The sequence below is a fragment of the Nocardioides sp. genome (assembly GCF_025964975.1).
Classification (GTDB): Bacteria; Actinomycetota; Actinomycetes; order Propionibacteriales; family Nocardioidaceae; genus Nocardioides.
Genome location: NZ_JAOPXV010000211.1, coordinates 1 through 55,089 on the forward strand (window position 1 = coordinate 1; position 55,089 = coordinate 55,089).

At 70.2% G+C, this 55,089-nt stretch carries 53 protein-coding genes; 35 read left to right on the plus strand and 18 right to left on the minus strand.

What is annotated here, in order from left to right; translation table 11 throughout:
- Nucleotides 1-194 precede the first annotated feature (194 nt).
- The gene (locus JWN68_RS17035) at nt 195-803 is read left to right on the plus strand and encodes a Maf family protein (RefSeq protein ID WP_297741116.1); all 609 of its coding nucleotides are present in this window, start codon (nt 195-197) and stop codon (nt 801-803) included.
- A gap of 4 nt (nt 804-807) precedes the next feature.
- On the opposite strand, the gene JWN68_RS17040 is transcribed toward JWN68_RS17035, so the two are convergent.
- Together JWN68_RS17040 and JWN68_RS17045 are read right to left on the minus strand one after the other, a co-directional pair.
- The gene (locus JWN68_RS17040) at nt 808-1,275 is read right to left on the minus strand and encodes a GtrA family protein (protein ID WP_297741118.1); all 468 of its coding nucleotides are present in this window, start codon (nt 1,273-1,275) and stop codon (nt 808-810) included.
- Nucleotides 1,276-1,346: 71 nt separating this feature from the next.
- The gene (locus JWN68_RS17045) at nt 1,347-2,543 is read right to left on the minus strand and encodes an acyl-CoA dehydrogenase family protein (protein ID WP_297741120.1); all 1,197 of its coding nucleotides are present in this window, start codon (nt 2,541-2,543) and stop codon (nt 1,347-1,349) included.
- 131 nt (nt 2,544-2,674) lie between these two features.
- Here JWN68_RS17045 and JWN68_RS17050 point away from each other — a divergent pair, with 131 nt between their 5' ends.
- Nucleotides 2,675-4,465 (plus strand): biotin carboxylase N-terminal domain-containing protein, encoded by a 1,791-nt coding sequence (locus tag JWN68_RS17050; RefSeq protein WP_297741122.1) that lies wholly within the window; start codon nt 2,675-2,677, stop codon nt 4,463-4,465.
- Nucleotides 4,466-4,472: 7 nt separating this feature from the next.
- Here JWN68_RS17050 and JWN68_RS17055 read toward each other — a convergent pair whose 3' ends face one another.
- The gene (locus JWN68_RS17055; protein ID WP_297741125.1) at nt 4,473-5,174 is read right to left on the minus strand and encodes a TetR/AcrR family transcriptional regulator; all 702 of its coding nucleotides are present in this window, start codon (nt 5,172-5,174) and stop codon (nt 4,473-4,475) included.
- Nucleotides 5,175-5,298: 124 nt separating this feature from the next.
- Here JWN68_RS17055 and JWN68_RS17060 point away from each other — a divergent pair, with 124 nt between their 5' ends.
- Nucleotides 5,299-6,231, plus strand: a complete 933-nt coding sequence (locus JWN68_RS17060; RefSeq protein ID WP_297741127.1) for an NAD-dependent epimerase/dehydratase family protein — start codon at nt 5,299-5,301, stop codon at nt 6,229-6,231.
- Here JWN68_RS17060 and JWN68_RS17065 read toward each other — a convergent pair.
- Nucleotides 6,228-7,175, minus strand: coding sequence for an SGNH/GDSL hydrolase family protein (locus JWN68_RS17065; protein WP_297741129.1), 948 nt, complete (start codon nt 7,173-7,175; stop codon nt 6,228-6,230). The two genes, JWN68_RS17060 and JWN68_RS17065, sit on opposite strands and share 4 nt — an antisense overlap.
- A gap of 85 nt (nt 7,176-7,260) precedes the next feature.
- Between JWN68_RS17065 and JWN68_RS17070 the strand changes: the two genes are divergently transcribed.
- From JWN68_RS17070 to JWN68_RS17080, 3 genes are all read left to right on the plus strand, one after another.
- Complete coding sequence (locus tag JWN68_RS17070) at nt 7,261-7,869, plus strand: TetR/AcrR family transcriptional regulator (protein ID WP_297741131.1); 609 nt, start codon at nt 7,261-7,263, stop codon at nt 7,867-7,869.
- Nucleotides 7,866-9,545, plus strand: coding sequence for an FAD-binding dehydrogenase (locus tag JWN68_RS17075; RefSeq protein ID WP_297741133.1), 1,680 nt, complete (start codon nt 7,866-7,868; stop codon nt 9,543-9,545). The genes JWN68_RS17070 and JWN68_RS17075 overlap by 4 nt, the downstream gene beginning before the upstream one ends.
- A gap of 72 nt (nt 9,546-9,617) precedes the next feature.
- On the plus strand, nt 9,618-12,995 hold the full coding sequence (locus JWN68_RS17080; protein WP_297741136.1) for a pyruvate carboxylase: 3,378 nt from the start codon (nt 9,618-9,620) through the stop codon (nt 12,993-12,995).
- Nucleotides 12,996-13,001: 6 nt separating this feature from the next.
- On the opposite strand, the gene JWN68_RS17085 is transcribed toward JWN68_RS17080, so the two are convergent.
- Nucleotides 13,002-14,243, minus strand: a complete 1,242-nt coding sequence (locus JWN68_RS17085) for a SpoIID/LytB domain-containing protein (protein WP_297741138.1) — start codon at nt 14,241-14,243, stop codon at nt 13,002-13,004.
- Between the two features lie 138 nt (nt 14,244-14,381).
- Here JWN68_RS17085 and JWN68_RS17090 point away from each other — a divergent pair, with 138 nt between their 5' ends.
- The 4 genes from JWN68_RS17090 (at nt 14,382) to JWN68_RS17105 (ending at nt 17,583) form a co-directional block, all read left to right on the plus strand.
- Nucleotides 14,382-15,047: a hypothetical protein gene (locus tag JWN68_RS17090; RefSeq protein WP_297741141.1), complete on the plus strand. Its 666-nt coding sequence runs from the start codon at nt 14,382-14,384 to the stop codon at nt 15,045-15,047.
- A 3-nt stretch (nt 15,048-15,050) separates the two neighbouring features.
- Complete coding sequence (locus tag JWN68_RS17095; protein WP_297741143.1) at nt 15,051-15,848, plus strand: hypothetical protein; 798 nt, start codon at nt 15,051-15,053, stop codon at nt 15,846-15,848.
- 80 nt (nt 15,849-15,928) lie between these two features.
- Nucleotides 15,929-16,705 (plus strand): histidine phosphatase family protein, encoded by a 777-nt coding sequence (locus tag JWN68_RS17100; protein WP_297741146.1) that lies wholly within the window; start codon nt 15,929-15,931, stop codon nt 16,703-16,705.
- Nucleotides 16,702-17,583, plus strand: a complete 882-nt coding sequence (locus tag JWN68_RS17105; RefSeq protein ID WP_297741148.1) for an NAD(P)H-hydrate dehydratase — start codon at nt 16,702-16,704, stop codon at nt 17,581-17,583. Before JWN68_RS17100 ends, JWN68_RS17105 begins: the two co-directional genes overlap by 4 nt.
- Nucleotides 17,584-17,598: 15 nt before the next feature.
- Here the strand turns inward: JWN68_RS17105 and JWN68_RS17110 are convergent, their stop codons facing one another.
- Nucleotides 17,599-18,981: an NAD(P)H-quinone dehydrogenase gene (locus JWN68_RS17110; protein WP_297741150.1), complete on the minus strand. Its 1,383-nt coding sequence runs from the start codon at nt 18,979-18,981 to the stop codon at nt 17,599-17,601.
- A gap of 98 nt (nt 18,982-19,079) precedes the next feature.
- On the opposite strand from JWN68_RS17110, the gene JWN68_RS17115 reads away from it, so the two are divergent.
- The 3 genes from JWN68_RS17115 (at nt 19,080) to JWN68_RS17125 (ending at nt 20,813) form a co-directional block, all read left to right on the plus strand.
- Nucleotides 19,080-19,391, plus strand: coding sequence for a hypothetical protein (locus JWN68_RS17115; protein WP_297741153.1), 312 nt, complete (start codon nt 19,080-19,082; stop codon nt 19,389-19,391).
- A gap of 373 nt (nt 19,392-19,764) precedes the next feature.
- The gene (locus JWN68_RS17120) at nt 19,765-20,553 is read left to right on the plus strand and encodes a hypothetical protein (RefSeq protein ID WP_297741156.1); all 789 of its coding nucleotides are present in this window, start codon (nt 19,765-19,767) and stop codon (nt 20,551-20,553) included.
- Complete coding sequence (locus tag JWN68_RS17125; RefSeq protein WP_297741158.1) at nt 20,550-20,813, plus strand: hypothetical protein; 264 nt, start codon at nt 20,550-20,552, stop codon at nt 20,811-20,813. The genes JWN68_RS17120 and JWN68_RS17125 overlap by 4 nt, the downstream gene beginning before the upstream one ends.
- Nucleotides 20,814-20,819: 6 nt before the next feature.
- Here JWN68_RS17125 and lpdA read toward each other — a convergent pair whose 3' ends face one another.
- Nucleotides 20,820-22,217, minus strand: coding sequence for a dihydrolipoyl dehydrogenase (gene lpdA / locus JWN68_RS17130; RefSeq protein WP_297741161.1), 1,398 nt, complete (start codon nt 22,215-22,217; stop codon nt 20,820-20,822).
- A 44-nt stretch (nt 22,218-22,261) separates the two neighbouring features.
- Between lpdA and JWN68_RS17135 the strand changes: the two genes are divergently transcribed.
- Both JWN68_RS17135 and JWN68_RS17140 read left to right on the plus strand, forming a co-directional pair.
- A complete protein-coding gene (locus tag JWN68_RS17135) occupies nt 22,262-22,726 on the plus strand; it encodes a hypothetical protein (RefSeq protein WP_297741163.1) in 465 nt (154 codons plus the stop codon).
- 10 nt (nt 22,727-22,736) lie between these two features.
- Complete coding sequence (locus JWN68_RS17140) at nt 22,737-23,189, plus strand: gamma-glutamylcyclotransferase (protein WP_297741165.1); 453 nt, start codon at nt 22,737-22,739, stop codon at nt 23,187-23,189.
- 23 nt (nt 23,190-23,212) lie between these two features.
- Here the strand turns inward: JWN68_RS17140 and JWN68_RS19440 are convergent, their stop codons facing one another.
- Together JWN68_RS19440 and JWN68_RS17145 are read right to left on the minus strand one after the other, a co-directional pair.
- Nucleotides 23,213-23,890: a hypothetical protein gene (locus JWN68_RS19440; RefSeq protein WP_366519825.1), complete on the minus strand. Its 678-nt coding sequence runs from the start codon at nt 23,888-23,890 to the stop codon at nt 23,213-23,215.
- An 83-nt stretch (nt 23,891-23,973) separates the two neighbouring features.
- Nucleotides 23,974-24,468 carry an NUDIX domain-containing protein gene (locus JWN68_RS17145; RefSeq protein WP_297741167.1) on the minus strand — a complete coding sequence of 165 codons (495 nt, stop codon included), beginning with the start codon at nt 24,466-24,468 and terminating at the stop codon, nt 23,974-23,976.
- A gap of 44 nt (nt 24,469-24,512) precedes the next feature.
- Here JWN68_RS17145 and JWN68_RS17150 point away from each other — a divergent pair, with 44 nt between their 5' ends.
- From JWN68_RS17150 to JWN68_RS17180, 7 genes are all read left to right on the plus strand, one after another.
- Nucleotides 24,513-25,307, plus strand: a complete 795-nt coding sequence (locus JWN68_RS17150; protein WP_297741170.1) for a purine-nucleoside phosphorylase — start codon at nt 24,513-24,515, stop codon at nt 25,305-25,307.
- Between the two features lie 13 nt (nt 25,308-25,320).
- Nucleotides 25,321-26,130, plus strand: coding sequence for an NAD(P)-dependent oxidoreductase (locus tag JWN68_RS17155; protein WP_297741172.1), 810 nt, complete (start codon nt 25,321-25,323; stop codon nt 26,128-26,130).
- Between the two features lie 9 nt (nt 26,131-26,139).
- Nucleotides 26,140-27,945 (plus strand): GAF domain-containing protein, encoded by a 1,806-nt coding sequence (locus JWN68_RS17160; RefSeq protein WP_297741174.1) that lies wholly within the window; start codon nt 26,140-26,142, stop codon nt 27,943-27,945.
- Nucleotides 27,946-28,023: 78 nt separating this feature from the next.
- Nucleotides 28,024-28,815, plus strand: a complete 792-nt coding sequence (locus JWN68_RS17165) for a 3-hydroxybutyrate dehydrogenase (RefSeq protein ID WP_297741177.1) — start codon at nt 28,024-28,026, stop codon at nt 28,813-28,815.
- Between the two features lie 61 nt (nt 28,816-28,876).
- Nucleotides 28,877-30,250, plus strand: coding sequence for an MFS transporter (locus JWN68_RS17170; protein ID WP_297741179.1), 1,374 nt, complete (start codon nt 28,877-28,879; stop codon nt 30,248-30,250).
- 97 nt (nt 30,251-30,347) lie between these two features.
- Nucleotides 30,348-30,719, plus strand: coding sequence for a MerR family transcriptional regulator (locus tag JWN68_RS17175; protein WP_297741182.1), 372 nt, complete (start codon nt 30,348-30,350; stop codon nt 30,717-30,719).
- Nucleotides 30,720-30,752: 33 nt separating this feature from the next.
- Nucleotides 30,753-31,736: an aldo/keto reductase gene (locus JWN68_RS17180; RefSeq protein WP_297741184.1), complete on the plus strand. Its 984-nt coding sequence runs from the start codon at nt 30,753-30,755 to the stop codon at nt 31,734-31,736.
- A gap of 67 nt (nt 31,737-31,803) precedes the next feature.
- Here the strand turns inward: JWN68_RS17180 and JWN68_RS17185 are convergent, their stop codons facing one another.
- Nucleotides 31,804-33,123: a DUF2252 domain-containing protein gene (locus JWN68_RS17185; RefSeq protein ID WP_297741187.1), complete on the minus strand. Its 1,320-nt coding sequence runs from the start codon at nt 33,121-33,123 to the stop codon at nt 31,804-31,806.
- Nucleotides 33,124-33,291: 168 nt separating this feature from the next.
- Here JWN68_RS17185 and JWN68_RS17190 point away from each other — a divergent pair, with 168 nt between their 5' ends.
- Together JWN68_RS17190 and JWN68_RS17195 are read left to right on the plus strand one after the other, a co-directional pair.
- Entirely contained in the window at nt 33,292-33,498 is a 207-nt protein-coding gene (locus JWN68_RS17190) for a hypothetical protein (protein WP_297741189.1), read from the plus strand.
- Nucleotides 33,499-33,536: 38 nt separating this feature from the next.
- Nucleotides 33,537-35,192, plus strand: a complete 1,656-nt coding sequence (locus JWN68_RS17195; RefSeq protein ID WP_297741192.1) for a phospho-sugar mutase — start codon at nt 33,537-33,539, stop codon at nt 35,190-35,192.
- Nucleotides 35,193-35,205: 13 nt separating this feature from the next.
- Here the strand turns inward: JWN68_RS17195 and JWN68_RS17200 are convergent, their stop codons facing one another.
- Nucleotides 35,206-35,805 (minus strand): hypothetical protein, encoded by a 600-nt coding sequence (locus JWN68_RS17200; protein ID WP_297741194.1) that lies wholly within the window; start codon nt 35,803-35,805, stop codon nt 35,206-35,208.
- A gap of 52 nt (nt 35,806-35,857) precedes the next feature.
- Here JWN68_RS17200 and deoC point away from each other — a divergent pair, with 52 nt between their 5' ends.
- Genes deoC through JWN68_RS17215 form a run of 3 tightly spaced genes read left to right on the plus strand, consistent with a single transcriptional unit; the run spans nt 35,858 to nt 39,177 of the window.
- The gene (gene deoC / locus JWN68_RS17205; protein WP_297741197.1) at nt 35,858-36,838 is read left to right on the plus strand and encodes a deoxyribose-phosphate aldolase; all 981 of its coding nucleotides are present in this window, start codon (nt 35,858-35,860) and stop codon (nt 36,836-36,838) included.
- A gap of 12 nt (nt 36,839-36,850) precedes the next feature.
- Nucleotides 36,851-38,314: an aldehyde dehydrogenase family protein gene (locus JWN68_RS17210; protein ID WP_297741199.1), complete on the plus strand. Its 1,464-nt coding sequence runs from the start codon at nt 36,851-36,853 to the stop codon at nt 38,312-38,314.
- Nucleotides 38,314-39,177 carry an aldehyde dehydrogenase family protein gene (locus tag JWN68_RS17215; protein ID WP_297741201.1) on the plus strand — a complete coding sequence of 288 codons (864 nt, stop codon included), beginning with the start codon at nt 38,314-38,316 and terminating at the stop codon, nt 39,175-39,177. The genes JWN68_RS17210 and JWN68_RS17215 overlap by 1 nt, the downstream gene beginning before the upstream one ends.
- 56 nt (nt 39,178-39,233) lie before the next feature.
- On the opposite strand, the gene JWN68_RS17220 is transcribed toward JWN68_RS17215, so the two are convergent.
- Nucleotides 39,234-40,922, minus strand: coding sequence for a substrate-binding domain-containing protein (locus tag JWN68_RS17220; protein WP_297741204.1), 1,689 nt, complete (start codon nt 40,920-40,922; stop codon nt 39,234-39,236).
- A gap of 146 nt (nt 40,923-41,068) precedes the next feature.
- Between JWN68_RS17220 and JWN68_RS17225 the strand changes: the two genes are divergently transcribed.
- Together JWN68_RS17225 and JWN68_RS17230 are read left to right on the plus strand one after the other, a co-directional pair.
- Nucleotides 41,069-41,680: an ATP-binding protein gene (locus JWN68_RS17225; protein ID WP_297741206.1), complete on the plus strand. Its 612-nt coding sequence runs from the start codon at nt 41,069-41,071 to the stop codon at nt 41,678-41,680.
- Nucleotides 41,677-42,264 (plus strand): hypothetical protein, encoded by a 588-nt coding sequence (locus JWN68_RS17230; RefSeq protein WP_297741208.1) that lies wholly within the window; start codon nt 41,677-41,679, stop codon nt 42,262-42,264. The genes JWN68_RS17225 and JWN68_RS17230 overlap by 4 nt, the downstream gene beginning before the upstream one ends.
- Here the strand turns inward: JWN68_RS17230 and JWN68_RS17235 are convergent.
- Nucleotides 42,224-43,306 carry an adenosine deaminase gene (locus JWN68_RS17235; protein ID WP_297741211.1) on the minus strand — a complete coding sequence of 361 codons (1,083 nt, stop codon included), beginning with the start codon at nt 43,304-43,306 and terminating at the stop codon, nt 42,224-42,226. The genes JWN68_RS17230 and JWN68_RS17235 overlap by 41 nt on opposite strands.
- Nucleotides 43,307-43,324: 18 nt before the next feature.
- On the opposite strand from JWN68_RS17235, the gene JWN68_RS17240 reads away from it, so the two are divergent.
- Entirely contained in the window at nt 43,325-43,777 is a 453-nt protein-coding gene (locus tag JWN68_RS17240) for a MaoC family dehydratase (RefSeq protein ID WP_297741213.1), read from the plus strand.
- A gap of 25 nt (nt 43,778-43,802) precedes the next feature.
- On the opposite strand, the gene JWN68_RS17245 is transcribed toward JWN68_RS17240, so the two are convergent.
- Nucleotides 43,803-45,083, minus strand: a complete 1,281-nt coding sequence (locus JWN68_RS17245; protein WP_297741215.1) for a thymidine phosphorylase — start codon at nt 45,081-45,083, stop codon at nt 43,803-43,805.
- Between the two features lies 1 nt (nt 45,084).
- Nucleotides 45,085-45,471 carry a cytidine deaminase gene (locus JWN68_RS17250; RefSeq protein WP_297741218.1) on the minus strand — a complete coding sequence of 129 codons (387 nt, stop codon included), beginning with the start codon at nt 45,469-45,471 and terminating at the stop codon, nt 45,085-45,087.
- A gap of 147 nt (nt 45,472-45,618) precedes the next feature.
- Between JWN68_RS17250 and JWN68_RS17255 the strand changes: the two genes are divergently transcribed.
- The 4 genes from JWN68_RS17255 (at nt 45,619) to JWN68_RS17270 (ending at nt 50,882) form a co-directional block, all read left to right on the plus strand.
- Nucleotides 45,619-46,731, plus strand: coding sequence for a BMP family ABC transporter substrate-binding protein (locus JWN68_RS17255; RefSeq protein ID WP_297741220.1), 1,113 nt, complete (start codon nt 45,619-45,621; stop codon nt 46,729-46,731).
- A 97-nt stretch (nt 46,732-46,828) separates the two neighbouring features.
- Entirely contained in the window at nt 46,829-48,343 is a 1,515-nt protein-coding gene (locus tag JWN68_RS17260; RefSeq protein ID WP_297741222.1) for an ABC transporter ATP-binding protein, read from the plus strand.
- Nucleotides 48,340-49,593 (plus strand): ABC transporter permease, encoded by a 1,254-nt coding sequence (locus JWN68_RS17265; protein WP_297741225.1) that lies wholly within the window; start codon nt 48,340-48,342, stop codon nt 49,591-49,593. The genes JWN68_RS17260 and JWN68_RS17265 overlap by 4 nt, the downstream gene beginning before the upstream one ends.
- Nucleotides 49,590-50,882: an ABC transporter permease gene (locus tag JWN68_RS17270; RefSeq protein ID WP_297741227.1), complete on the plus strand. Its 1,293-nt coding sequence runs from the start codon at nt 49,590-49,592 to the stop codon at nt 50,880-50,882. The genes JWN68_RS17265 and JWN68_RS17270 overlap by 4 nt, the downstream gene beginning before the upstream one ends.
- A 30-nt stretch (nt 50,883-50,912) precedes the next feature.
- On the opposite strand, the gene JWN68_RS17275 is transcribed toward JWN68_RS17270, so the two are convergent.
- The gene (locus tag JWN68_RS17275; RefSeq protein WP_297741230.1) at nt 50,913-52,112 is read right to left on the minus strand and encodes an amidohydrolase; all 1,200 of its coding nucleotides are present in this window, start codon (nt 52,110-52,112) and stop codon (nt 50,913-50,915) included.
- Nucleotides 52,113-52,160: 48 nt separating this feature from the next.
- On the opposite strand from JWN68_RS17275, the gene JWN68_RS17280 reads away from it, so the two are divergent.
- Nucleotides 52,161-52,427, plus strand: a complete 267-nt coding sequence (locus tag JWN68_RS17280; protein WP_297741232.1) for a hypothetical protein — start codon at nt 52,161-52,163, stop codon at nt 52,425-52,427.
- On the opposite strand, the gene meaB is transcribed toward JWN68_RS17280, so the two are convergent.
- Both meaB and scpA read right to left on the minus strand, forming a co-directional pair.
- Nucleotides 52,407-53,396, minus strand: coding sequence for a methylmalonyl Co-A mutase-associated GTPase MeaB (gene meaB / locus JWN68_RS17285; protein WP_297741235.1), 990 nt, complete (start codon nt 53,394-53,396; stop codon nt 52,407-52,409). The two genes, JWN68_RS17280 and meaB, sit on opposite strands and share 21 nt — an antisense overlap.
- Nucleotides 53,396-55,089, minus strand: a 1,694-nt coding sequence (gene scpA, locus JWN68_RS17290) for a methylmalonyl-CoA mutase (protein WP_297741238.1), incomplete at its 5' end; no start/stop codon positions are given. The genes meaB and scpA, both read right to left, overlap by 1 nt.

The following is a 55,089-nucleotide window of genomic DNA, read 5'->3' on the forward strand; positions in this document are numbered from 1 at the left end:
ATCGCAGCCGAACTCAACGCCCGGCCCCGCAAGAGACACGCATTCCGCACCCCAGCCGAAACGCTTGAGAAACTACTCATCGAAACCACAAAACACCCCGGTGTTGCGTGACTGTCTGGAATCCGCCCGCCCAGGAATGTGGCTCACGCACCGCCCGACCTGGGGTCAGACGCTGACGCCCTAGGGTCGGCGGCATGCAGCTCGTCCTCGCCTCCGCCTCACCCGCCCGTCTGGCCACCCTTCGCAGCGCCGGGATCGACCCGGTCGTGATCGTCAGCGGCGTGGACGAGTCCCAGCTCGACGGGCTCCCGCCGGCGGAGCTGGCGCTGCAGCTGGCCGAGCTCAAGTGCGCGGCGGTCGCTGAGCGCGACGACGTGCCGGCGGTCGCACTGGTCCTGGGCTGCGACTCGGTGCTGGAGCTGGACGACCAGGCGCTGGGCAAGCCGGCCGACGCCGCGACGGCCGTCGAACGCTGGCGCGCCATGCGCGGCCGGTCGGGCGTGCTCCGCACCGGCCACTGCCTGCGCGACATGGGCACCGGGCGGGTCGCCGCTGCGACGGCCAGCACGACCGTGCACTTCGCGGACCTGAGCGACGCCGAGATTGCGGCGTACGTCGCCACCGGCGAGCCGCTGCACGTGGCCGGCGCCTTCACCGTCGACGGCCTCGGCGGCGCGTTCGTGACCGGGATCGAGGGCGATCACCACAACGTGGTCGGTGTCAGCCTGCCGTTGGTGCGTGAGCTGGTGGCCGAGCTGGGGCACGAGTGGACCGCGCTCTGGACGGCGTCCGGCACGGCCTGACCGATCACACGCGGTCGAGGACCTCTGCTTCTTCGTGTACGCCGAACACGTACTGCCGCGTCAGCACGAACCGCGCGGCATTGGCGAACGCCAATCCGATGACGTTGGCGGAGATGTTGTCCGAGAACGGGTCGTCGAGACCGAGGAGGTTGCGGCTGATCGACAGGCAGGCCATCGGGATGGCCATCGTCACGACGCTGATCGCCACGAAAGCGGTTCGACCACCGTCGACGTGGGTCGTGGTGCGGTGCCGGAAGGCCCACCACCGGGTGCCGCGGTAGCTGATCGCCGTCCCGACGAGGTTGGCGAGGACGTAGCCAAGGATCGGGTGCCCGTTGAGCGGTGCGGAGTCGGCCATGCCGATGCCGTGCACCAGCCAGTTGAACAGGAAGACAGCAACAACCGTCGCCCCCAGCCCCACGGCCAGGTAGCGCCAGATCTCCCCCGCCAGCCGACGGCCCCTCGACGTCACGACATCAGGCTACGGCCACGAGATCAACGAAACGGCAACGAACCTCCGCAGGTGCCGTGTCGCGACCGGGACTACTCGACCGGCAGGCCGAGACCCCGGGCGATCAGCATCCGCTGGACCTCCGAGGTGCCCTCGCCGATCTCGAGCACCTTGGCGTCGCGGTAGAAGCGCGCCACCGGGTATTCCTCCATGAAGCCGTAGCCGCCGAAGACCTGCGTGGCGATCCGCGTCGCCGTCACGGCCGACTCGGTGGAGTAGAGCTTGGCGACGGCTGCCGCCTGCTTGAAGTCCTTCATCGAGACACCGGCGCCGGCGTCCATGGCGTCCTTCATGGCAGCGGCCTTGTAGGTCAACAACCGGGAGGCGTCGAGCATGACCTGGAGGTCGGAGATCTGGAACGCCACACCCTGCTTGCGTCCGATGGGCCCGCCGAAGGTCTGGCGGTCCAACGAGTACTCAAGCGACAGGTCGAGGCAGGCCTGGATGCAGCCGACGGCGAGGGCCGCGATGGCGACCCGGCCGTCGTCGAGGGTGCTGAGGAACTGCGCGTAGCCGCGTCCGCGCTCGCCGAGGAGGTTGGCCTCGGGCACGCGGCAGTCCTCGAAGGACAGCGGGTGCGTGTCGGAGGCGTGCCAACCGAGCTTGTCGTAGGGCTTCTCGGCAGTGAAGCCGGGCGTGCCGCTGGGAATGATGATGGTGGAGAGCTCGGGGCGGCCACCGCCACGGTCACCGGTGCGCGCCGTGACCGTCACCAGGGAGGTGATGGAGGAGCCGGAGTTGGTGATGAACTGCTTGGCGCCGTTGACGACCCACTCGCCCTCGGACAGCACTGCCTTGGTCTTCGTCGCCCCGGCGTCGGAGCCGGCCCCCGGCTCGGTCAGCCCGAAGCCGGCCAGCTGCTCGCCCGCGACGAGGGCCGGCAGGTACTCGTCCTTCTGGGCGTCGGTGCCGAAGGTCAGGATCGGGTTGATGCCGAGTCCGACCGCGGCCTCGAGGGTGATGCCCATCGACTGGTCGACGCGGCCGATCTCCTCGATGGCCAGGCAGAGCGAGGTGAAGCCGCCGTCCTCGCCGGCCAGCCCTGCGCCGCCGTACTGCTCCGGAGCGGTGAGGCCCATCAGGCCCAGCGCACCCATCTTCTTCACGACGTCGGTCGGGAAGTGGTGGTCGCGGTCCCACTGCGCGGCATGGGGCGCGATCTCGGCCTGCGCGAAGTCGCGGACGCTGCGGCGGAACTGCTCGTGCTCGGGAGACAACTCGAAGCTCATGTGACGAGGCTAACGCGCGGGGGTTAGCGAGCGCTAACCTGTGGTGCTCGGCACACCGCACCACGGTCGGCACGCGGAGCGGGGGGCGATAGTCTCCGCGAAGACCAGTCGAGGAAGACCAGGAGTATTTCGTGCCCCAGTCGCAGGGTTTGCAGAAGGTCCTCATCGCCAATCGCGGCGAGATCGCAGTGCGGGTCGTCCGCGCCTGCAAGGACGCCGGCATCGGCAGTGTCGCGGTGTACGCCGACCCGGACCGTGACGCGCAGTTCGTCCGGCTCGCCGACGAGGCCCACGCCCTCGGTGGCGCGACACCGGCCGAGACCTACCTCGACATCGAGAAGATCCTCAAGGTCGCGAGCGACTCCGGCGCCGACTCGGTGCACCCGGGCTACGGCTTCCTCGCCGAGAACGCGCAGTTCGCCCAGGCCGTGCTCGACGCCGGGCTCATCTGGATCGGCCCCTCGCCCGCGGCGATCGACGCCCTCGGTGACAAGGCCAAGGCGAAGCAGATCGCCCAGAAGGCCAACGCGCCGCTGGCCCCCGGCCTCAAGGACGCGGTGAGGGACGCCGACGAGATCGTTGAGTTCGCTCGCGCCCACGGGCTGCCGGTCGCGATCAAGGCCGTCTTCGGTGGCGGCGGGCGTGGCCTGAAGGTGGCCCACACCATCGAGGAGATCCCCGAGCTCTATGAGTCGGCCGTGCGCGAGGCCATCGGTGCCTTCGGCCGCGGCGAGTGCCTCGTCGAGAAGTTCCTCGACCGCCCCCGTCACGTCGAGACCCAGTGCCTGGCCGACCAGCACGGCAACGTCGTGGTCGTCTCCACCCGCGACTGCTCGCTGCAGCGTCGTCACCAGAAGCTCGTCGAGGAGGCGCCCGCGCCGTTCCTGAGCGACGACCAGGTGAAGAAGCTCTACGACTCGTCCAAGGCCATCCTCAAGGAGGCCGGCTACGTCGGGGCCGGCACGTGTGAGTTCCTCGTCGCCGCCGACGGCACCATCTCCTTCCTCGAGGTCAACACCCGCCTCCAGGTCGAGCACTGCGTCTCCGAGGAGGTCACCGGCATCGACCTCGTTCGCGAGATGTTCCGCATCGCCGCCGGCGAGGAGCTCGGCTTCGGCGATCCGGAGATCCGTGGCCACTCGATCGAGTTCCGCATCAACGCCGAGGACGGCGGGCGCAACTTCATGCCGGCGCCCGGCACCCTGACCGAGTGGGCTCCCCCGCAGGGCCCCGGCATCCGACTCGACGGGGGCTACAACAAGGGCGAGACGATCCCGGGCAACTTCGACTCGCTGATCGCCAAGCTCATCGTCACAGGTCGCGACCGCACCCAGGCGCTCGAGCGATCGCGTCGCGCGCTCGACGAGTTCGTGGTCGACGGCATGCCCACGGCGATCCCTTTCCACCAGGCCGTCGTCAAGGACCCCGCCTACGTGGGCCCCTCGACACCCTCCGGTGAGGGTGAGTTCACGGTCTACACGACCTGGATCGAGACCGACTTCGACAACCAGATCGAGCCCTACGCAGGCGAGACCGCGGAGGCCGAGGAGGCCGGCGAGCGCCGGTCAGTCACCGTCGAGGTCGGCGGCCGTCGCCTCGAGGTCGTCCTTCCGGCGGGTCTCGGGGGAGTCTCCGTCGGCTCCGGCTCGGGCGGTGGGGCGAAGAAGCCGAAGCGGTCGGCGAAGAAGGCCGGCGCCGCGGCGTCCGGCGACTCCGTCTCCTCCCCCATGCAGGGCACGATCGTCAAGGTCGCCGTCACCGACGGCCAGGAGGTCGCCGAGGGCGACGTCATCGTGGTCCTCGAGGCGATGAAGATGGAGCAGCCCCTCAAGGCCCACAAGGCCGGCACGGTGACCGGGCTCGACGCCGAGGTGGGCGCCACTGTCACCAACGGGGCCGTGATCTGCGAGATCAAGGGCTGAGCAGTCCTCAACGCGTCAGGCCGACGGTCTCCACAAGCACCGTCAGCTGGTGCTCGAAGAGGTCCTGCGGCTGGGTGATGGTGTCGGCGCCGTACTGACCGAAGACCTCGAAGCTGATGCAGCCGAAGAGGGCAGCCCACACCAGCACCCCCCGAGCGATCAGCTCGTCGGGTGCGGTAATGCCCTGCTCGCGCCGGATCCGGGCCAGGTCACGGCTCAACCGGCGGGGCGAGACCGGTCCCCCGTCGTGGCTGGTCGCACCAGCAAGCCAGGCGTCCTCCCACACCTGCACCAGACGACGGATCACCCGCGTCCCCGGCCCGGTGGTGCGCTCGGCGGGTGCCTGGTAGCCGGGCACGGGGCTGCCGAAGAGCAGGGCGTACGTCGCAGGCTCGGCCAGCGCCCAGGTGCGGACCGCGCGACCGATCGCCCGCAGGCGGCCGGCGTGGTTCGCTGCGGCGACTGAGCCGAGCGCCTCGTCCACGGCGTCGCCGAGCTCGTCGTAGCCGTCGATGACGAGCAGGGTCAGCAGCTCGTCCCGGCTGCCGACGTAGCGATAGACAGCCGAGGACACCAGGCCCAGGTCGCGGGCAATGGCCCGCAGCGAGAGCGCGGCGGCGCCATCCGTCGCCAGGTGCTGACGCCCGATCCGGACGATGTCGCGCATGGTCTGCTCGCGGGCTCGCGCTCGCGGTGTCGTCGCTGCCATGGGCCGATCATGGCACACGGAGGGAGCATGCGTTGCATAAGAGAGCGGTGCTCTTGCTTTTGATCCACGTGCGTGTCATCCTCAACGAAACGAGAGCACTGCTCTCCCGAACTCGAGGAGCACCATGACCGCCGTACACGTCATCACCGGAGCCGGACCCGTGGGCGCGACCGTCGCCCTGCAGCTCGCCGAGGCCGGCCAGCAGGTGCGACTGTTGACCCGTTCGGGGAGTGGCCCCGACCACCCGATGGTCGAGCGGCGGCGGGTCGACGTCTCGCGGCCCGACCAGCTCGCCAGTGCGATCGACGGAGCAGAGGTGGTCCACCACTGCATCCACGGTTCGGCGTACGACGCACGCACCTGGCGGGCCGAGCTTCCCGCGGCGGAGCGGACGGTGCTCGAGGCCGCCGGGCGGATCGGCGCGGTCGTGGTGTTCCCGGAGAGCCTCTACTCCTACGGCCCGGTCGACGGCCCGATGACCGAGGACCTGCCCCGCACCGCCACGGGCGGCAAGCTCGGCGTCCGGGCCGACCTCCTGGCCCAGCGAGCGGCGTCGACCACCGCGACGATCAGCATCGCGGCGTCCGACTTCTACGGCCCGCGGGTGCTCAACGCCCACGCCGGCGAGCGGCTCATCCCCACGGTGCTGGCCGGGAAGACCATGCGGGTCGTCGGCAGCCTCGACCAGCCGCACTCGTTCACCTACGTGCCCGACCTCGCGGCCGCCATGATCCGGGCAGCCGCCACCCCCGAGCTGTGGGACACCTTCCTGCACGCCCCCACCGCTTCCCCGGTCACGCAACGCCAGCTGATCACCCAGGTGGCCGCCACGGCAGGCGTCCCCGCGCCGCGCATGTCGGCCCTTCCCAGCTGGGCACTGAAGGCGGTCGGTCTGGTCTCACCGAGCACGCGGGAGCTGGTGGAGGTGGGCTACATGTTCGACCGACCCTTCGTCGTCGACTCCACCGACAGCGAGGCACGGCTGGGCCTCGCGCCGACGCCGTTCGACATCGGTCTCAAGGAGACCGTTGCCTGGTGGCAGGAGTTCGGCTCCTAGTTGCGGACCACGGCGTCGCGAGGAGGCGCTGCTCGCTCGGCCTGCGGCGCCTCGTCCCCGGTGATCTCGGAGAAGACCTCGGCGGCCACCCCGCGCATGCCGTCGAGCACCGGGTGGAACGGCGCGGCGATGCCGGGCAGCATCTCGGGGCCGTTGATCCAGGCGGCCTTGCCGGCGCAGACGTCGTGGCCCTCGGAGGCGTCGCTGACGTCGACGTACGACGCACTGGCCCCTTCGGCACCGGCCGCCAGCGACCCGTTGAGCCGGCCGGCGATCTCGGCAGCGGCGTCCAGCTGCGCTGGAGTCAGGGGTACGGCGCCGCAGGACTCGTCCTCGGGCAGGACCTGCGGGTAGCCGATGACAAAGACCTCGGCCTCCGGGGCCCGGTCGGTGATGGCCTCCACGACCTTGCGCACCCGGGCCTCGACCCGGGCAGCATCGCGGAGCAGGCGCTTCTGCTGCTTCGGCGAGCAGCCCTCCGCGCAGCCCACCAGGGAGGAGAAGATGCCGAAGTCGTTGCCACCGATGCCGAGGGTGACGAGGTCGGTGTCGGTCGACACCGCGTCGAGCTGCGGCGCCACTCTCTTGCCGTCGACCATCTGCTGCCGACGGGTGAAGTCGCCGGTGTCAGCGGCAGAACAGGTGACGTCGGTGTAGGTCTCGACGTCCAACCAGCCGGCCAGGAACGCGGGGTAGTTGTCGGTCGAGCGCACGCAGCCCGACGGGTCCGAGCGCACGGTGGTCACCAGTGGACCCGCGCTGTAGGAGTCGCCCATGGCCACGTAGTCGATCTCCGCGGGGAGGTCACCGAAGGACTGCTGCGGGAAACCTCCCTCCTCGGCGGCGTCGCTGCCAGAGCAGGCGGTCGCCACGAGCGCGAGGAGGACGGCGACGGCGGCCAGGCGGGACAGACGGACCCGGCGGGCGCGAGGGGAGGGATGCACCGGCAGATCATGCCACCGCAGCCAAGGTGTCCGCCGGTTCCACTCAGATAGCGAGCACTCGCTTTCTATGTTGTAGCCTCTCACTGTGACCACCCGACGGACCCAGGCCGAGCGCCGCGACACCACCACCGCTCGCCTGCTCGACGCCGTCGAGGTGGTCATCTCCGAGTCGGGCTACGCCCGCACGACCGTGGCGGCGGTGTGCGCCCAGGCCGGCCTGAGCCAGGGCGCTCTCTTCCGCCACTTCCCCCACCGCCGGGCCCTGCTGGTCGCCACGGCCGAGCGAGTCGCCGAGCGCCAGACCGAGGACTTCGCCGAGCAGTTCCGCGCCGTCCGACCGGGGCCCGACACCGTGCTCGAGGGCCTCACCGCCTTGCGTTCGCTGGTGAGGTCGCGGTCCAACCAGGTCTGGCACGAGCTCGTCCGGGCCGCGCGCACCGACGACGCACTCCGCGAGGACCTCGGCCCCGCGCTGCGCGACTACCACCGTCGCAGTGCGGCCGCCGCTGCCGCGTTCTTCGGCGACCAGTGGAGCGGTGCAGCCCAGGACGTCGTGCGGGTCGTCGTCAACTACCTGGACGGCGAAGCGGCCGTCGCGCAGGTCCTGCCCGATCAGGACCGGGACGACGCCACGCTCCGCCTCCTCGCCCAGCTCACCCAACCCCTCTTCACCCACCACCAGGAGACACGATGACGTCCGAGACCACACCCGCCTTCGCGCCCGACGCCATCGTCGTCGGAGCCGGCCTCGCCGGGCTCGTGGCGACCTACGAGCTCGTCCAGGCGGGCAGGTCTGTGCTCGTGCTCGACCAGGAGAACCGCAACAACCTCGGCGGCCAGGCGTTCTGGTCCCTCGGCGGACTCTTCCTCGTCGACTCCCCCGAGCAGCGCCGTATGGGCATCAAGGACTCGGTCGACCTCGCGCTGCAGGACTGGCGGGGATCGGCAGCCTTCGACCGGCTCGAGGACCAGGACCTCTGGGGCGAGCAGTGGGCACGGGCGTACGTCGCATGGGCGGCCGGCGAGAAGCGCGACTACCTCCACCAGCTCGGCCTGCGGTTCCTGCCGCTGGTCGGGTGGGCCGAGCGCGGCGGAAGTGCCGAGGGCCACGGCAACTCCGTGCCGCGGTTCCACCTGACCTGGGGCATCGGGCCCGAGGTGGTGCGCGTCTTCGCGGAGCCGGTCGTCGCTGCCGAGCAGGCCGGGCTGGTCCGCTTCGGGTTCCGGCACCGCGTCGACGAGCTCGTCACATCAGATGGAGCGGTCGTCGGCGTACGAGGCGCGGTGCTGTCAGCCGACGACGACCTCCCCCGCGGGGAGAAGTCGTCGCGCGACGAGGTCGACACCTTCGAGCTGCGTGCTCCGGCGGTCATCGTGACCAGCGGCGGCATCGGCCACAACTACGACCTGATCCGCAAGCACTGGCCCACCGAACGGCTCGGCCCGGCGCCCGAGCACCTCATCGCCGGTGTGCCGGCCCACGTCGACGGACGCATGCTCCAGATCAGCGAGGATGCCGGGGCTGCCGTGGTGAACCGCGACCGGCTGTGGGCCTACACCGAGGGCATCCACAACTGGGACCCGATCTGGCCCGACCACGGCATCCGGATTCTGCCCGGCCCGTCGTCGCTGTGGCTCGACGCGAACGGCAAGCGCCTGCCCGCACCCAACTTCCCGGGCTTCGACACGATGGGATCGATGCGCGAGATCCTCTCGACCGGGCACGACTACTCGTGGTTCGTGCTGACGCAGAAGGTGATCGAGAAGGAGTTCGCCCTCTCCGGCTCGGAGCAGAATCCCGACATGACCGGCAAGGACATCAGGGTCTTCCTCAAGAGCCGACTGGCCAAGGGTGCACCCAGGCCGGTCGAGGCCTTCAAGGAGCACGGCGAGGACTTCGCCGTGGCCGACACGATCGAGGAGCTGGTCGAGGGTATGAACAAGCTCGCCCGCGGACCCCAGCTCGACACCGAGGACGTCCGTCGCATCGTCGAGGCCCACGACCGTGAGCTCGACAACGACTTCTCCAAGGACCTCCAGCTGATGGCCGTGGCCAACGCCCGCCGCTCGCGCACCGACAAGCTCGTCCGGGTCGCCAAGCCGCACGCGTTCCTCGATCCCGAGAACGGCCCGCTCGTCGCCGTACGCCTCAACATCCTGACCCGCAAGACCCTCGGCGGGATCCAGACCGACCTCGACTCGCGCGTCCTCGACACGTCGGGCACACCGATCCCGGGCCTGTACGCCGCTGGGGAGGTCGCGGGCTTCGGCGGTGGCGGCGTGCACGGCTACAACGCGCTGGAGGGGACGTTCCTGGGCGGCTGCATCTTCTCCGGGCGGGCAGCGGGTCGCGCGATCGCCGCCGGCTGAATCGTCGGGTCCCGGCGCCCGCCGTACGGACGAGTAGCAAACGCGACGGACGTCGACCTCTAACCTTCGGGCATGTTCTCCAAGGTGCTGGTCGCGAACCGCGGCGAGATCGCGATCCGAGCATTCCGTGCGGCCTACGAGATCGGCGCCCGCACGGTCGCGGTCTTCCCCTACGAGGACCGCGGGTCCGAGCACCGGTTGAAGGCGGACGAGGCCTACGAGATCGGCGAGCGGGGCCACCCCGTCCGGGCCTACCTCGACCCGGACGCGATCGTGGCGGTGGCTCTGAAGGCCGGCGCCGACGCCGTCTATCCGGGATACGGCTTCCTCTCGGAGAACCCCGCGCTGGCCGAGGCCTGTGCCAACGCCGGCATCACCTTCATCGGTCCGAGTGCCGAGGTCCTCACCCTGACCGGCAACAAGGCCCGGGCCATCGCCGCGGCGAAGGCCGCCGGGGTCCCGACCCTGAGGAGCGTCGAGCCCGGCACCGATGTGGACGTGCTGGTCGCGGCCGCAGAGGAGATCCCCGAGCCGCTCTTCGTCAAGGCTGTCGCCGGCGGCGGCGGCCGGGGGATGCGCCGCGTCGACGACCGCGCCCAGCTGCGGGAGGCCATCGAGACCTGCATGCGCGAGGCCGAGGGCGCCTTCGGCGACCCCACGGTCTTCATCGAGCAGGCCGTCGTCCAGCCCCGCCACATCGAGGTCCAGATCCTGGCCGACGGCGAGGGCAACGTCATGCACCTCTTCGAGCGTGACTGCTCGGTGCAGCGGCGCCACCAGAAGGTCGTCGAGATCGCCCCTGCGCCCAACCTCGACCCCGAGCTGCGGGAGCGGATGTGCGCCGACGCCGTGCGGTTCGCGACCGAGATCGGGTACCGCAACGCCGGGACGGTGGAGTACCTCCTCGACAAGCACGGCAACTACGTCTTCATCGAGATGAACCCCCGCATACAGGTGGAGCACACGGTCAACGGGGAGATCACCGACGTCGACCTGGTCCAGTCGCAGATCAGGATCGCGGCCGGCGAGACCCTGGCCGACCTCGGGCTCTCGCAGGAGACGGTCTCCATCCGCGGCGCCGCCCTGCAGTGCCGGATCACCACCGAGGACCCGGCGAACGGCTTCCGCCCCGACACGGGGAAGATCACGACCTACCGCTCCCCCGGCGGGGCCGGGATCCGCCTCGACGGCGGCACCACCTACACCGGCGCCGAGGTGAGCGCCCACTTCGACTCGATGCTGGCCAAGCTGACCTGTCGGGCCCGGACCTTCGACAAGGCAGTCGAGCGGGCGCGCCGCGCGGTGGCGGAGTTCCGGATCCGAGGCGTCTCCACCAACATCGCGTTCCTGCAGGCCGTGCTCGACGACCCGGACTTCGCGGCGGGCATGATCACGACCTCGTTCATCGAGGACCACCCGCAGCTCCTCACCGCACGAGCCTCCGGCGACCGCGGCACGAAGCTGCTGACCTACCTCGCCGACGTGACGGTCAACCAGCCGCACGGGCGCGCCCCGGTCAGCGTCGACCCGATGACCAAGCTTCCCGACGTCAACCTCGACGTTCCGGCGCCCGACGGGACCCGCCAGCTCCTGCTGCGAGTCGGTCCTGAGGAGTTCGCCCGACAGCTGCGGGCGCAGGACCAGGTCGCCGTCACCGACACCACCTTCCGCGACGCACACCAGTCGTTGCTCGCCACCCGCGTGCGCACCCGCGACCTCGTCGCGGTCGCCGGGCACGTCGCGCGCACGACGCCGGAGCTGTGGTCGCTGGAGGCGTGGGGCGGTGCGACGTACGACGTGGCGTTGCGCTTCCTCGCCGAGGACCCGTGGGAACGTCTCGCCGAGCTCCGCAAGACCGTGCCCAACATCTGTCTGCAGATGCTGCTGCGCGGGCGCAACACGGTCGGCTACACGCCGTACCCCGCCGAGGTGACGCAGGCCTTCGTCGAGGAGGCAGCAGCGACAGGCATCGACGTCTTCCGCATCTTCGACGCGCTCAACGACGTCTCCCAGATGATGCCTGCGATCGAGGCGGTCCGGGCGACCGGCACGACCGTCGCGGAGGTGGCGCTCTGCTACACCGGCGACCTGTCGTCTCCCGCGGAGAGGCTCTACACCCTCGACTACTACCTGCGCCTCGCCGACCAGATCGTCGATGCCGGCGCGCACGTCCTCGCGATCAAGGACATGGCCGGGCTGCTGCGCGCGCCCGCAGCACGCACCCTGGTCTCCGCGCTGCGCTCCGAGTTCGACCTGCCGGTGCATCTGCACACCCACGACACCCCGGGCGGCCAGCTCGCGACGCTCCTCGCGGCCATCGACTGCGGCGTTGACGCCGTCGATGCCGCCTGCGCCGCGATGGCGGGCACCACCTCGCAGCCGGCCCTGTCGGCGCTCGTCTCCGCCACCGACCACGGGCCGCGCGAGACCGGGTTGTCGCTGGACAAGGTCAACGCGCTGGAGCCCTACTGGGAGGCCACGCGCCGCGTTTACGCCCCCTTCGAGTCCGGCCTCCCTGCCCCCACCGGTCGCGTCTACACCCACGAGATCCCCGGCGGGCAGCTCTCCAACCTCCGCCAGCAGGCGATCGCGCTCGGGCTCGGTGAGAAGTTCGAGCAGGTCGAGGACATGTACGCCGCCGCCAACACGATCCTCGGCAACGTGGTCAAGGTGACGCCCTCCTCCAAGGTGGTCGGCGACCTGGCCCTTCACCTCGTGGCGGTGGGCGCCGACCCGCGCGCCTTCGAGGACGACCCGGGCGCCTTCGACATCCCCGACTCGGTGATCGGCTTCCTCAACGGCGAGCTCGGCGACCCGCCCGGCGGCTGGCCGGAGCCCTTCCGCACCAAGGCACTCGCGGGGCGCACCTGGAAGCGCCCGGCGGAGACCCTCACCGCCAGCCAGGAAGCGGGGCTCGTGGGCAACCGCCGCGCCACCCTCAACGAGCTCCTCTTCCCCGGTCCGACCAAGGACTTCCGCGAGTCCAGGGAGACGTACGGCGACGTGTCGGTGCTGCCGACGATCGACTACCTCTACGGCTTGCGCCGCGGCGAGGAGCACTCGGTCTCCCTCGGCGAGGGCAAGACGCTGATCCTCGGGCTCGAGGCGATCGGCGAGCCGGACGAGCGTGGCATCCGCACCGTCATGTGCACCATCAACGGCCAGCTGCGACCCGTCGGTGTGCGCGACCGCAGCGTCGCCTCGGCGGTCGCCGCTGCGGAGAAGGCGGACAGCTCCGACAGCGGGCACGTCGCCGCTCCGTTCGACGGTGTCGTCACCGTCGGGGTCGCCGAGGGCGACGAGGTCGAGGCGGGCCAGACCGTGGCGACCATCGAGGCGATGAAGATGGAGGCCTCGATCACGTCGCCCCGTGCCGGCAGGGTCGCTCGCGTCGCCGTACCGGGAACCCAGGCGGTCGAGGGCGGCGACCTCGTGCTGGTGCTGGGCTGAGGCTCGCTAGCGCTGGCGCTTGGGGACGGGTGCGCCGGGCGTCACCGTGAAGGTGAACCAGGAGGACTTCAGCCCGAGCACGGTGCGCAGGGTGTCGCCGCTGATGTCGGCCCGTCCGGCAGTGCCCACGAGCGCCATCTTCAGGACCCGGCCCCCCCACTCGCCGTTGCCGTCGCGCTGCGCGACCTCGATCCCGGTCAGGTCACCGATCGCGGGATAGTGGCGCTCGAGTCCGGCGTCGTCGAGGACGACCGACCACGTGTGGTGCGGGTTGCCCGTCCAGCCGTCGTAGGGGTCCTCCCTGGCCATGAGGTAGGGCGCCGACCCTGCGGAGGAGAAGCCGCCGTTGCTGGAGGAGAACTGGGCGAAGGCCGGTCGACCGTCGAAGACGAGGCCTTCGCTGAGCGTGTCCAGGACCGCCTGCGTGGCGGCCGGGTGCTCGACGTCGACGCCCCCATAGACCTGGCACTGCGTCGTGTCGCAGATCTGATAGTGCGACGCGTTGGGGTGGGAGCGCTCAGCGGCCGCGTAGGTGCGGGCGGCCACGGCCTGGGCGCGGACCGCGTCGGGGCTCCAGAGCGCGGGGATCTCGAGCGGCACGACTCCTCGCAGGTAGGCGTCCAGGCTCACCACGTTGACGGTGTCCCGAGCCGGCTGCCCCGGCCGGACCGACGCCGAGCGGAGGCGGCCACGGTAGGTCGCCCTGCCCGAAGGCTTGACGAGGGTCAGCCGGCCGAGGGGCGCGGAGAACTGCCCGTCGCCGGCGAAGGACTTCCACGTGCGCCAGCTGCTGCCCTTGCGGAAGTCCACCCGGGTGCGGCCGTCGGCGAGGCCGGACATCCGCCAGCGCGTCGCGCCGTTGGCAGGGACCTTCCAGGCCTTCTTGGGCTGGAGCCTGGTGACCTTCAGACCGGCCGCCGCGACGACGACGAGGTCATCGCTCGTGTCGCCGGTGATCAAGACCTCGATCGGTCCCCGATGCACCCCCCATGAGGTGCCCGGGTAGTAGAACTCGATGATCTGCTGCCAGGTCAGCCCGGCTCTTGCCGCGCCTTCGGCGCCGTACTGTGACATGCCGTGCCCGTGGCCGTAGCCGTGTCCCGACAGCGTGATGGTGCTCGGCCCGGTGACCGGATAGACCTCGGCCCGGCGGTTGCTCGACGCGGGCGATGTGGTCGCCATTGCCGCCGCGACGGCCACCACGAGGGCGCTCACCGCGGCTGGCACGGGACGGGTCGGACGGGGCATCGAGGACCCTACTTCCGTGTTCTGTGGGTCTGGTGTGACTCACGTGACGATCGATCAGAACACGGGCATCGCTCGGGAACAACCGGGTCAGCAGAACTACATGCCTGTAGTTGCTCCCTTCAGCACTAGGCTGGTGACATGGGCCTGAACCCCTTCCGCCGGGCACGCGAGGCACGTGAACGCGACCTCGCGGAGGCAGACCGCTGGCGGGTCGCGCGGAAGCTGGCCAACGACGACGTGACGGCGCTGGGCGAGGAGCTCGCCGAGCTCCACCTCGAGACCCTCGGCAGCGAACTCGATGAGGAGGCGACGCACCACTACCGCCGCGCCCTCGAGCACTACGAGCAGGCCAAGGAACGGGTCCGCACCTCCGAGACGGCTGAGGACGTCCTGGCCGGCGACCAGCTGCTGCAGGACGCGCGCTACCACCGCGCCGCCGTGCTCTCGCTCCAGGCCGGTGAACCGCTGCCTGCCCGCCGCGAGCCGTGCTTCTTCGACCCCCGCCACGGACCCAGCGTCCGCGACCTGGAGTGGTCGCCACCGTCGGGAGTCGAGCGGACCGTCTCCGTCTGCGCGTCCGACGCCCGCCGGCTCGAGGGCGGTGCCGCACCGGAGATCCGGATGATCCGCGTCGGAGACCGCCGCGTGCCGGTCCACGATGCCGGTGGGATCGAGAAGGTCCTGCGTCGGCACCAGACCCTCGCCCACGAGCGGTCCACCTCCCACAACAAGAAGAACCTCGCCGAGGCCTACATCAACCAGTCCGTCGACGTGGCCGGCCAAGCCGCCGGGGGCGGGATGTGACTCATGGTGCGGATCGGCCGGCGACAGCGCGAGGCTCGGCTGGCAGAGCTCGAGGCGTTCAGGCTGGTGCGCAGGGCTGCCCATGAGGACGTGACGACGTTCGGAGAGGAGCTCAGCAACCTGCATGTCGAGACCCTCACCAGCGAGCTCGACGACACCATGCGCGGCGACTACGAGCAGGCACTCGACGCCTATGAGCGCGCGAAGGCGCAGCTCTCCGCCGCGGGACAGGCCCCCGACATCACAGCCGTGACCCGCACGCTGACGGACGGACGATTCGCGCATGCCTGCGTCCTCGCCGACCGCGACGGCAGCCCCAGACCCACCCGCCGCGAACCCTGCTTCTTCAACCCGGCACACGGTCCGGCCCGCCACGACGTGGAGTGGGCGCCGCCGGGCGGTGTGCCCCGCGCCGTACCCGTCTGCTTCCGCGACTTGGAACGCCTGACCGCCGGCGAGGCACCGGACGTCAGGCTGGTCCGCCTCGGCAACCGCCGCGCACCGTGGTTCGCCGCAGGTCCGGCCTACGCCGCCTGGGCGCAGGGGTGGTACGCCGACCTGGTGGACGACAACCGGATGGCGGCCGACCGCCTCACGATGGCCTACGCCACCGGGCGCGGCGACAGCTGGGGAGCGGCCGGGGCCGTCGCCTGGTCCGACCCGGGCGCCTGGGACAGGGGCGGCATGATCGGCGGTCACGACTACTCCGGTTGGCACGGTGACGGCGGTGGCTTCGACGGCGGCGGCGGTGGCGGCGACGGCGGTGGCGGCGACGGCGGTGGCGGCGGCGGAGACGGGTGAGGGTCCCCAGCGCATGGACGCGGTCTGTTTGGGCACGACTCCCGTGACGACCCGACAACGGAACACGAGGTGAGTGGCTGATGCGGCCCCGGTGGAAGACAGGTCCGGTCGAGATCGTGCTGGTGAGGCACGGACACAGCGTGGGCAACCTCGCGGACGCGCAGGCGCGAGAGCAGGGGGCCGAGCGCCTCGACCTCGACGCCCGCGACGCCGATGTCGAGCTGTCCGAGACGGGACAGGCGCAGGCGGACGCTGTGAAGGACTGGCTCGCCGGGGCCGACGACGACCGCGGGCCGACGGTCGTGCTCAGCTCCCCCTACCGGCGCGCGGCCGAGACGGCTCGACGCGTGGTCGCCGACTGCGGTCTGGTGCCGGTGCTGGACGAACGGCTGCGCGAACGCGACCTCGGTGTCTTCGACGGGCTGACCGGTCTCGGGATCAAGGCCCGCTACCCCGAGGAGGCCGAGCGTCGACAGCACCTGGGCAAGTTCTACTACCAGCCGCCGTCCGGGGAGAGCTGGGCCGACGTCGTGCTGCGCGTGCGCAGCCTGCTGGACGACCTGCGCCACGGCTACGACCGCGAGAGGGTGTGGCTGTTCACCCACCAGGCCGTGATCAGTGCCTTCCGCTACGTGCTGGAGGACGTCTCGGAGCAGGAACTGCTCGAGATCGATCGCCAGACCCCCATCCCCAACGCCTCGTTCACGCGCTACTCGCGGGCAGAGACCGACCTGGTCTTCGAGCTCGACCAGTTCGCCGACACGACCGCGGTCGATCGCGCGGATGTCGAGGTCACCCGCGAGCCTCGTCACGACAGCACGCATGCCGCAAGCGGGGCCACGCAGGACGCGTCGTGAGCGGGCAACCTGTCGTCGTGACGCCGGCAGTCCTGCGGGAGTGGCCGCTGCCGCAGGCGGGGTCCGGCAAGGAGTCACGCGGCCAGGTCCTCGTGCTGGGCGGCAGCCGCTCGACCCCGGGCGCCGCACTGCTCGCCGGCGAGTCCGCGCTGCGCGCGGGAGCCGGCAAGCTCGTCCTGGCCACAGTGGCCGACGTGGTGGCCAGCCTCGCCGTGGCCGTGCCGGAGGCAGCGGTGGTGGCGCTGCCGCGCGGGGAGGGTGACGACATCGCCGCTGACGCCGTCGACGACCTGCGCGACCGACTGGCGTCCGCCGACGTCGTGGTCGCCGGCCCGGGGCTCACCGACCCCGAGGCGGCCGAGCAGCTCATCAAGGCCGTCGTGCCACACCTCGAGTCGGTCCTGGTGCTCGACGCCCTGGGCTCCGCCTACGTGACCGAGCACCCCGAGGGCCTGCACCGCCTCGGTAGGCGGGTCGTGCTGACGGTCAACCCAACCGAGCTGGCACGTACGGCGCACTGCCACCTCGACGAGGTCGAGACGGATCCGGTCGCGGTTGCCCTACGAGTGGCTGAGCGTTCCCGGGTCGTGGTGCTCTGCGGCGGCCCCGACAAGCACGTCGTCACCCCCGACGGCTCCGCCTGGACCATCGCCGGCGGCGGCCCCGGACTGGGCGTCTCCGGCTCCGGGGACACCCAGGCCGGCATCGTCGGCGGACTCCTCGCCCGTGGTGCCGACCCGGACCAGGCGGCCGTGTGGGGGGGCTACCTCCATGCCCGCGCCGGCGAGCGGCTCGCCTCGGAGGTGGGCACGGCCGGCTACCTCGCGCGCGAGATCCCGGCGCAGGTGCCCCAGGTGCTGGCCGAGCTCAGCGCCTGACCCCCGCTGGAGGAGTCAGGACTCGACGCGGTGCAGGCGCCGTGCGGCCTCGGCGATCGAGCCGCTCAGCGAGGGATAGACGGTAAAGGCCTGCGCGAGCTTGTCCGCCGTGAGGGACTCGGCAACGGCCAGCGAGACCACGTGGATGAGCTCGGAGGCGCGCGGTCCAACGACGACTCCCCCGACGATGATGCCGGTCCCCGGACGGATGAAGAGCTTGACGAAGCCGTCGCGCACGCCCTGCATCTTGGCCCGGGCGTTGCCGGCCAGCGGCAGCATGACCACCTGGACCTCGATCTCGCCGGCGTCGACCGACTTCTGCGACCAGCCGACGGTGGCGATCTCGGGGGCGGTGAAGACGTTGGACGAGACCTTCTTCAGGTCGAGGGGAGCGACCGCGTCGCCGAGGAAGTGCCACATGGCGATCCGCCCCTGCATGGCCGCCACCGAGGCCAGCATCAGGACGCCGGTGCAGTCGCCTGCGGCGTACACGCCACGGCACGAGGTGCGGGAGACGCGGTCGACCTTGATGAACCCGCCCTCGTCCGTCTCGACGCCGGTCTCCTCGAGGCCGAGGTCGGCGGTGTTGGGGACCGAGCCGAGCGCCAGGATGCAGTGCGACCCGGTGACCTCGCGACCGTCGGTCAGGCGCACGGTCACGACGTCGCCGTCGCGCGTCACCGACTGCATGCGCGACTGGGACAGGACCTCCATGCCGCGGCGAGTGGCCACCTCTTCAAGTACGGCGCTGGCGTCGGCGTCCTCCCCGGGGAGCACCCGGTCGCGCGAGCTGACCAGGGTGACCGGGATCCCGAGCGCGAGATAGGCGCTGGCGAACTCGGCGCCCGTCACGCCGGACCCGACCACGATCAGCTTCTCCGGCACCTCGGTGAGGTCGTAGACCTGCTCCCAGGTGAGGATCCGGTCGCCGTCGGGCATCGCACCGGGCAGGGTGCGGGGCGCGGCACCGGTCGCGACCAGGATCGCGTCGGCCTGGAGCGTCTCATCGCCCACGGTGACGGTGAGGTCGGGTCCGAGCCGACCCCGGCCCTTCACCACCCGCACACCGTCACGTTCGAGCCGGGCAGCGATGTCCGTGGACTGGTCGGTCGCCAGCTTCTTGACGCGGGCGTTGACCTTGGCGAGGTCGACGCGGATCGTCGTCGTCGCGTCGCCCTCGTCGTCGAAGAAGTCGATCCCCAGCTCCGCCGAATCGCTGACCTCGGTCATCAGCTCGGCCGTGGCGATCAACGTCTTGCTCGGGACGCAGTCGGTGAGGACCGCGGAGCCCCCGATGCCGTCGGTGTCGACGACCGTGACCTCAGCACCGAGCTGGGCCGCCACGTGGGCTGCTTCGTAGCCGCCGGGGCCGCCGCCAATGATCACCACTCGGTCCATGGGGCCATTGTTGCAGCGGGTCGGGGTGGTGGGCCGAGCGGCCGTCAAGGCGGAACTTTCCGCATGAGTTCCCGGCGCTCCGCCCCTAGCCTTGCCGCATGACGATGGTGGGTGCCGACACAGGGCGGCTGGCAGATCTCGCAGCCGAGTTCGGGGATGCCGCCGACGAGCTGGACGAGCTCGCCCGACGCCTCGCCGGCTCGATCGAGCGGACCGACTCCGGGCAGGGACCGAGCGCCGACCGGTGCAAGGAGCAGTGGAGCGGACCGGCGCAGAGCCAGATGACCAAGGTCGCCGACGAGCTGAAGACCGCTGGCCGGCACCTGCGCATCAACGCCTGGCCCAGGACATCGCCAGTGGCGACACCTTCCTCTACTCCGTGCTCCGAGGGATCCACGACACCGCGGTGAGGGGCTGGGGCCTCAAGACAGCCTGGTCGACGGGCAAACGGATGTGGAACCTGTCCAAGTTCTTCCGTGCGCTGGCACGACCGGCCAAGGGGTTTGCGCGGCACTCGCCCGCGCCGAGGGGTTGATCGCCGCCGCAAAGACGTTCATCCACGGCAGATGGGCAGGGCGATGCGATCGACGAATCGAAGGACCGGGCTGGTGCCTGGTTCGCCGCCGTCGATGTGACCAGCGGTCCGTGAGCCACCCGCCGGCGACATTGGCCGCCCGCCCGATGGCATCGGAGTTGTCATAGGCGTAGTTGCCGGGACGACGCCACGCGGGCCGCCAAGGCCTAGGCCCACACCATGCTCGCAACCCCCTCAGGAGCCACCCGATGACTGCCACGATCAGCGCCCCTCCCCTCGAGGACGTCGCGCCTCGGCTGCGGCCGGTCGAGGTGTTCACCGACGAGGAGCTGTCCCTGCTGACCTACGGTCCCGGGGCCGTGGTGACGCCGTACTTCTCGACCTTGGCGTCGAAGGGCATCGAGATCGCCCAACGGTCGGCGTACCGGGGCCTCGTCGCCCGCGGCATCGTCGACCCGGAGGCGGACCCTGGCCCGGGTCCCGTCCGGCTGAAGCTGCGTGAGGACATCCTGACCCTGGTGACCCTTCGTCAAGCCGCAACCTGCCTGGTCGCCGTGGCGCGCACCCTCGTGGACGCGCAGGACTTCTGGTACGCCCATGTTGTCGACGAGCTGGTCGTGCTCGAGGAAGTGACGGTGGACGGGTTGCACCGCTTCGCCCTCGGCTTCACCCGTGACCTGCCGGCGCTGCTCGTCGGCGCAGCGCTCCACGCCGACGCCACCGACGGCACGGGAGAGACGGTGTCCATCGACGCAATGTCCGAGCAGGAGGCCCCCGCACAGCTGCTGGAGGTCCTGGGACAGGCACACCTGCGTGCCGACGTCGTCGTCATCTCCGCAGCCGAGGACAACGAAGCAGGCACTCGGGCCAGGACCGTGAGCCGGCCGGAGCTCATCGGAGTGTTCTCCGGCCCGGATGGCTGCTGGTCGGTCACCTCCGCTCCCGGATCGGGAGCCGTGGCCATTCCCGAGAGGGTCGAGGGCCTCCGCCTCCGGATCCGGAGCCTGGCTGATCAGGCGACGGGAACCGACTCATGAGCTGGCGCGGCATGGACATGGCCGTGGTCGCCGTACTCGGGGCGGACCTCCAGGATGCGGGCGCGCGGGTGCACGAGCTCAGTGCCCGGCTCGAGGCGCAGCTCGCCGACACCGACTGGATCGGGAACGACGCGACCCGCTTCCGCTCCGACTGGGAGGGCCGGCTGCGGCCGGCCCTCGAGAACGCCCAGGAAGCGCTGGCCACCGCCGCCGGGATCGCCAGCGAGCACGTCAAGAACCAGGGCGCCGCGAGCGGCTGAGCCGGATCAGAGGTGGATCATGTGGCCGGAGATGCCGTGGATGGCTTCCTTGACGGCCTCGCCGAGGGTCGGGTGGGCAAAGACGTTGCGGCCCACCTCGTCGGCGGTGAGGTCCCACATCTGGGCCAGCGTCAGCGCCGGCAGCAGCTCAGTGACGCTGGGCCCGATCATGTGGACGCCGATGATCTCGTTGTACTCCGCGTCGGCGACGACCTTGACGAAGCCGATGGCCTCCCCGAGGCCCTTGGCCTTGCCGTTGGCCGAGAACGGGAAGGCGGCCGTCTTGACGTCGTAGCCCTTCTCCTTCGCCTGCGCCTCGCTGTAGCCGAACGAGCCGATCTGCGGGTTGCAGTAGGTCGCTCGCGGGACCATGTCGTAGTTGACGGGCATCGTCTCGGCGCCGCTGATGGTCTCGGCCGCGACCATCGCCATCGCGTCGGCGACGTGGGCGAGCATGAGCTTGCCGGTGCAGTCACCGATAGCGTAGACGTTCGGGACGTTGGTACGGCAGTAGTCATCGATCTCGATCGCGCCGCGCTCGCTGACGTCGACGCCGGTGTTCTCCAGGCCGTAGCCCTCGACGCGGGGCGCGAAGCCGAACGCGCTGAGCATCTTGTCGGCCTCGAGGACCTGCTTCTCGCCCTCGCCGGAGGCGGGGCTGACGGTGACCTTGACCCCGGAGCCGGTGTCCTCGACGTTCTCGACCTTGGTCGACAACATCACCTTGACACCGAGCTTCTTGTAGTGCTTGAGCAGCTCCTTGGAGATGTCGGCGTCCTCGGTGGGAACCATCCGGTCGAGGAACTCCACGATGGTGACGTCGACGCCGAAGTTGGCCATGACGTAGGCGAACTCGACACCGATCGCCCCGGAACCGCCGATGATGATCGAGCCGGGCAGCTCGGAGTCGAGGATCTGCTCCTCGTAGGTCACCACGTTGTCGCTGACCTTCATGCCCGGCAGCATCCGCACGGTGGCGCCGGCGGCGATGATCAGGTTGTCGAAGGTGTAGGACGTCTTCTCGCCGTCCTTCTCCACGTCGATCCCGGTCGGACCGGTCAGCGTGCCCCACCCGTTGATCTCGGTGATCTTGTTCTTCTTCATCAGGTAGTGGACGCCCTTGACGATGTCGGCGCTCACCTGCCGCGACCGCGCATGCGTGGGGCCGAAGGACATCGTGGCGTCGCCCTCGATGCCGAACTTCTCCTTCTCGTGCACGAGCGTGTGCGCGAGCTCGGCGTTCCGCAGCAGCGCCTTGGAAGGGATGCAGCCGACGTTGAGGCAGACACCGCCCCAGTACTTCTCCTCCACGACGGCGACCTTCTGGCCGAGCTGGGAGGCACGAATGGCAGCGACGTAGCCGCCGGGGCCGGCGCCGAGGACGAGGGTGTCGAAGTGGGTCACGGGACCAGATTAGCGGCTGGCACGAGTCCCCTACGATCGCCCGGGTGAGGACTCTGAGGTTCGCCTCCACCGTGGCGGCGCCGCCTGCCGAGGTGTGGTCGAGGGTGGTGACCCCAGAGGGGATCAACCACGAGCTCGGACCCGTGGTGCGCATGCGTATGCCGAGGCGCTGGCGGGGTTCCTCGATCGAGGACCTGTCGCTGGACGAGTCCCTGGGGTGGGCCTGGCTCCTGCTGTTCGGCGTCCTGCCGTTCGATGCTGATCGGCTCCGCCTCACCGAGGTCGTGCCCGGCCGCCTGTTCCAGGAGAGATCGACGCTGCTCAGCGCCCGGCGCTGGGACCACCGACGCGAGGTCGTGGCGTCCTCGGCAGGCACGCGCGTGAGCGACGTGCTCGAGGTCGAGGGACGTCCGCTGACTCCGACCTTCGTGGTCGCCCTGGTCGCCACCACCCTGTTCCGTCATCGACACCGACGGCTGCGGGCGCACTTCGGCGTCGTGGCTGGGTAGCCTGCTGCCCGTGACGCTCTACGCCGCCTACGGGACGAACATGGACCCAGCACGCATGGGCGAGCGCTGCCCCCACTCGCCCCTGCGCTCCACCGGCTGGGTGCCGGGGTGGCGGCTGACCTTCGGCGGGGAGGAGCACGGCTGGGACGGAGCCCTCGCGACGATCGTCGAGGACCACTTCGAGCAGGTGTATGTCGCGATCTACGACGTGACTCCCGAAGACGAGACCGAGCTCGACCGCTGGGAGTCGGCCGACACCGGCCTCTACCGCAAGACCAGGGTGCGAGTGTCGACCATGTCCGGGGAGATGGTGGCGTGGGCCTACGTGCTGGACGCCTTCGAGGGTGGCGTGCCGAGCGCGCACTACCTCGGCGTGCTGGCCGACGCCGCCGAGGCGGCCTCGGCGCCCGAGGACTACGTCGCGAACCTGCGCCGGCGCGACTGCCGATCCACTGGCTTGTAGCTGTCGCACCGAGGATCAGGCCCTCAGCAGCAGACCCTATCCTCCACCCTGCCTCCGCGGCAGCGGTCCAGACCGAGGCCGCCGAACAGGATGTCCTGACCGCGCCCACCGACGAGGGAGTCTCGACCCGAATCGCCGAACAGGGTGTCGCCGGCGACGGTCGCGGAGGCGGTCGTCTGCAGGCACGGACTGATCGGGTTGCTGTCGACGGTGGGGGCCCTGGACACGCCGAGGATGAAGTCGATCAGGCAGCTGGCGGCGGGAGACCCCGACGGACCACCGAGCACGATCGGCTGCGACGGCGTGAGCCGGTAACGCCCGGCAACCGGGTCGATGAGGCTGATGGTGAAGAGGACGCCGGCGCATGCAGTGCCGACACGCCCCCCTGCAGTGTTGGAGATTGCGAAGACGCCCGCGTCCGGGGTCTGGCACGGGCCTTGCTGACGAGCGACGCGCAGGACGGAAGCAGGGTCAGAGACGTCAGCATGACCAACTCCCCCGCACTGGACTGGTTGGCCACCTGGATCATGGCCGGCAGGTCCGCCTGGCCCACTCGGGTCGTCGAGGGAAACGAGACGCTGACGCTCATCGCAGCCGCGGCGTGGGCAGGAGCGGCCGGCAGGACGACTGCAGCGACGAGCGGACCCAGCACCAACTTGATCACGCGACGCAACATGCAAGGACTCCCCGGGACACGACACCGGAAGACGCCGGTCGCCGCCTCAGTGAACCGGATCAGGTTGGCACGTTTCGCCTGCGCTGTCTGGCTCCGAGGAAGGTCGGGTCAGACCCCGCGTCCCCGGAAGGCCGCGAGCCCGACGTCGACGATGCCGGCTCGCGGCAGGTCAGGCACCGACGCGATCGGGACCCACTGGGCGTAGTCGGTGGACCCGTTGACCTCCAGGGTCCCCAGCGATCCACCGACGACCCGCGCGCTGAAAAGGATCCGCAGCGACCGCTGCCAACGGCCGGTGTCGATGACCCGCTCACCAGGGCTCACGACGTGCGAGTCGACCCCGAGCAGGCCGGTCAGCTCCACGTCGAAGCCGGTCTCCTCCCGCGCCTCGCGGATCGCACCCTGCTCGGCCGTCTCGGGCAGGTCCACCCCGCCACCGGGCAGCGACCAGCCCGGCTCGCCGTGCCCTTCGCCGTTCCACCACGACAACAGGACCCGGTCCTGGGCATGTTCGGTGTCCACGATCACGGCGTACGCCGCCAGCCGCGTGTCGTACTCGTGGAACTCGAGGTCCGTGGGGATCGATTCGTCGCTGTGCGGCATGCCCACATCCTGCCTCTCCCGGAGCGAGGTCCTAGGATCGCCCGGTGAACGACACCACCGCCCAAGCCCAGCAGGCCGCCGCGAAGCTGGCCGAGCTCACCGGCATCGAGCGCCACGACGTCGCCCTGGTCCTCGGCTCCGGCTGGTTGCCGGCCGTCGACGCGCTCGGTCCGGCCACTGCCGAGATCGCCACGACCGACCTGCCTGGCTTCCACGCGGCCGGGGTCGTGGGTCACTCGGGCAAGATCCGCAGCGTCGCCGTCGGTGACAAGCAGGTGCTGGTGTTCCTCAGCCGCACCCACTTCTACGAGGGCAAGGGCGTCGCTGCCGTGGTCCACCCCGTGCGTACGGCGGCAGCAGCGGGTTGCTCGACGATCGTGCTCACCAACGGCTGTGGCGGCCTGAAGGACACCTTCAGGCCCGGCCAGCCCGTGCTGATCTCCGACCACATCAACCTGACGGCCACCAGCCCGATCGAGGGCGCCAACTTCGTCGACCTCACCGATCTCTACTCGCCTCGCCTCCGGGCGCTGTGCAAGGAGATCGACCCCAGCCTCGACGAGGGCGTCTACGTCCAGTTCCCCGGCCCGCACTACGAGACCCCCGCCGAGATCGGCATGGTGCGCGCGATCGGTGGCCACCTCGTGGGCATGAGCACGACCCTCGAGGCCATCGCGGCCCGCGAGGCCGGCATGGAGGTGCTGGGGATCAGCCTGGTCACCAACCTCGCCGCCGGGATCAGCGGCGAACCCCTCGACCACGCGGAGGTCCTCGAGGCCGGCAAGGCCGCCGCCAGCCGGATGGGCGACCTCCTCGGCCAGATCGTGCCTGCCCTGTGAACGGCGCCGGCTGATGCGCGTGCTGGTGACCGGCGCAGCCGGGTCGATCGGTCGCGTCGTGACCCTCGGTCTGTGCGAGCGCGGGCACGAGGTCGTGGGGCTCGACCTCGTCCCGGAGCCCGAGGGCTTCACCGGCAACTGGCACACCGTCGACTGCAGCGACCCGGAGGCCGTGCGTGCGGTCTTCGCCGACGAGCACCTCGACGGCGTCGTCCACCTCGCCGGCATCCCCGATGAGCGAGACCTGCCCACCGAGCTCACCTCGCACGTCATCACCACGGCCGCGTTGCTCGACGCCATGGTGGAGCATCGCGTCACCCGCATGGTCTACGCGAGCTCCAACCACGCCGTCGGTCGCAGCCCGCGCCCGGCCGAGGGCCATGGGCCGGTCTCCGACGACGCCCTCCCCCGCCCCGACACGTTCTACGGCGTGGCGAAGGTGGCGGCAGAGGCATTGCTGAGGCTGTACGCCGACCGCCACTCGATCGACGCGATCAGCTGTCGCATCGGCAGCTTCCTGCCCGAGCCGGCGACCCACCGCAACCTCGCCACCTGGCTCTCCCCCGACGACGCCGTCCGCATGGTCGAGGCGGCGCTGACCGCAGCGGCACCCGGCTACGCGGTGGTCTACGGCATCAGCAACAACGCCGACGCCTGGTGGGACCTCGAGCCCGGTCGCCGGCTCGGCTACGAGCCGCAGGACGACGCGGCGACGTACCGCGACGGGATCGAGCCCCGCGACGAGGACGAGATGGAGGCAGCGCACGTCGGCGGCCCCTTTGCCGGTCCGGAGTTCTACCGACCGGCGCTCGACCTCGGGTGAGCGGCTGACGTGGCCGACGCCGACGCGAGCTTCCTCGACCTCCTCTACTCCGGCGCGGACCGCGCCGAGTTCGACCGCTTCGTCGAGGCCCACCCCGGGCGCGCCGGCGACTACGACCGCGCGCTCCGCCTGCGTGACGTGATCGCGCGCCATCGCGCCCGCGAGGCCGAGCTGTCAGCGCTCTACGAGACCGCGCACGACCTGACCGCGATCCGCGACCTGGACGAGATCCTCACCGCCATCGTCCGGCGGGCCCGCGTGCTGCTGGGCGCCGACATGACCTACCTCTCGCTGAACGACGAGGTCGAGGGCGCCTCCTACATGAAGGTCACCGACGGCGCGCTGACCCAGGAGTTCAGGACACTTCGACTGCCACTGGGCACCGGGCTGTTGGGCCTGGTCGCCCAGACCGGCGCGCCCTACTTCACCGCGGACTACCGCGCAGACGCCCGGTTCGTGCACCGACACGACATCGACGACGCGGTGGCGGGCGAGGGCATCCGGGCGATCCTGGGCGTGCCCCTGCTCGTCGAGGGCCGCGTGATCGGCGCGCTGCTCGCTGTGCACCGCACCGTGCGACAGTTCCCGCCCGACGAGGTCTCGCTGCTGATGTCGTTCGCGGCGCACGCGTCCGTCGCCCTGGAGAACGCGCGGCTCTTCGCCCGGCTCGACGAGGCCAACCGGACGATCTCCGCGCACGCGACGTCGGTGGAGGCGGCCGCGCTGGCGCACGAGCAGATGACCGACCTGCTCCTCGCCGGCGGCGGCGTGGCGGAGGTGGTGGAGGTGCTCGCGCAGGTGCTGGACGGGGACGTGGCCGCCTGGGACCCCGCCGCTCAGCTCCTGGCCGGGTCCGACGTGGACGACCGCACAGCGATCCTCGAGGTCGCCAGGGAGTCGGCCCGCTCCGGACACGCGATCCAGGCCGGGGACACCTGGGTCGCAGCGGCGGTTGCGGCGGGAGAGCACGTCACCACCGTGATCCTGCACGGCAGGACCAGCCCCCTCGACCCGGTCGAGCAGCGGACCCTGGAGCGCGGCGCCCTCGTCACGGCGCTGGTGCTCGTGTTCGCGCGCAGTGTCGCGGAGGCCAGCGAGCGCCTCGGCACCCAGCTGCTGGTCGACCTCGTCGAGGGTCGCGAGCTGGACCCCGACCGGCTGCGCGAGCGAGCGCGCCGGCACACGTTCGACCCGGACGCCCAGCTGGTCCTGGCCACCGCCATCATCGACGGTGACCGCGGCGCGGCAGCGCGAGCCGCATCGCGCTTCGCCGTCCAGCACCGCGGGATCTCCGCGGACCACCACGGCGACCTGCTCGTGCTGGCCCCGGCCGCCGACGCGATCGCCTTCGGAACGTTGGTCCTGGCAGCCCTCGGCGCACGCGCCACCGTGGGGGTCGCCACGACGTCCGTCGGCACCGTGCCCGCGGCGTACGACTCCTCGCACCGTGCCGCCATCGCCCTGCGTGCCTTGGGACGGCACGGCGAGGTGGGTGACGTGTCCTCCCTCGGCATGGCCAGCCTCCTCTTGGGTGAGGCGACCCCGGAGGCCGTCACCCACTACGTCGAGAGCACCCTGGGTCCGGTGCTGGCCCACGACGCCCAGCGGGGTACGGCGCTGCTGTCTACCCTCGAGGCGTGGTTCGACCGCGCCGGCTCCATCGCAGGCGCGGCCGAGGCACTCCACGTGCACCCCAACACCGTCAGCCAGCGCCTGGCCCGGATCGGGGAGCTGCTCGGTCCGTCGTGGCGCGAGCCGTCCGCAGCCCTGGAACTCCAAGTCGCCCTGCGGATGCTGAAGCTCCAGAACCTGTGATGCCAGCACATGTCGCCCGACGGACTGTGGCGCCTCACCACATAGCGGAGGTCCTCGGCCGGCCCTAGCGTGAGCGCCATGCCTGAGAGCCACGTCACACCGAGCACGCCGGGTCGGTCCAGCGCCCTGTACGGTCGCGCGGCCGTCGTCACCGGCGGTGCGAGCGGCATCGGTGCTGCTGTCGCCACCCGACTGGCCGAGGCCGGCGCCAGCATCATCGTCGTTGACCGCGACGCCGAGGGCGCCGAGCGCGTGGCAGACCTCGTCCGCGGCAAGGCGCTGACCCTCGACCTCGCCGACGGAGACGCTGTCACCGCAGCGATGGAGGGCGTCAAGGCCGACATCCTCGTCAACAACGCGGGCATCCAGCACGTGGCACCGATCGAGGACTTCGAGCCGGCCATGTTCCGCCAGATCCACGCGATCATGCTCGAAGCGCCCTTCCGGCTGGCCCAGGCGCTGCTGCCCGGGATGTACGCCCGCGGCTGGGGCCGGCTCATCCACGTCTCCTCGGTGCACGGCCACCGTGCGTCGGCGTACAAGAGCGCCTATGTCAGCGCCAAGCACGGCCTGGAGGGGCTCTCCAAGGTGATCGCCCTCGAGGCCGCCGAGCACGGGGTCACGAGCAACACGATCTGTCCGGGCTACGTCCGCACCCCCCTGGTGGAGGGCCAGATCGCCGACCAGGCCTCGACGCACGGCATCCCCGAGGGCGAGGTGGTCGAGCGGGTCCTGCTCGAGCGCTCGGCGCTCAAGCGGCTGGTCGAGCCCGAGGAGGTCGCCGAGGTCGTGCACTTCCTGTGCAGCGACGCCGCCCGGTCGATGACCGGTTCCTCCTACCTGATGGACGGCGGCTGGACCGCCGCCTGAGCACCTCCCAGTCCGTCCCACCCTGCACAGCACCTAGAGTCCGACCGAGAAAGGGATCCCCATGCCCACGTCCACGCAGTCCCCCGGCAGCCCGCCCGACGCCGACGAGCAGCCCAAGACGAACATCGTCAAGGTCGTCTTCGCGTCGCTGATCGGCACCGCCGTCGAGTGGTACGACTTCTTCCTCTACGGCTCGGCAGCCGCGCTCGTCTTCGGCGCCCTGTTCTTCCCCGAGAACGAGCCCGCGACCGCGACGATGCTGGCTTTCGGCACCTACGCGCTGGGCTTCGTGGCCCGACCGCTCGGCGGGATCGTCTTCGGCCACTTCGGCGACCGGGTCGGCCGCAAGAAGATGCTGGTCACCTCCCTGCTGCTGATGGGGGTCGCCACCTTCGCGATCGGGCTGCTGCCGACGTACGCCACGATCGGCATCGGGGCGCCGATCCTGCTGCTGACCTGCCGGCTGGTCCAGGGCTTCGCGGTCGGCGGCGAGTGGGGCGGTGCCGTCCTGATGGCGGCCGAGCACGGGGACGACGCCAGGCGCGGGTTCTGGTCGTCGTGGCCGCAGGCCGGTGTGGCGCTGGGCAACTTGTTCGCCACCGGTGTCCTCTGGGTGCTGGCAGCCGTCCAGTCCGACGACGCCTTCAATGCGTGGGGCTGGCGCATCCCTTTCCTGCTGAGCGCGGTGCTCGTCATCATCGGCCTGTGGGTCCGCCTCTCGATCGAGGAGTCCCCCGTCTTCAAGGAGGCCCAGGCCGAGATCCAGTCCACGGACCGGAAGCACGTGCCGATCCTCCAGGTCATCAAGCTCTACCCCCGCGAGGTCTTCGTCGCGATGGGCATGCGGATGGCGGAGAACATCTCCTACTACCTCTTCACCGTCATCTCGATCACGTTCCTCACCACCTACGTCGGCACGACCGGCGACAAGAGCATCATCCTGAAGGCTCTGCTCATCGGCGCGGTCGTGCACTTCACCGCGATCCCGCTCCTCGGGGCCCTCTCCGACCGGGTCGGCCGTCGCCCGCTCTATGTCGTCGGCGCGGTCGGGGTCGCTGCCTGGTCGTGGGTCTTCTTCGACCTGATCACCAGCAAGGACGAGTCCAAGATCATCCTCGCGGTCGTCGTCGGACTGATCCTGCATGCGTTCATGTATGCCCCGCAGGCTGCCTTCTTCTCCGAGCTGTTCGGCACCTCGGTCCGTTACACCGGTGCCTCGGTGGGCTACCAGCTCGCCTCGATCTTCGCCGGTGCGCTCGCTCCCATTATCGCGATCAAGCTGCTCGGGGCCGCGACGGAGGGCGACACCAACGTCGACTCGGTGGCGATCTACATGACGATCGCGTCGGTGATCACGTTGATCGCGGTCTACTTCGCCAAGGAGACGCGAGCGTCCTCGCTGCGCCATGACCGGGTGCTGCCCGACGCGCACTGAGCCGCGCCGACGCCGGGGGCCGGTCCGCATCGCTGCGGGCCGGCCCTTCGGCGCACCCCCTTGACCTCGAGTGCACTCGAAGGCAGAGACTGGCGCCATGAGCCTGACCATCGCCGAGGCCGCAGAGCGCACGGGCCTGACCGCACACACACTGCGCTACTACGAGCGCGACGGACTCATGCGCACCGCCGTCCGCCGGTCCGCCGCCGGGCACCGCGCCTACGACGAGGCCGACCTGACCTGGATCAGCCTCATCTCCAAGCTGCGGGCGACCGGGATGCCGATCCGCGACGTGAAGCTGTACGCCGCGCTCGTGCGCGCCGGCACCGGAAACGAGGCAGAGCGCCTCGCGCTGCTGGAGGCGCACCGGCAGCGGGTGCTCCAGCAGCTCGACGAGGTGCGCTCGCACCTGGGTGCCATCGAGCACAAGATCCAGATCTACCACGGCGCCGTCCTCGACCGGGCTTGACTTCGAGCGCACTCCAACGCGTTGACTCCTCCCATGACCACTCAGCAGAGACAGCTCGGCGACCTGACCGTCTCGGCCCTCGGCCTCGGGTGCATGGGAATGAGCGAGTTCTACGGCACTGCCGACGACCAGCAGGGCATCGAGACGATCCATCGCGCCCTCGACCTCGGCGTGACATTCCTCGACACGGCCGACATGTACGGCCCGTTCACCAACGAGCGGCTTGTCGGCAGGGCGATCGCCAGCCGCCGGGACGAGGTGCAGCTCGCCACCAAGTTCGGCAACGAACGACTTCCCGACGGGACCCGGTTGGGCATCAACGGCAGTCCGGAGTACGTCCGCGCAGCCTGCGACGCCAGCCTGCAGCGGCTCGGGGTCGACCACATCGACCTCTACTACCAGCACCGTGTCGACCAGAGCGTCCCGATCGAGGAGACGGTCGGCGCCATGGCGGAGCTGGTCGCCGCGGGCAAGGTTCGCCACCTCGGCCTGTCCGAGGCGGCCCCGGAGACCATCCGGCGCGCGCATGCCACCCACCCCGTCACAGCCCTGCAGACGGAGTACTCGCTCTTCACCCGCGACCTCGAGGACGACATCCTGCCGGTCCTCCGGGAGCTCGGCATCGGGCTCGTGCCCTATTCGCCCCTCGGTCGAGGGATCCTCACCGGCGCGCTCACGCCGGGCTCCCTCGCCGCCGACGACTCCCGCAACAGCGCCTACTTCCCCCGGCTCAACGGCGAGGGCCTGAAGGCCAACCTCACGCTCGTCGACCGGTTCCGCGCGCGCGCCACCGCGAAGGGGTGCACGCCGGGTCAGCTCGCCCTCGCGTGGGTGCTGGCCCAGGGCGACGACGTCGTGCCGATCCCCGGCACCAAGCGGGTGACCTACCTCGAGGAGAACGTCGGGGCACTCGACGTGGAGCTCAGTGACGACGACCTCGTCGCGCTGGATGCCGCCGTACCGCGCGACGCAGTGGTCGGCGCCCGGTACGGCGACATGTCGAGCATCGACGCCTGAGACTGGCCGGGTCGAGTGATCGGCCCCACCGTGGATGGAGCCACTTCATCACTCGACTCGGCGGAACTCAGGTCGCGGCGATCCCCATCCGTCCCTCGCGGAAAGCATCGACGAACATCGTGTGGTCCTCCCGGACCCGCATGGCGTAGTCGATGCCCCACTGGCACAGCCACTCGTTGAACTCGCGCCGCCGACCCTTCAGGGAGTCCACGATCGCCTTCTCCACCTGGATGTCGACGAGGTCCTGCTCGCTGTCCTCGTCGGAGGCGCAGTGGACCTTCGCAGTGGCCCGCCCGAGAAGCTCGACCACCGCCTGCATGTCCTCGGGCTCGTTGATGTTGGCCCAGTCGAGGTCGACCTCGTAGGGCGACATCTCCCGCACGACGTAGCCGATCCCGTCGAGGAGGGTGTGACCGAGCAGGGGGTCGGTATGGACCTGGAGCGCGCGCTGGCTGACCGCGGTCCGGTGCCCCTCGTGCTCGAAGTAGTCGTCCACCTCGGCGGAGTCGACGAAGCGCGACACCGCCGGGATGTTGGCCTGCTTCATCGACAGCACCACGTCGTTGTCGAGCGCCTGGCTGTAGCCCTCGACGAGGACGTTGTAGGCCGGCAGGCCGGCGCTGCCGATGCCGAAGCCGGACATCCCGACGACGTCGCGCAGCTCGTAGAACAACGACCGGTCGAAGCGCTTGGACTCCGGGATGGTCTCCAGGTAGTCGCGGAAGGCGGCCACCACCTTCCTCCGCTCCTCCCGATCCAGCCGGCGGGCACCGCCGTCGTCGGCGAAGCGGCGCACCCCCTTGGTCAGCACCGTCACCTCGTCGAGCAGGTCGGCGCGCCGCAGGCAGCGCGCACTCTCCAGGGCGACCAGCACCGGGCCGTCGGCGTTGTCGAGGTTGATGCCGAAGTCGTCGTCGTCGTCGGTCCGCGCGTAGTGGTCGACCTGGGCGAGGTAGGAGCGCAGGTAGCGCGCGATCAGCTTGCGCACGGCGTCCTCCGGCAACGCCTTCTGCCAGCCGATCAGGGCCAGGGACGCGACGAACCGCTGCAGGTCCCACACGTAGCGCCCGAGGTAGGCCTCATCGAAGTCGTTGACGTCGAAGATGAGCCGGCCGTCGGAGTTGAGGTAGGTGCCGAAGTTCTCGACGTGCAGGTCGCCGTGGATCCAGATGCGCTCCGACCCGTGGTCGCACCAGTCCTCGGACTCCTGGGTGACGTCGTTGTAGAACAGGCAGGCCGAACCGCGGTAGAAGGCATGCGGGTCGAGCGCCATCTTGCGGTACTTCGCCCGGAAGGCCACCGGGTCGGCGCGCATCAGCGGCGCGAACGCCTCCCGGATGACGTCGACGATGGTCTCCGTGCGCCCCGACGTGTTCACCCGTGCCATGGCCGCACTCTAGGCCCCGCCCTGTGGCCGCGCCCGTTGACAGTCGCCCGAGAGCAGGGGTTTGGTGGCGTGAGTACGCCGCCAGCGACCCACCGGCCGAGGGGGACCCGATGCCCGAGGACCAGCAGCAGGAGCCCAGCACGGACTCCACCTCGACGTCCTCGGGAGATGCCGGACCCGGACGACGTCCCCCAGGAGACGATCGAGCGGCTCGATGCCGAACGCGAGGAGCGCCTGGACCCCGACAACCGATCGGAGAACGTGGAGGTCGACAACACGGACCGGACGTTTGATCCCGACGCGGGCCGTTTCACCGACGACCCCGACCACGACCCCGAGGACCAGCCCTTCGCAGACGGCGGCAACGAGGCCTGAGCGCACCGGCGGCGGCGGCGGAGCGATAGCGTCGGGCCATGACTGAAGCCAGCACCGCCCCCGATCTGCTGACCCGCGCCCGCGCCTGGGCCGCGGAGGACCCGGACCCGCAGACCAAGGCCGAGCTGGAGCAGGTCATCTCCGACGTCGAGACAGGGGGCGACCCCTCTGACCTCGCCCACCGGTTCGCCGGGACCCTCGAGTTCGGGACGGCTGGCCTGCGCGGCGCGCTGGGCGCGGGGTCCAACCGGATGAACAGGGTCGTCGTGACCCGCGCTGCGGCCGGCCTTGCGGCGTACCTCCAGGACACCGGGCACCGCGGTGGCAGCGTGGTGATCGGCTACGACGCCCGCCACAACAGCGACGTCTTCGCGCGCGACACCGCGGAGGTGATGACCGGCGCCGGGTTCAAGGCGCTGGTGCTGCCCCGTCCGCTGCCCACGCCCCTGCTCGCCTTCGCCATCCGCGAGCTCGGGTGCGCGGCGGGAGTGATGGTGACGGCCAGCCACATCCCGCCGCAGGACAACGGCTACAAGGTCTACCTCGGGGACGGCAGCCAGATCGTGCCGCCCGCCGACCGCGAGATCGCCGCCCGGATCGACGCCGTCGGTGCCCTGGCGGACGTGCCGCGCGGCAACACGGGCACTTCTGTCCGCGAGGAGATCGTGGACAACTACCTCGACACGGTGGCCGACCTCGCGACCGACGGTCCGCGCGACCTCACGATCGTCTACACGCCACTGCACGGCGTGGGCGGCACGTCCGTGGTCCAGGTCCTTGAGACGGCCGGCTTCGACGCCCCCCACGTCGTGGCCCAGCAGGAGCACCCCGACCCCGACTTCCCGACGGTTGCATTCCCCAATCCCGAGGAGTCCGGGGCGATGGACCTCGCCATGGCGCTCGCCGCACAGAAGTCCGCCGACATCGTGGTGGCCAACGACCCGGACGCGGATCGCTGCGCCGTTGCCGTCCCCGGCGCCCACGGCTGGCGCATGCTGAGCGGGGACGAGGTGGGCGCGCTTCTCGGGCACCACCTGCTGAGCACAGGCCGCACCGGCACCTACGCCAACTCGATCGTCTCCTCCAGCCTGCTGGGCAAGATGGCGGAGGCAGCGGGGCAGCCCCACGAGGAGACCCTCACCGGCTTCAAGTGGATCAGCCGTGCCCCGGGCCTCACCTTCGGCTACGAGGAGGCGCTCGGCTACTGCGTCGACCCCGAGCACGTGCTCGACAAGGACGGCGTCTCCGCCCTGCTGCTCGTCTGCGAGATCGCGGCCCGCGCCAAGTCGGAGGGCCGCACCCTCGACGACCTCCTCGACGACATCGCTGCCGAGCACGGGCTCCATGCCACCGACCAGCTCTCCGTCCGCTTCGACGACCTGACCGCCATCCCGGCGACCATGCAGCGGCTGCGGAACACCCCGCCCGGGAGCCTCGGCGGTCTCGCGGTGGAGCGGATCGACGACCTGTCCGAGGGCAGCGCCGCCCTCCCGCCCACCGACGGGCTGCGGTTCGCACTGGCCGGCGGGGCCCGGGTGATCGTCCGGCCGAGCGGCACCGAGCCCAAGGTGAAGTGCTACCTCGAGGTCGTCGTCCGGGTCGACCCGGAGGACGGTGTCGGCGCCGCCCGGATCGCGGCGGCCGGCCGCCTCGACGCCATCAAGGGCGACCTCAGGATCGCCGCGGGGCTCTGACCTCTCGCACGACTCAGAGCAGGAACGAGGCCACCAGCGCCAGCACCGAGGCCACGATCAGGACGATCGGCAGCCAGGCAGGCCGGCGGCGTACGCCTGCCGCCAGGGCCAGCTGCTCATCGGAGAGCAGGGTCACCCCCGCGGTCGCCCTGGCTTGCTCCATCCGGTCGCGGATCTCCTTCTCGACGTAGTCCACGTAGTTGACCTCGGTGATCGGCAGGTCGGCGTCCTTCCGCGTCGCGGGCTTGTCCCCGACCATCGCCTTGCGCCACGACCGGCCGAGTGCGGGCGAGACGTAGCGCTTGTCCCCCGCCCGGACCGCCAGCACCTGGCGTACGGCGAGGGCCTCGATGGCCGCCAGGGGCAGGCGTACGGTCTCGACGACGTTGCGCATCACAAGGTCCTCGGAGGTGACCGAGAGGCGGGGCCACAGCATCGTCGCCCAGCCGAGGACACCGACCAGGACAGCTCCGGAGACGACCTCTGCGGGCAGCTCCCCGGGGTCGGCCAGGGCGATCCCCGCCACCACCAGGACCCCGATCATCGCGAGACTGCCCATGATCAGCCCACTCGTCGGGCGGAAGCGCAGCTCGTCGTCCTGGTCGTGCGGCATCGTGCTCCTCAGTGTTTTCCAGCCTTGGCCGATGCAACCCTATGCTGGGTCGGTGACGACAACTTCTGCCACGACGGGGAGTGCAGGGGACTTCGACGACATCACCTCGTCCGAATCCTCGCTGCGCCGATTCCTCCATGGGCTGCCCGGTGTCGACCAGGTCGGTGCAGAAGCCCGGGCGGCTGGACTCGGCACTCGCTCCATCAAGACCACGGCCAAGAACTTCGCCATCGACCTCGCCATCCGGATGGTCGACCTGACCACCCTCGAGGGCCAGGACACCCCGGGCAAGGTCCGGGCGCTGGCCTCCAAGGCCATGCGGCCCGACCCGGCCGACGCCACCTGTCCGCGGGCCGCGGCCGTCTGCGTCTACCCCGACATGGTCGCCACCGCCAAGCAGACGCTGGGAAGCTCCGGCGTCAAGGTCGCAGCCGTGGCCACCGCGTTCCCCAGCGGCCGGGCAGCACTCGACATCAAGCTGGCCGACACCCGTGACGCCGTCGAGGCCGGGGCCGACGAGATCGACATGGTCATCGACCGTGGGGCCTTCCTCTCCGGTCGCTATCTCCAGGTCTTCGACGAGATCGTCGCCGTACGCGAGGCGTGCGCCACCCCCGACGGGGGAAGCGCGCACCTCAAGGTGATCTTCGAGACCGGCGAGCTGCAGACCTACGACAACGTCCGCCGCGCCTCGTGGCTGGCGATGATGGCGGGCGCCCACTTCATCAAGACCTCGACCGGCAAGGTGCAGCCCGCTGCCACGCTGCCGGTCACGTTGATCATGCTCGAGGCCGTGCGCGACTTCCGCGACCAGACCGGCCAGATGATCGGGGTCAAGCCCGCTGGCGGCATCCGGTCCTCCAAGGACGCCATCAAGTACCTCGTCATGGTCAACGAGATCGCCGGCCCCGACTGGCTCGACCCCGACTGGTTCCGGTTCGGGGCGTCGACGCTGCTCAACGACCTGCTCATGCAGCGCACCAAGATGACGACCGGCCGCTACTCCGGCCCCGACTACTTCACCCTGGACTGAGGCGACACACACATGGTCAAGGTTCCCGAGCGGGCCACCGCGTTCTTCGAGTACGCCCCGGCCCCCGAGTCGCGGGCCATCGTCGACATCAAGGCGTCGTACGGCCTCTTCATCGACGGCGAGTTCGTCGACGGGCACGGCACGAGCTTCAAGACGATCAACCCCGCCAGCGAAGAGGTCCTCGCCGAGGTCGCCGAGGCCGACGAGGCCGACATCGACCTCGCGGTCCGGGCCGCGCGGCGCGCCCACACCCGAGTGTGGGGCCGCATGCCCGGCAGCGAGCGAGCCAAGTACCTCTTCCGCATCGCCCGGATCATCCAGGAGCGTGGGCGCGAGCTCGCGGTCCTGGAGTCCATCGACAACGGCAAGCCGATCAAGGAGTCGCGCGACATCGACATCCCCGTCGTCGCGGCGCACTTCTTCTACTACGCCGGCTGGGCCGACAAGCTGTCCTACGCCGGTCTCGGCACGGACCCGAAGCCGCTCGGAGTGGCGGGCCAGATCATTCCGTGGAACTTCCCCCTGCTCATGCTCGCCTGGAAGATCGCACCCGCACTCGCTGCCGGCAACACGGTCGTCCTCAAGCCGGCCGAGACCACCCCGCTCACCGCCCTGCTCTTCGCCGAGATCTGCCAGCAGGCCGACCTGCCGCCCGGGGTCGTCAACATCGTCACGGGCGCCGGCGCCACGGGGCGCGCGATCGTCGCTCACCCCGACGTGGACAAGATCGCCTTCACCGGCTCGACCGACGTCGGCAAGGCCATCGCCCGTGCGGTCGCAGGATCGAAGAAGAAGGTCACCCTCGAGCTCGGGGGCAAGGCCGCCAACATCGTCTTCGACGACGCGCCGATCGACCAGGCGATCGAGGGCATCGTCAACGGGATCTTCTTCAACCAGGGTCACGTCTGTTGTGCCGGGTCGCGCCTCCTCGTGCAGGAGTCGGTCGCCGAGGAGGTCCTCGAGCGGTTGAAGCGCAGGATGTCCACGCTGCGCGTGGGCGACCCCCTCGACAAGAACACCGACGTCGGGGCCATCAACTCTGCCGAGCAGCTGGCCAAGATCCGCGAGCTCTCCGACGTCGGCGAGCAGGAGGGCGGCGAGCGATGGTCGCCGGCATGCGACCTGCCGGCCAACGGCTTCTGGTTCCCGCCCACCCTCTTCACCGGCGTCACCCAGGCCCACCGCATCGCCCGCGAGGAGATCTTCGGACCGGTCTTGTCGGTCATCACGTTCCGCACCCCGGCGGAGGCCGTGGAGAAGGCCAACAACACGCCGTTCGGACTGTCGGCCGGAGTGTGGACCGACAAGGGCTCCCGCATCCTGTGGATGGCCAACCAGCTCCGTGCCGGCGTGGTGTGGGCCAACACGTTCAACAAGTTCGACCCGACCGCACCGTTCGGTGGCTACAAGGAGTCGGGCTACGGCCGCGAGGGCGGGATCCCCGGCCTTGCCACGTACTTGAAGGGAACCGGCTGATGGCTCGCCTCGACGTCAAGAAGACCTACAAGCTCTACATCGGCGGCGCCTTCCCGCGTTCGGAGTCGGGACGCACCTCGGTGGTCAACGACGCCCAGGGCAACCTGCTCGCCAACGCGGCGAAGGCGAGCCGCAAGGACGCCCGCGACGCGGTGATCGCCGCCCGCAAGGCCTTCGGTGGCTGGTCCTCGGCGACCGCCTACAACCGTGGCCAGGTGCTCTACCGCATCGCCGAGGTGCTCGAGGGCCGGCGTGACCAGTTCGTCGCCGAGCTCCGCGCCACCGAGGGCATCACCGCCGCCAAGGCCACCACCTACGTGGACGCCGCCATCGACCGGATCGTCTGGTACGCCGGCTGGGCGGACAAGATCACCCAGGTCGTCAGCACCGCCAACCCGGTTGCCGGGCCGTTCTTCAACCTCTCCTCCCCCGAACCGACCGGGGTCGTTGCCGTGGTGGCGCCGAGGGGTCCCCTGCTCGGGCTGGTGAGCGTCGTCGCCCCCGTCATCGCGACGGGCAACACCTGTGTCGTGATCGCCAGCGAGGCCCACCCGCTGACCGCGATCACGCTCGGCGAGGTGATGGCCACCTCCGACCTTCCGGGCGGCGTGGTCAACATGCTCACCGGCTCGGTGGCCGAGATCGCTCCGTGGCTCGCCTCCCACATGGACGTCAACGGGATCGACCTGACCGGAGTCGCCGATCCCGAGCTGGCGGCCGCGCTCGAGACGGCGTCGGCTGACAACCTCAAGCGAGTGCGCCGCGCACCCGAGGTGGCAGTCGACTGGCTGGCCACGCCCGGGATCGACCGGCTGACCGACTGGCTGGAGACGAAGACGGTCTGGCACCCCATCGGGGTCTGACCACCGGAACAACACGCGGCATGGCCCGCGACGTCACGTCGCGGGCCACCAGCCGATCAGTCGCGCGAGAGCAGCGCGGAGGCCAGGATGGTCAGCATGTCCTCGGTCTTGAGGACCTGGTAGGCCCCGCTCCCGCTCCCCTCGGGTGCCGCGGCAATCTCCTCGAGGGCGGCGAGGTCGGCCTCGTCGGCGAGACCCATCAGGATGATCTTCACCGGCTTCTCGGGGTCGTACAGCTGGCGCAGCTCACGCTTGAGCTCGTTCAGCGAGATGCCGTCGGGGTCGTCGTCGGGCCCGTCGCTGAAGACCACCACCGAGTTCTCGTAGTACTCGTTGTAGAGGCGGTTGGCCTCCTCGTACGCCGCCAGGATCGAGTCGTAGAGACCGGCACCACCACTCGTGTGGGACGGCAGCTGGTTGGCCCGCTGGCGGACCAGGTCGACGTGGACCCCCTGGGCCTTGCCCAGCGGCGCGTCGAGGCGGCTCAGCGGGGCCAGCTCGCGCCAGTCCTGCCCGTTTGCCTCCTGGTTGGTGGAGAAGGACCGCAGGCCCAGCCGGACTGCATCGGGGAAGATGTCGAGGGCCGTCAGCGAGGCGTCCACCGCGAGCTGGATCCGGGTGGTGTTGCCGAACACGGTGCCCATCGAGTCAGACGTCTCGACCAGGGCGAGGATGCTGGACGGCACGATCAGGCTGTTCCAGCTCTTCATCACCGCGTCGACCTGGGTCTTGTCGACGGGCGGCAGCTGCTCCTCGTCGCTGATGCCCTCACCGTCGGGCAGCGGCGCGCCGTCCGGGCCACGAAGCTTCTCCGCCGCGATGGCCGCGATGCCCTCGTCAGTGGTGAACCACTTGGCGAGACGTTCTCCGGTCCGGCCGGCGACGTCCAGGGATCCGGTGCTGACGGCGATACCGCCACTACCCGCGGAGGGCTGGACGAGGGGATAGCTCAGCAGGCCGACGCCGGTGGCGGGTGCGACCCACTCCAGGGCGGAGTTGCCGCGTTCGGCGATCAGGAAGTCCTGCTCGGTGACCGGCAGGAGCCTGTCGTTCCCCGCCTCGAGGTTGTCGATGTTGAGCCTGCCGACCTTCTGGCGCGCCAGGTCATCGCCGAACTGCTGGGCGACCGGCACGACCTCGCCCTCCGCGGCGGTGACGTCACCCTCGACGAAGGGCGTGAGCAGTGCGAGCGCGGAGGCACCGCTGGCCTTGGGGTCCGACATCACCAGACGCGGTGATGCCAGGGCCTCCAGCCAGGAAGCGGGAGCCTCGTCGGCTCGACCGCTCGCGAAGGCGACGGGGCTGGTGGCCAACGACGGCACCAGGACCTTGCCGGTACGACCAGCGTCGGTGACTACGCTCTGCCAGGCGGGCGAGTCGGGCACCCACAGATCGGGGAGCACGTCCTCCTCGCCCTCGTCCAGCTCTTCCTGCTCGGCGGCGACCTGGGCGACCGTCGCGGTAATGACCCGGAGCTCGATGCACTGCCCGTTGTCAGGGAGCGCCTCGACAGCATCGTCGACGAGGTCGGTCATGGCGGGTGCGACGGCCACGGTCACGAGGGTGACCTTGCAGTTGGCATCAACAGCCGCCGTGCCTCCATCGCTCTGCATGGCGACCCAGGCAGCCGCCGCGAGCAGCACCAGCACGAGGCCGAAGAGCGCGTAGCGGTACGGTCGGGAAGCCGACTGGGTCGACTCACGGTCGACCGTCTCGGACGTGGTGGTGGTGTGAGCGCCGAACATGCAGGGTGCCTCTCAGTGCTGAGATGAGGATGTGCGCTGACGATAGGTCTTCGCCAGACCCGCGGTAGGCGGAATGCACAAACTCCCTGTCCCCTTAGACGCAGGTCACATCGGGGCCGGGCCGGGCCACCGTCACAATGAGTCCCGTGCGCGCCCATGTGATCGTCCTTGCCGGACCCAGCGGAGCCGGCAAGTCCCGTCTGGCGGAGCGGCTCGGCCTACCGGTCCTGAGGCTCGACGACTTCTACAAGCAGGGCGACGACCCGACCCTGCCGAGGATCACGGACGGGGCCAACGCGGGGCTGGTCGACTGGGACCACACGGACTCGTGGAACCGGACGGCCGCACTGGCTGCGATCGCCGAGCTGTGCTGGACGGGCCACACCGACGTACCCGTGTATGACATCTCCAGCAGCAGGACCACCGGCACCCAGGCACTCGGGCTGGCAGGCGGCACGGCGTTCGTCGCCGAGGGGATCTTCGCCCAGGACATCGTCGAGGAGTGCCGGGACCGCGACTTCCTGGGACGCGCCGTCTGCGTCACGCAGCACCCGCTGTTGACCTTCGTACGCCGTCTGCGCCGCGACCTCGCCGAAAGGCGCAAGCCACCGCTCGTCCTGCTCCGACGGGGCTGGCACCTGATGCGGGACCAGCGACGGATCGTCGACGCCGCGCGTGCGGCCGGTTGCCAGGTGCTGACGTCCGACGAGGCCCATGCCGAGCTGAGCCGACGCTACGCGCGAGGGCCTGCCGAGTGAGCATCAGCGAGACCGGTCGTCTGGTGCTGGGTCGCCAGTTCCAGCAACCGGACCGGCGCAGCTGCGGCGCGGCCGTCGCGGTGATCGCCGAGGCCTTAGGCAACGACCACTACGCGCGCCGACTGCTGGCGGGAGGCGACGAGGAGTTCGGTTCCGAGGTCATCGGCATGCATCGCCGGATCACCGGGCTCATCGACGTGTCCGGCAACGTGCAAGCACCATGGTCACGGGCCGTCGGCACTCCCCCGTGGGCACTGGCCCGGCAGCTCGGACGCGGATCGCGACGGCATCGAGTGGTGCCCGCCAGGCTCCGTCCCGGGGCCGCCTGGGCCGCGATGAACACCGGCCTCGCCCGCGGCCTCGTCGTCCCGGCCTACGTCGGCGATCGCTGGGCACCCCGGCACGTCGTGCTGGCCCTCGAACAGGGGGAGGACGCCGTACGCATGTATGAACCGTCGTCCGGACGGGTGGTCCAGGTCCCCCGGGAGGAGTGGATCGAGGGGCGCCTCCGGCTCGCCAGGTGGTCGCAGGCCTGGTTGGTCCTCAACGTGCCCCGTCGATCAGCGCGGCATAACCGGGCTTGACGACGTCGTTGATGATCGCGAGTCGTTCGTCGAAGGGGAGGAACGACGACTTCATCGCGTTGATCGTGAACCAGCGCAGGTCCTCGAACGAGTAGCCGAACGCCTCCACCAGCCCGAACATCTCGTCGGTCATGGAGGTCTGGCTCATCAAGCGGTTGTCGGTGTTGACCGTGACCCGGAAGCGCAACCGCGTGAGCAGCCCGATCGGGTGCTCGGCGATCGACTCGGCGGCCCCCGTCTGGACGTTGGACCGTGGGCACATCTCCAGCGGGATGCGCCTGTCCCGCACGTATGCCGCCAGGCGACCGAGCTCGACCGAGCCGTCGTCGGCCACCAAGATGTCGTCGACGATGCGCACGCCGTGACCCAGCCGCGCGGCACCGCACCACTGGATCGCCTCCCAGATCGAGGGCAGGCCGAACGCCTCGCCCGCGTGGATGGTGAAGTGCGAGTTCTCCCGGCGGAGGTACTCGAAGGCGTCGAGGTGGCGGGTGGGCGGGAACCCCGCCTCCGCGCCGGCGATGTCGAAGCCCGCGACACCGCGATCGCGCCACGCGACGGCCAGCTCCGCGATCTCCCTCGAACGCGCCTGGTGACGCATGGCGGTGAGTAGCTGGCGGACGACGATGCGGCCGCCCGCAGCGGCCACGCCCTCGTCGATGCCCTCCTTCACCGCTGCCACCACCTCGTCCAGCGTCAGCCCCTGCTCGACGTGCTGCTCGGGGGCGTATCGGACCTCGGCATAGACCACTCCGTCCGCTGCCAGGTCCTCGACGCACTCGCGCGCGACCCGCGTGATGGCCGCCCCGGTCTGCATCACGGCAACGGTGTGGTCGAAGGTCTCCAGGTAGCGCACCAGCGACCCCGAGTCCGCCGACTCCACGAACCACTGGCCGAGCCCCGCCGCGTCGTCGACGGGCAGGGTGTGCCCGCACTCGGAGGCCAGGTCGATGATGGTCTGCGGCCGGAGGCCTCCGTCGAGGTGATCGTGCAGCAGGACCTTGGGGGCGCGACGGACGTCGTCGAATGAAGGGGTGCTCATGCCCCTATCCTTCCAGCCATGCGCACTTTCACCACGCTCGACGAGGTGGCCGACTCCGCCAACACCGACCTGGGCACCACGGACTGGCTGGTCGTCGACCAGGAGCGGATCAACCTCTTCGCGGACGCCACCGGCGATCACCAGTGGATCCATGTGGACGAGCAGCGCGCCCAGGACGGACCGTTCGGGACGACGATCGCGCACGGCTTCCTGACCGTCAGCCTGCTCCCCTGGTTCAACGTGCAGTCCTTCCAGCTCGAGACGCCGGGGGCTCGGCTCAACTACGGACTGAACAAGGTGCGCTTCCCGCACCCGGTCCCGGTCGGCTCGCGGCTGCGTTCGCACGTGTCGTTCGGCGACGTCACGGACCTCCCCGCCGGCAAGCAGCTGATCATCAAGCACACGCTGGAGATCGAGGGCGTGGACAAGCCCGCCTGCGTCGCCGAGCTGGTGGTCCTGCTGCTGCCCTGAGGGACCCCCTCGGGCTCGGGGAGGCTCAGTCGATCCGGTCGATGATCAGGTCCGGGGCGGTGAACGTGCCCTCGCCGATGTCGAAGCCGCTCTCGAGCGACTCCAGGGCCCGGTCGAACCGCTCGGGTTCGTCGGTCAGCAGGGTGAACAACGGCTCGCCCTGGGTGACCCTGTCGCCCGGCCGGGCGTGCCACACGACACCGGCACCGGCCTGGACCGGGTCCTCCTTGCGAGCACGACCCGCCCCCAGGCGCCAGGCCGCGAGTCCGACCGCCATGGCGTCGAGCCGCGTGAGCGTGCCGGTGCTCGGCGACGTGACGACGTGCGACTCGCGCGCCACGGGCAGCGCCGCCTCGGGGTCTCCCCCCTGAGCATTGATCATCGCTCGCCATACGTCCATGGCCGAACCGTCCGCGAGCTTGCCGGCCGGATCGACGTCGGTCACGCCGGCCGCGGTGAGCATCTCGCGCGCCAGGGCGAGCGTCAGCTCCACCACGTCTGCGGGTCCGCCGCCCTGCAGCACCTCGATGGACTCCACAACCTCGATGGCGTTGCCTGCCGTCAGGCCGAGCGGCGTGTTCATGTCGGTCAGCAGCGCGACGGTGTTGACCCCGGCGTTCGTGCCGAGCCCGACCATCGTCTCGGCCAGCTCGCGCGCTCGCGCGACGTCCTTCATGAAGGCGCCGGTCCCGACCTTCACGTCGAGCACGAGGGCACCGGTCCCCTCGGCGATCTTCTTGGACATGATCGACGAGGCGATCAGCGGGATCGCCTCCACGGTGCCGGTCACGTCACGCAGCGCGTAGAGCTTCTTGTCGGCGGGCGCGAGGCCGTCACCTGCTGCGCAGATCACCGCCCCGACCGACTCGAGCTGGGCGAACATCTCCTCGTTGGAGAGCGTGGCACGCCAGCCCGGGATGGACTCCAGCTTGTCCAGCGTCCCCCCGGTGTGGCCCAGCCCGCGACCCGAGAGCTGGGGTACGGCGACTCCGCACGCCGCGACCAACGGAGCCAGCGGCAGCGTGATCTTGTCGCCCACACCACCGGTCGAGTGCTTGTCGGCCGTGGGCCTGGACAGCGCGGAGAAGTCCATGCGCTCCCCGGAGGCGATCATGGCCGCGGTCCAGCGGGCGATCTCGCGGGGCACCATCCCGTTGAGCAGAATGGACATGGCCAACGACGACATCTGCTCGTCGGCGACGTCACCGCGGGTGTAGGCGGCGATCACCCAGTCGATCTGGCTGTCGCTCAGCTCGCCCTTGTCGCGCTTGGCGGTGATCACCTCGACGGCGTCGTGGGGGGCCATGTCACATGTCCTTCAGGTCGTCGGGGCCGAAGGCCTGGGGCAACACCTCGGCCATGGTGCGGACGCCCTCCGGCGTCTCGATGAGGAGCTCGGCTCCGCCGTGCTCCCAGAGGAGCTGTCGGCAGCGGCCGCACGGCATGATCACCTCGGCGGCGCCGTTGACGCACACGAAGTGGGTCAGCCGCCCGCCTCCGGTGGCGTGCAGGGCGGACACGAGCCCGCACTCCGCACAGAGCGTTGCGCCGTACGCCGCGTTCTCCACGTTGCAGCCCACCAGCAGCCGTCCGTCGTCGGCCAGGGCGGCAGCGCCGACCGGGAAGCGGGAATAGGGGGCGTACGCACGTCGCATCGCGGTGACCGCCTCGGCGCGCAATTGTGTCCAGTTCATCGTCGCCAACTATGGCGCATCGGGTCACCGGGAGGTCACAGACGGGTACGTATTGGCGCGTATGCCTTCCCCCCCGGGTGCCGCGGGGGCATCATTCACTCCGATACCTGGCCCCACCCTGGGGACGGTTCGAGTATGGAGGCATCTGTGAGGAACACGAGAAGGGTCGTCGCTGGCGGCATCATGGCGCTCCTGGCGACCGCGTCACTGGCCGCATGTGGCGACGCGCCGGAGGAAGAAAAGACCGGCGGGACCGGATCCGACGGCGAGACAACAGCGGCAGCGAGTGACTTCGTGCCCTGCATCGTCTCGGACGCGGGGGGCTTCGACGACAAGTCGTTCAACCAGCTGGGCTTCGAAGGCGCTACGCAGGCCGCGGACGAGCTGGGTGTCGACCTCATCGACGTCGAGTCCAACAGCGAGAACGACTACGCGCCCAACCTGGAGAGCCTGGTCGCCGAGGGCTGCAACGTCATCGTCACGGTGGGCTTCGCCCTGTCGGCGGCCACGGTGGACTCCGCCAAGGCCAACCCCGACATCGACTACGTCCTCATCGACGACGCGGCGGACAACGACTTCGACGGCACCAAGGACGCCGACAACGTCAAGCCGCTGCTCTACAACACGGCCGAGGCCGCGTTCCTGGCCGGCTACGCCGCTGCGGACTACAGCAAGACCGGTGTCGTCGGTACGTACGGCGGCATGGAGTTCCCGACCGTCACGATCTTCATGGACGGCTTCAAGCAGGGTGTCGACTACTACGCCGAGACCAAGGGCAAGGACGTCAAGGTCGTCGGTTGGGACGGCAAGACCGGTTCCTTCACCGGTGGCTTCGAGGCCAACGAAGCGGCCACGAGCACGGCTCGTCGTCTGATCGACCAGGACGCCGACGTCCTCCTTCCGGTGGGTGGCCCGATCTACCAGGGCGCGCTCACCGCGATCGAGGACTCCGGCAAGGACATCGTGATGCTCGGTGTCGACGCCGACGTCTACGAGACCGACCCGAACACCCAGGACGTCATCCTGACGTCGATCCTCAAGGGCATGAAGGTCTCGACCTACGAAGCGATCATGGCCGCCGGTGAGGACAGCTTCGACACCGAGGCCTACATCGGCACGCTCGAGAACGAGGGCGTGGGCATCGCCCCGTTCCACAACTTCGAGGACAAGGTCTCCGAGACGCTTACGGCCGAGCTGGACGAGGTCAAGGCGGGCATCGTCGACGGCTCCATCGAGGTCAAGTCCTACTTGGCTGAGTGACGAACCTGTCGCAGCACTAGTCGCGAGGGAGGCTGGCCCGTAGGGCCAGCCTCCCTCTGCACGTCCGTGGCCGCCCCGATGCATAGGATGCCGACCCATGAAGCTCGTCCTTCGAAACATCACCAAGAGATTCGGGTCGCTGGTCGCCAACGACGACATCTCGCTCGAGGTGTTGCCCGGTGAGGTGCACTGCCTGCTCGGTGAGAACGGCGCGGGCAAGTCCACGCTGATGAACGTGCTCTACGGGCTGTACCAAGCCGACGAGGGCGAGATCGTGCTGGACGACGTCGTCCAGCACTTCTCGGGGCCCGGCGACGCCATGGCGGCCGGCATCGGCATGGTGCACCAGCACTTCATGCTGATCCCCGTCTTCACGGTCACCGAGAACGTCATGCTCGGCAACGAGTCCACCGGCTTCGCCGGCACGCTCGACGCCGACGCGGCTCGCGAGCGCGTGCGGGAGATCTCCGCGCGGTTCGGCTTCCACGTCGACCCCGACGCGATCGTCGAGGAGCTGCCCGTCGGCGTCCAGCAGCGGGTCGAGATCATCAAGGCGCTCTCGCGGGACGCCGAGATCCTGGTCTTCGACGAGCCGACCGCGGTCCTTACTCCGCAGGAGACCGACGAGCTGATGGAGATCATGCGCCAGCTCAAGGAGGCCGGGAAGGCCATCGTCTTCATCACCCACAAGCTCCGCGAGGTCCGTGCCGTCGCCGACCGCATCACGGTGATCCGACGCGGCGCGGTCGTGGGCGAGGCGCAGCCCACCGCCACCAACGCCGACCTGGCAGCGCTCATGGTCGGGCGTCCGGTCGAGCTGACGGTGCACAAGGACGCCCCCCAGCTCGGCGACGAGTCACTGGTGGTAAAGGACCTCCGCGTCGTCGACGCGCTCGGCCACGTCCACCTCGACAGCATCAGCTTCGAGATCCGGGCCGGCGAGGTGCTCGCGGTGGCCGGCGTCCAGGGCAATGGGCAGACCGAGCTCACCGAGGCGCTGGTCGGTCTCCAGGACCACGTCGAGGGCTCGATCAAGCTGGACGGCAAGGAGCTGGTCGGCAAGTCCGTCCGGCGCATCCTCGACTCCGGCGTCGGCTTCATCCCGGAGGACCGCCAGGCAGACGGTCTGGTCGGCGGCTTCTCCATCGCCGAGAACCTCATGCTCAACCGCAGCTTCCGCTCACCCTTCGTCAAGCGCGGCGCGCTCCGCGGCGACGCGCTCGAGGCCTTCGCGCGCGAGAAGCTGCAGGAGTACGACGTCCGCGCCCCCGACATCCACACCCATGCAGGCAAGCTCTCGGGCGGCAACCAGCAGAAGGTGGTCGTCGCCCGCGAGCTCTCGCGCGACCTGCGCCTCCTCGTGGCCGCCCAGCCCACGCGTGGCGTCGACGTCGGCTCCATCGAGTTCATCCACAAGCAGGTCATCGCCACGCGTGACCGGGGGATCCCGGTGCTGGTCGTGTCCACGGAGCTGGACGAGGTCGTCGCCCTGGCCGACCGGGTCATGGTGCTCTACCGCGGACAGGTCGTCGGCATCGTGCCCGGCGACACACCCCGCGAGACCCTCGGACTGATGATGACCGGCGAGCGACCGAAGGACGTGGTCGCGTGAGCGGCACCGAGACCCCTCCCCCCGCACCGCACGCGCAGAAGCCGACGCCCGAGGGCGAGGAGGCCTCCGGCGCGCGCCCGCAGGGCCCCAGCCGATCACAGTCGGTGCTGCGCGAGATCGCCTCCGGCAACGCCCTTGCCGGCGTCCTGGCCGTCTTCCTGGCCGTGCTCGTGGGCTCGGTGATGATCGCGCTGACCGACGAGGAGGTCCGCGCGTCGGCGGGCTACGTCTTCGCCCGACCGGGTGACTTCCTCCAGGCCACCTGGGACGCGATCTGGGGTGCCTACACGGCGCTGTTCCGCGGCGCCGTCTACAACGACCGCGTCGACGACTTCGCCACCCAGATCCGCCCGCTCACCGAGACCTTGAAGTTCGCCGGGCCGCTCATCGCCGCCGGGCTCGGGGTCGGCCTGGCGTTCCGCGCCTCGTTGTTCAACATCGGTGGGCGCGGCCAGATGCTCCTCGCGGGCGCAGCCGCTGGCTGGGTCTCCTTCACCTTCGACCTGCCGATGATCGTGCACCTGCCGCTGGCCATCCTCGCCGCCATGCTGGCGGGTGCCCTGTGGGCCGGGCTCGCGGGTCTGCTCAAAGCTCGCACCGGCGCCCACGAGGTGATCGTGACGATCATGCTCAACTACGTCGGCTACTACCTCGTCTTCTACGCCCTGAGCCGTCAGGGCCTGCTCCAGGCCCCGGGCTCGAGCAACCCCAAGTCCGCGCCGGCCAAGGAGTCGGCGATCCTGCCGGACGTCCTGGGTGAGCGGTTCAACCTCCACCTGGGCTTCGTGCTGGCTCTCGTGGCGGTCGCAGGGGTGTGGTGGCTCCTCAACCGCTCGACGCTCGGCTACCGCATCCGGGCCGTCGGGGAGAACCCGACCGCGGCCCGGGCCTCCGGGATCGACGTGGGTCGGACCTACGTCGTGGTGATGCTGATCGCCGGGGCGCTCGTCGGCCTGGCCGGTGCCAACCAGGTCCTCGGGACGGTGACCAGCGGCGTCACCACCGACCTCGATGCCGGCATCGGCTTCGACGCGATCACCGTGGCGCTCCTAGGCCGGTCCCGGCCCCTGGGCATCCTGGGTGCCGGACTCCTCTTCGGCGCCTTCAAGGCGGGTGGCTTCTCCATGCAGGCGTCGGAGGGCATCCCGGTCGACATCGTGCTCGTCGTGCAGTCCCTGATCGTCCTCTTCATCGCCGCACCGCCTCTGGTGCGCGCGATCTTCCGGCTCCCCGCCAAGGAGGCGAAGTGAGCACCACCGCCGGCCTGTCCCCCGCCCCCCGCACGAGGGGCCCGGTCGTCGCCACCGTGACCGTCGTGAGCCGCAAGACGCTGGTCATCCTCGGCGTCCTCACCCTGGGCCTGGCTCTCATCCTCGCCACCTCGGCCGAGACGGGCGAGACGACCTTCCGCCTCGCGGCCGACTCCGACTTCGTCACGCTCCCCGAGCTGACCGTCCCCTCGCTGCGCACGGCCTGGATCCTCGCCGCTGTGTGTGCGCTGCTGACCGCCGAGTCGCTCCGTCGCTACGTCGCCGGGCGGCCGACCCCCGCGTGGGCCGTCATCGCCTTCGCGGTCGCCTGGATGGCGGGCTTCCTGACCTGGGCCTCTGCGGGCGGCTCGGTGCCGGTGGTGGGACTCCTGGCGGGGTCACTGGCACTCGCCGTACCCCTCGTCTTCGGCGCCCTCGGCGGCGTCCTCGGCGAGCGGGCCGGTGTCGTCAACATCGCGATCGACGGTCAGCTCCTCCTCGGTGCGTTCGCGGCGGCCATCGTGGGCTCGGCGACCGGCTCGCCGTGGGCGGGACTGGCCGCGGCCATGCTGGCCGGCGCTCTCGTGGCGGTCGTGCTGGGCGTCTTCGCGATCACCTACCTCGTCGACCAGGTGATCGTCGGGGTGGTGCTCAACGTCCTCGTCATCGGCCTGACCAGCTTCCTGTTCAGCCAGGTCCTGGCCCCCAACGCCGCCACGCTCAACTCTCCCCCGCGCTTCCCGCGCGTGCCGATCCCGCTGCTGGGGGAGGTCCCTCTCATCGGGCCGATCTTCTTCCGCCAGACCGTGATCGTCTACCTCCTCTACATCGCGGTCGCGCTGGTGACGTTCGCGCTCTACCGCACCCGGTGGGGCCTGCGCGTCCGTGCCGTCGGTGAGCACCCGAAGGCCGCTGACACGGTCGGCATCAAGGTCAACCGCACCCGCTACCGCACCATCATCCTGGCCGGTGCCATCGCCGGGATGGGTGGCGCGTTCTTCACCCTGGTCTCGGTGCCGCAGTTCAACCGCGAGATGACCGGTGGCGCGGGCTACATCGCGCTGGCAGCCGTGATCTTCGGCAAGTGGGACCCGGTGCGCGCGACCCTCGCTGCGCTGCTCTTCGGGTTCGCGTCGAACCTGCAGGGTGTCCTGGCGGTCCTGGGGTCGCCGGTGCCCAGCCAGTTCATGCTGATGCTGCCCTACGTCATCACCATCTTCGCGGTGGCCGGACTGGTCGGCCGGTCACGACCCCCCGCCGCAGACGGCGTGCCCTACCAGAAGGAGTAGGCCGCCCGGCATCAGTGGGCGGCGGCAGCCTCAGGCCGTGAGGGAGGCGACGGCTGCCTCGGCGAGCACGCGGGCCGCGATCCCGGTCGAGCGCTCATCGATGCGTAGGTTGCCCTGATGCAGGTCGAAGGTCGGGCCACCCGGTGTCCGGGTGCCGAGGCGGGCCATCGAGCCCGGGATCCGGTCGAGGTACCAGCCGAAGTCCTCGCCGCCGAGGCTCTGACTGGTCGAGACATGGCCGTGGACGCCGAGCACGCGCTCGATGGCTCCCGCGAGGACGGCAGTGGCGTCGACGTCGTTGACGACGGGCGGCACTCCACGCTGGTAGGTCACCTCGGCAGAGACGCCGTACGGCGCAACGATCTGGCCCACGAGGGTCCGCACGAGGTGCTCGGCATCGGCCCAGGCCACCGCGTCGAGCATGCGAACCGTGCCGGAGAGCTGGCCGCGCCCAGGGATCACGTTGGGGGCCGAACCTGCCTGGACCATGCCCCACACGACGCTGACCCCGGCGCGGGGGTCGAGGCGGCGGCTGAGGATCGCCGGCAGCTCGGTGATCAGCTTGCCGAGGGCGAAGGTGAGGTCCTCGGTGAGATGGGGACGGCTCGTGTGCCCGCCCTTGCCCCCGACCCGCACGAGCAGCGAGTCCGCGGCTCCGGTGAGCGGTCCCTCCCGCAGGCCGAGGCGACCGACGTCCAGGCTGGGGTCACAGTGCAGGCCGAAGACGTGGTGCACGTCGTCCAGCGCGCCCGCCTGGATGAGGTGCAGGGCGCCCCCGGGCATGATCTCTTCGGCCGGCTGGAACAGCAGGCGGACGCGTCCGGGCAGCAGTCCACGTGCGTTGACCTCGTCGAGCGCGAGAGCGGCTCCCACAAGACCGGCGGTGTGCACGTCGTGGCCGCACGCGTGCGCGACACCGGGCACGGCGCTGGTCCAGGGGTCCTTGGTGAGGTCTTCGACCGGAAGCGCGTCGAGGTCGGCGCGGAGCGCGACGCGCCGCTCGCCCGTGCCCAGCTCGGCGATGATGCCCCCACCGGTCACGGCGTTGAGGTGCCAGTCGGTGGCTGCCAGGGCGTCGAGCACCTTCTGGGTAGTCCGCGACTCGCCCCACGCCAGCTCGGGGTGCGCGTGGATGTCGCGGCGGAGCTCGATCAGGTGGTCGGCGTACTTCTCGACGACGCCAGCGATGACGCCGCTCGGTTCGTCGGCTGTGGCGGGGTTGTCGGGCATGATCCCCCCAGCGTAGTTCAGCGGTTGTCAGGACAGGGGGATACCAGCATGTTGGGGTGGGAGCCCGTCAGCCTCGGCCGGAGCGGAGACGTCGTCCGACGCAGCCCGGACGGTTCGGCGTACGCGAAGACAAGTGACGTCGCCGATCAGTTCGATCGCCTGCGCCGGCTCGCCTCGGTCGACTTCCCCGCACCCCGGGTCCTGGACCTCGACGCCTCGGCCCTGTCGACGACCCTGACGATGAGTTCTTCTGACGAGGGTGGCACAGCCACATTCGCCGCCGGGGAATGTGGGTCACTCACCGCCAGCGGGTGAGTCGTAGGCCGCGAGGAGGCGGTCGGCGGCCATGGGAGCGGGGAGCTCGCCGGCGAGCACCGCGGCCCGGACCTCGTCGCGGATCGCGGCAACACCCGGCGAGCGACGCAGGCGCTGGTCGAGCTCGTCTCGCACCAGGGCCCAGGTGAAGTCGAGCTGTTGCCCGGCGCGCTTCCTGGCCAGTCCGGACTCCCCCAGGTGCTCGCGGTGGGCCAGCACGCGGGTCCACACCTCGTCGACGCCCACGTCGTTGAGTGCCGAGCAGGTCACGACCGGGGGCGCCCACTCCCCGCGACCGCGGACGAGCCGCAGCGCACCTGCCAGGTCACGGGCGGCCACCCGCGCCTCCTGCTCGCGGTCGCCGTCCGCCTTGTTGACCGTGATGACGTCGGCGATCTCGAGGATGCCCTTCTTGATGCCCTGGAGCTGGTCACCGGTCCGGGCGAGGGTGAGGAAGCAGAAGGTGTCGACCATGCCGGCGACGGTGACCTCGGACTGGCCGACCCCCACCGTCTCGACCAGCACGACGTCGTAGCCGGCGGCCTCGAGCACCAACATCGCCTGGGTGGTCGCTCGCGCGACGCCACCGAGGGTGCCTGCGGACGGCGAGGGCCGGATGAAGGCGTGCGGATCCACCGACAGGCGCGCCATCCGGGTCTTGTCGCCGAGCACGGACCCGCCGGTGCGGACCGAGGACGGGTCCACGGCGAGGACCCCGACCCGGTGGCCGGCAGCCGTCAGCTGGGAGCCGAGGGCCTCGATGAAGGTGGACTTGCCGACCCCGGGCACCCCCGAGATGCCCACCCGGACAGCCGAGGGCGCACCTGCCAGCGCCGCCAGCAGCTCCCGGGCAGCGACGCGGTGCTCGGGCCTGGACGACTCGACGAGGGTGATGGCCCGCGACACCGACGCTCGCCGGCCGGCGCGGATGCCCTCGAGGAGGGTGGGGACGTCAGGCGGACCGAGCATCAGGAACGCAGCCGCGCCAGCAGGTCGAGCGCCGAGTCGGCGATCACCGTGCCGGGCAGGAACACCGCCGCGGCGCCCATGTCCTTGAGGGTCTGTACGTCGTCGGGCGGGATGACCCCGCCGATGACGACCATGATGTCGTCGCGGCCCTGGTCGGCGAGCGCCTGCTTCAAGGCAGGCAGCAACGTCAGGTGACCCGCCGCGAGCGACGAGACGCCGACGATGTGCACGTCGGCGTCGATCGCCTGCTGGGCGACCTCCTCAGGCGTGGAGAAGAGCGGGCCGACATCGACGTCGAAGCCGAGGTCGGCGAAGGCGGTGACGACGACCTTCTGGCCGCGATCGTGACCGTCCTGGCCCATCTTGGCGACGAGGATGCGCGGGCGGCGACCCTCGGCGGCCTCGAACTCGTCGGTGGCGGCGAGCACCTCGGCCACCTTGCCGCCGGCTCCGCTCTCGGCCTCGTCGCGATACACGCCGCTGATCGTACGGATCACGGCCTGGTGACGGCCGTAGACCTTCTCCAGCGCGTCCGAGATCTCGCCGACGGTGGCCTTGGCCCGGGCTGCGTCCACCGCGAGCGCGAGGAGGTTGCCCTCGAGCGAGCCCCCTCCGACCGCCCCGGCCTCGGCTGAGGCGGTGAGGGCGTCGAGCGTGCGGCGTACGTCGTCATCATTGCGCTCGGCGCGCAGCCGCTCCAGCTTGGCGACCTGCTGCTGGTAGACGTCGTCGTTGTCGACGCGGAGCACGTCGAGCTTGTCCTCCACGGGCAGGCGGAAGGTGTTGACGCCGATCACCTTCTGGGTGCCGGCGTCGATGCGCGCCTGGGTGCGGGCCGCGGCCTCCTCGATGCGCATCTTGGGGATGCCCTGCTCGATGGCCTTGGCCATGCCGCCCGCCTGCTCGGCCTCCAGGATGTGCGCCCATGCGCGTTCGGCCAGGTCGTGGGTGAGCCGCTCGACGTAGTAGGAACCGGCCCACGGGTCGATGATCTCCGTCGTCCGCGACTCCTGCTGGAGCAACAGCTGGGTGTTGCGGGCGATGCGGGCGGAGAAGTCGGTCGGCAACGCGATCGCCTCGTCCAGCGCGTTGGTGTGCAGGGACTGCGTGTGGCCCTGGGTCGCGGCCATCGCCTCGATGCACGTGCGGCCGACGTTGTTGAAGACGTCCTGGGCGGTCAACGACCACCCGGAGGTCTGCGAGTGGGTGCGCAGCGAGAGCGACTTGGGGTTCTGCGGGTTGAAGTCGCGCACCAGCCGGGCCCACAGTGCACGGGCCGCGCGCAGCTTGGCGACCTCCATGTAGAAGTTCATCCCGATGGCCCAGAAGAAGCTGAGGCGCGGTGCGAACTGGTCGATGGTCATGCCGGTCTCGAGCCCGGCGCGGATGTATTCCACGCCGTCGGCCAGCGTGTAGGCCAGCTCGAGGTCGGCCGTCGCCCCGGCCTCCTGGATGTGGTAGCCCGAGATCGAGATCGAGTTGAACCGCGGCATCCGCTGCGAGGTGTAGGCGAAGATGTCGCTGATGATCCGCATGCTCGGCAGCGGCGGGTAGAGGTAGGTGTTCCGGACCATGAACTCCTTGAGGATGTCGTTCTGGATCGTCCCCGCGAGCTGTTCGGGCTTCACCCCCTGCTCCTCGGCCGCCGCGATGTAGAGGGCGAGCACCGGCAGGACGGCGCCGTTCATCGTCA

Excerpts from the sequence above, each read along its gene's own strand:
- JWN68_RS17210 (WP_297741199.1), top strand. The coding sequence starts at position 36,851 with ATGGTCAAGGTTCCCGAGCGGGCCACCGCGTTCTTCGAGTACGCCCCG.
- JWN68_RS17190 (WP_297741189.1), top strand. The coding sequence starts at position 33,292 with ATGCCGGACCCGGACGACGTCCCCCAGGAGACGATCGAGCGGCTCGAT.
- JWN68_RS17055 (WP_297741125.1), bottom strand. The coding sequence starts at position 5,174 with ATGGCAGCGACGACACCGCGAGCGCGAGCCCGCGAGCAGACCATGCGC.
- JWN68_RS17170 (WP_297741179.1), top strand. The coding sequence starts at position 28,877 with ATGCCCACGTCCACGCAGTCCCCCGGCAGCCCGCCCGACGCCGACGAG.
- JWN68_RS17035 (WP_297741116.1), top strand. The coding sequence starts at position 195 with ATGCAGCTCGTCCTCGCCTCCGCCTCACCCGCCCGTCTGGCCACCCTT.
- JWN68_RS17165 (WP_297741177.1), top strand. The coding sequence starts at position 28,024 with ATGCCTGAGAGCCACGTCACACCGAGCACGCCGGGTCGGTCCAGCGCC.
- JWN68_RS17110 (WP_297741150.1), bottom strand. The coding sequence starts at position 18,981 with ATGGACCGAGTGGTGATCATTGGCGGCGGCCCCGGCGGCTACGAAGCA.
- JWN68_RS17045 (WP_297741120.1), bottom strand. The coding sequence starts at position 2,543 with ATGAGCTTCGAGTTGTCTCCCGAGCACGAGCAGTTCCGCCGCAGCGTC.
- meaB (WP_297741235.1), bottom strand. The coding sequence starts at position 53,396 with ATGCTCGGTCCGCCTGACGTCCCCACCCTCCTCGAGGGCATCCGCGCC.
- JWN68_RS17145 (WP_297741167.1), bottom strand. The coding sequence starts at position 24,468 with ATGCCGCACAGCGACGAATCGATCCCCACGGACCTCGAGTTCCACGAG.
- JWN68_RS17235 (WP_297741211.1), bottom strand. The coding sequence starts at position 43,306 with ATGAGCACCCCTTCATTCGACGACGTCCGTCGCGCCCCCAAGGTCCTG.
- JWN68_RS17125 (WP_297741158.1), top strand. The coding sequence starts at position 20,550 with ATGAGCTGGCGCGGCATGGACATGGCCGTGGTCGCCGTACTCGGGGCG.
- JWN68_RS17260 (WP_297741222.1), top strand. The coding sequence starts at position 46,829 with ATGAAGCTCGTCCTTCGAAACATCACCAAGAGATTCGGGTCGCTGGTC.
- JWN68_RS17245 (WP_297741215.1), bottom strand. The coding sequence starts at position 45,083 with ATGGCCCCCCACGACGCCGTCGAGGTGATCACCGCCAAGCGCGACAAG.
- JWN68_RS17080 (WP_297741136.1), top strand. The coding sequence starts at position 9,618 with ATGTTCTCCAAGGTGCTGGTCGCGAACCGCGGCGAGATCGCGATCCGA.
- JWN68_RS17220 (WP_297741204.1), bottom strand. The coding sequence starts at position 40,922 with ATGTTCGGCGCTCACACCACCACCACGTCCGAGACGGTCGACCGTGAG.
- JWN68_RS17155 (WP_297741172.1), top strand. The coding sequence starts at position 25,321 with ATGCGCGTGCTGGTGACCGGCGCAGCCGGGTCGATCGGTCGCGTCGTG.
- JWN68_RS17185 (WP_297741187.1), bottom strand. The coding sequence starts at position 33,123 with ATGGCACGGGTGAACACGTCGGGGCGCACGGAGACCATCGTCGACGTC.
- JWN68_RS17280 (WP_297741232.1), top strand. The coding sequence starts at position 52,161 with ATGTTGGGGTGGGAGCCCGTCAGCCTCGGCCGGAGCGGAGACGTCGTC.
- JWN68_RS17085 (WP_297741138.1), bottom strand. The coding sequence starts at position 14,243 with ATGCCCCGTCCGACCCGTCCCGTGCCAGCCGCGGTGAGCGCCCTCGTG.
- JWN68_RS17200 (WP_297741194.1), bottom strand. The coding sequence starts at position 35,805 with ATGCCGCACGACCAGGACGACGAGCTGCGCTTCCGCCCGACGAGTGGG.
- JWN68_RS17275 (WP_297741230.1), bottom strand. The coding sequence starts at position 52,112 with ATGCCCGACAACCCCGCCACAGCCGACGAACCGAGCGGCGTCATCGCT.
- JWN68_RS17195 (WP_297741192.1), top strand. The coding sequence starts at position 33,537 with ATGACTGAAGCCAGCACCGCCCCCGATCTGCTGACCCGCGCCCGCGCC.
- JWN68_RS17095 (WP_297741143.1), top strand. The coding sequence starts at position 15,051 with ATGGTGCGGATCGGCCGGCGACAGCGCGAGGCTCGGCTGGCAGAGCTC.
- JWN68_RS17075 (WP_297741133.1), top strand. The coding sequence starts at position 7,866 with ATGACGTCCGAGACCACACCCGCCTTCGCGCCCGACGCCATCGTCGTC.
- JWN68_RS17180 (WP_297741184.1), top strand. The coding sequence starts at position 30,753 with ATGACCACTCAGCAGAGACAGCTCGGCGACCTGACCGTCTCGGCCCTC.
- JWN68_RS17115 (WP_297741153.1), top strand. The coding sequence starts at position 19,080 with ATGACGATGGTGGGTGCCGACACAGGGCGGCTGGCAGATCTCGCAGCC.
- JWN68_RS17100 (WP_297741146.1), top strand. The coding sequence starts at position 15,929 with ATGCGGCCCCGGTGGAAGACAGGTCCGGTCGAGATCGTGCTGGTGAGG.
- JWN68_RS17060 (WP_297741127.1), top strand. The coding sequence starts at position 5,299 with ATGACCGCCGTACACGTCATCACCGGAGCCGGACCCGTGGGCGCGACC.
- JWN68_RS17240 (WP_297741213.1), top strand. The coding sequence starts at position 43,325 with ATGCGCACTTTCACCACGCTCGACGAGGTGGCCGACTCCGCCAACACC.
- JWN68_RS17215 (WP_297741201.1), top strand. The coding sequence starts at position 38,314 with ATGGCTCGCCTCGACGTCAAGAAGACCTACAAGCTCTACATCGGCGGC.
- JWN68_RS17175 (WP_297741182.1), top strand. The coding sequence starts at position 30,348 with ATGAGCCTGACCATCGCCGAGGCCGCAGAGCGCACGGGCCTGACCGCA.
- JWN68_RS17120 (WP_297741156.1), top strand. The coding sequence starts at position 19,765 with ATGACTGCCACGATCAGCGCCCCTCCCCTCGAGGACGTCGCGCCTCGG.
- JWN68_RS17090 (WP_297741141.1), top strand. The coding sequence starts at position 14,382 with ATGGGCCTGAACCCCTTCCGCCGGGCACGCGAGGCACGTGAACGCGAC.
- JWN68_RS17250 (WP_297741218.1), bottom strand. The coding sequence starts at position 45,471 with ATGAACTGGACACAATTGCGCGCCGAGGCGGTCACCGCGATGCGACGT.